This is a genomic window from Mesorhizobium sp. M0185 (assembly GCF_040322175.1).
GTDB lineage: Bacteria > Pseudomonadota > Alphaproteobacteria > Rhizobiales > Rhizobiaceae > Mesorhizobium.
The window spans coordinates 227,067-281,355 of sequence record NZ_JAMYSY010000003.1 but is presented as its reverse complement, the minus strand read 5'-3'; the positions used below and the strand labels follow the sequence as shown (position 1 = coordinate 281,355).

Here is a 54,289-nt window from a genome sequence, read left to right as displayed (position 1 = left end):
ATTTCATCGGTGCCAAGATTGTCGCTTTCGGGCCCGGGCTGGTGCCCTTCATCCACAACGGCCTCGACCTCAAGGGTTATCTGACAGCTTCCGGCCAGGTCGATAAGCTGATCAGCAACTGTTCGTGGTTCATCCATGTGATGCCGGAGATCGCCACCTTGCGCGCCAACAGCCAGCGCGTCATCGAATTGGCGCAGGCAATCGAAAACGTCCAGCACCCGCAGGAATTCTATCAGCAGACCGGCCGATCCGAGTTCCGCTACGACCACCAGAACCCGGTGTTCGGCCTGACCATCCAGAAGCTCGAACTGGCGCATCAGGGCGAGGACGCAACGCCCTTCCTGAGTGCCGCGAACTTGCGCTTCCGGCGTGGCGAGTGGACTTTCCTCAAGGGCGAATCCGGTTGCGGCAAGACCTCGCTGATCAAGGCGATCAACGGCCTGTGGCCTTATGGCCGCGGCACCATCGTCTTCCCGGAAGGGGTCAGGAGTTTCTACGCCGCTCAGGAGGTGAAGCTGCAGCAGGTTTCGCTGAAGCAACTGGTCTGCCTGCCCGGTTCCGAGCATGATTACGCCGACGTGCAGGTCGCATCCGCCCTGCACAAGGCCGGTCTCGGCGACTTCATCGAGCATCTGGCTGATGAGAGCCGTGAAGGAAAGATCTGGGATCAGGTTCTCTCGGGTGGGCAGAAGCAGAAGCTGGTTGTCGCCCGCATCGTGCTGCAGCAGCCGGGATTGCTGTTCCTCGATGAAGCCACCGGCGCGCTCGATCCCGAAGGACGGATCGCCTTCCATCAGGCGATCAAGGACAATTGCCCTGATGCAACGGTGATCTCGATCATGCATGAGGCGACGCCGCCGAGATCGCTCGCGGGCACCGAATTCTACCACAGCGTGGTTGCGATCGCCGACGGCGTCGCTACCAAGAAGCCGCTGGTTCCGAGCTTGCCGGTCGAGCTCACCACCATCCTCACGCAGCCGACACGGCCGGCCGAGGACAAATGGCTGCGCTTTCCCCGCCGGCTGAAGCAGAGATAGCCGCGGGCACCATTGCCAGCGTCCAGCCAGCCTGCCACGTCGCCCGATCACAGTCTCGCGATCCGCCGGTTTGCCGCCGTTTTAACCCGCTCTCGCGATTGACTCGGCAAGGCGCGCTCCTATGTTGCGCCGGCTTGCAGAATCTCAACTCGAACCCGCGAGCAGAAAGGTCACCGCGCCATGCCTGGCGACAGTCACAGTCGAACGCAACCGCCGTCCGCTTGACGTGGCCTGACAGGCTCACGTCCTGCCGGACGGCAAGGAGTGAGCCATGAACGAGTTTTCCCCTGTCGCGGGCGGCGATGCCATCGCCATCGCTCGCGTACTTGCCAACGAACACGTCGCCGACATCGTCGAGGCCTTGAACCAGGAGCCCCGCGAGACGGCATCGGAGCTGCTTTGCGAAGTGCCGTTCGAGCGGCTGGTCGAGATCTTCGACCAGCCTGAACTCGACGGCGCATCCGAACTGGTCGAGGCGCTGCCCCGCATCAAGGCAGGCAGACTGCTTGCCGCCATGTCGGTCGACCGCGCCGCCGACATACTGCGCGATCTGAACGAGCCGGCTCGTTCCGAACTGCTTGGTGGCCTGGCGCCACCGCTGCGCGCGACGCTGCTTGCCATTCTCGGCTATCCCGAAGGCAGCGCCGCCTCGCTCATGACGACCGAATATGTCAGCGTGCCGCCGGACTGGAGCGTGGCCCGCACGCTGGATTATATCCGCAAGGTGGAGCGGACGCGCGAAACCGTCTACGCGATCTACATCGTCGATCCGCAAACGCATGTCCTGTTGCGCTCGACCAGCCTGCGTCGACTTATCGCTGGCGGGCCCGACGAGCTGATCATGGCAATCGCGCCGGATCGTGCGCCTATCACCGTTTCACCGCTGACCGATAGTGAAAAGGTTGCTCAGTTGATCTCGAAATATGATCTGCTCGCCGTTCCGGTCGTGGACAACGGCAAACTGCTCGGCATCGTTACCATCGACGATATTATCGACACGATGATCGACGAAACGACGGAGGATGTGCATCGTTTCGGCGGCATGGAGGCTCTCGACGAGCCCTATATGAAGATGGGCTTTCTGGCGATGATCCAGAAACGCGCCGGCTGGCTGTGCGCGCTGTTTATCAGCGAGATGCTGACCGCAAACGCGATGCAGAGCTACGAGGGCGAGCTGGAAAAGGCGATCGTGCTGACGTTATTTATTCCATTGATCATGAGCTCCGGCGGCAATTCCGGCTCGCAGGCGACCTCGCTCGTCATCCGGGCGCTGGCGCTGCGCGAGATCGGCCTTGGCGACTGGTGGCGGGTGGCATTGCGCGAGCTGCCCACCGGCCTGGTGCTTGGCTCGGTTCTTGGCGTGGTCGGCGTCTGCCGCATCGCGCTCTGGCAGTATCTCGGCTTCTACGACTACGGCCCGCACTGGCCGCTGATCGCAATGACCATCGGCGCCACGCTGGTTGGCATCGTCACCTTCGGCTCGTTGTCTGGATCGATGCTGCCGTTCGCCCTGAAGCGCATGGGCTTCGACCCGGCCAGCGCATCGGCCCCGTTCGTCGCCACGCTGGTCGACGTCACCGGGCTGGTGATCTATTTTTCTGTGGCGCTGGTGATCCTGCGCGGAACGTTGCTGTAAGAAAACGCACGCACTGCCATCGCGGCAATTTCGTTGCCGCGATGGGTTGTCGTCGCGTCAGACGCGCTCACCATCTCTCACCCGGTAAGTCGGCTTGTACATGGTGACGAGTTCTTCCGCGGCGGTCGGATGCACCGCCATGGTGCGATCGAAATCATCCTTGGTCAGGCCGGCCTTCAGCGGTATGCCGAGAAGCTGCGCCATTTCGCCGGCATCCGGCCCGAGAATGTGGGCGCCGAGGACCCTTTTCGAGGCGCCATCGACGACCAGCTTCATCAGCATCTTTTCGTCGCGGCCGGAAAGTGTGTGCCGCATCGGCCGGAAGGTGGCGCGGTAGATTTCAACATTCGAAAAGCGCTTTGCCGCCTCATCCTCCGACAGGCCGACCGTACCGATCTCGGGCTGCGAAAAGACTGCGGTAGCGATCGTGTCATGGTCGGGCGCCGTCGGCTTGTCCTTGAAGGCGGTCTCGACGAAGCACATCGCCTCGTGGATTGCCACCGGCGTCAATTGCACGCGATGGGTGACGTCACCGATTGCCCAGATGTTGTCGATGTTCGTGCGGGAGTATTCGTCGACGTGGATTGCCCCGGTTTTGGTCATCTCGATGCCGACGCCTTCCAGGCCCATGTTCTCGGTATTGGGAATGCGGCCGATGGCGAGCATGACCTGGTCGCCCGTCAGCACCGTGCCGCCGGTGACAAGCGCGTCGAGCCGGCCGTCAGGCCGCTTCCTGACCCACTCGGACACGGCGTGGCAGAGGATTTTTATCCCTTTCTTTTCCATCGTGTCGTGCAGCATGCGTCTGAGGTCCATGTCGAAACGGCTGAGGATCTCCTTGCCGCGGTAGACCAGCGTCGTGTCGACGCCGAGGCCGTGAAAGATGTTGGCGAATTCGACGGCGATATAGCCGCCGCCCTCGATCATGATTGCCTTCGGCAGTTCCTTGAGGTCGAAGGCCTCGTTGGAAAAGATGCAGTGCTCATGGCCGGGCAATGCCGGATGCGGCGCCGGTCGCCCGCCGGTAGCGATCAGGATCTGGTCGGCGGTAACGGTGCGATCCTCACCGAGAAGATGCACCACATGCCGATCGACCAGGGTGGCGCGCGAATGAAAGACCTCGCCGCCGGCGCCCTGCACGTTCTTCTTGTAGATGGCCTCCAGCCGGCTGATTTCGCGGTCCTTGTTGGCGACCAGCGTCTGCCAGTCGAAACGCGCCTCAGGCACCGTCCAGCCATAACCGGCGGCGTCGGCGAAATGCTCGGGGAATTGCGAGGCGTAGACATAGAGCTTCTTCGGCACGCAGCCACGGATCACGCATGTGCCGCCATAGCGGTATTCCTCGGCAATGCCGACACGCTTGCCGAGTGCGGCCGCGACGCGCGCCGCCCTCACCCCGCCGGAGCCGCCGCCGATGACGAAAAGATCGTAGTCGTAACCGGCCATGGCTGAACTCCTTGCCCCTCAAACCCCGAGACAGGTAGGCTGCCGACTATCAAAAGAAAAGCCCGGACTTGCCGGGCTTTTGGTCCAGTGGCGGTCAGGCGGCTCGGAAGTCCGCAATCAATTCGGTGTAGCGTCCGCGGGAGCTGCGCCATCGGCCGGAGCGGTACCGTCGGCAGGTGCAGCCGGCGCCTTGGCATTCGCCGCTGCACCCAGGGTCTCGCCGACCTGCTGGGCGAGATCGCGAGCCAGGCCGTTCTGCCAGATCTCGGCAGCCTTCACCAGTTCGCGCGTCACGATCGGGCCGTTGTCGAGCAGCTTCTTGCCGGAATCGGAATTGTAAAAGGCGGCGATTTCATTGAGTTCCTTTTCCGAGAATACCTTTGCATAGGCGAGCGCCGCTTCCTTTTCCAGGTCGGCGCGGCGCGATGCCAAGGCCATCGCCTTCTCGTTGATCGTCTTGGCGATCAGTTCCTGCATATCCGGGTTCTTCTGAATCAGCTGCTGCTCCAGTGCCGCGGCCGCTTGCGGCAGGATGCTGTCGAACGTATCCGTCGCATGGATCGCCGCGACGGCGGCGCGCGCCGCCTTCAAATGCGCATCGGTGACGTCCTGCGAAAACGCAGGCGACGAAAACGCGAAAACGGCCGAGGCCGCCAGAATGGCAAAAAAGCGGCCAACCCGGTTATGCAACATCATGATCGGTAAAACTCCCTGATTTTCGGGCGGCATGGACGGTTTGGATGCCGTCGCCGCCGGCTATGATGGCCGTTGATGCCAGCCCGATGAAAAGACCATGCTCGACCACGCCCGGAATGGCGTGGAGAGCATTCGAAAGCGCTCTTGTATCCGGAATGCGGCCAAAAGATGCATCGAGGATAAAATGGCCGCCGTCTGTAACAAATGGCTGGGTCCCCGTCATCCTCAATGTAACAGGGCCGGAAAGGCCAAGGTTTGCAGCCGCCGCGCCGACCGCAATTTCGGTGGCGCGCAGGCCAAACCGGTTGACTTCGATGGGCAGCGGAAAACGGCCGATCATCTCGACCATCTTGGAGCTGTCGGCGATGACGATCATGCGGGCGGAGGCCGCCGCGACGATCTTTTCGCGCAGCAGCGCGCCGCCGCCGCCCTTGACCAATGTCAGCGCCGGATCGATCTCGTCGGCGCCGTCGATGGTGAGGTCGAGCTCGGGCGTTTCCTCAAGGGTCGACAGCGGCACACCAAGCTCGCTGCAAAGGACGGCGGTGCGCTCCGAGGTCGGAACGCCGATGACAGTCAGGCCGGTGGCGACCTTGTCGGCGAGCAGCCGTACGAACTCGTCCGCTGTGGTGCCGGTGCCGATGCCGAGCCGCATGCCATCCGTGACATGGGCAAGCGCTGCCCGCGCGGCCTCAACCTTCAATTGCCTCGCATCCATGCCGGGTCCCGAGATTTGTTTCGGCGCTCGTAGCATTTTTGCCGGGCTGGTCAAAGGACCTTGCCCGCGGTGGATAAGCCGGCTTGCCTGAACGGGCCGCAGCGTTTATCGCCTGCCGGCAATCAAATTGTCACAGGACAGGCCATGACCCGACCGATCATCGTGTTCGACCTCGACGGGACGCTGATCGACACGGCGCCGGACCTGCTCGACAGTCTCAACCACAGCCTTGCCGCCAGCCAGCTCGCGGCCGTCGACGAAGCCGGCTTCAGGCGCTTCGTTGGCCATGGCGGCCGGGTGATGATCGAGCGCGCCCACGCAGCGCAGCACAGGTCGCTGGCAGTGGAGGAGCACGATCGCCTGCTCAAGCTGTTTCTGGACCATTACACCGTTAACATCCCCGGCAAATCGCGCCCCTATCCCGGCGTCCCCGGGGCGATCGCGCGGTTCGAGGCGGCCGGCTACCTGCTGGCCATCTGCACCAATAAATACGAGGCCAATTCGGTGGCGCTGATCGAGGCGCTCGGCATGACCAGGCATTTCGCGGCGATCTGCGGCCAGGACAGTTTTCCGTTCCGCAAGCCAGACCCGCGCCATCTCACGCTGACCATCGCGCGCGCCGGCGGCGACCCGCACCGTGCACTGATGGTCGGTGATTCGCAGACCGACATCGACACGGCAAAGGCCGCCGGGATTCCGGTGGTGGCAGTCGATTTCGGCTACACCGACCGTCATGTGCGAGAGTTCGAACCGTCGGCGGTGATCTCGCATTTCGATTCGCTGACGCTCGATCTGGTACAAGGGCTGATGGCCGCGGCAGAGGGCTGAAAGCCGCCCATCGGGCGGACCGCCAAATGCCGACCGACAAGTGGTTGACTTAGCAGGCCGGCCTCCCTTATATCGCGGCGCGCTTGGCCTTCGGGCAACGAGCGGGCGATTAGCTCAGCGGGAGAGCACACCCTTCACACGGGTGGGGTCGCAGGTTCAATCCCTGCATCGCCCACCATCTTTTCAAGTACTTGCCGATCATCCGATTTCCTTCCGCACAACTTCCGTACAACTTGCCTCGGCAACGCCTGCGTTTTTGTGCGCCCCTCGCCGGCCGACATCGGCCGGGCTGGCAGCGATCGATTTGGAAGCGGGCGCGAATGCCGCCACCGCATCCGGACCGTCATACGCGGCTGTTCGACAAATACATGCGGCCAGAGCGTAACTTGGATTAGGACCGCTCGCGCATGTCTCGCCTTTGTCTTACGATGGCTCCGGGGGATATATCATGCCGAGACCTTTCCTTGCACGGGCCGCAATCCACTGGGCGCTGCGACGCAAGCCGCCGGTCAAGCAGTCGATGTTCGACGATGATCCCCCTGATCCCAACTATTTTTTCATCTATCTTCGCGATGCCGAAGGGAAGCGCCGCTACATTGTTCAGGACGCCGACTATGGCGGGGTTGGTGGGCTTTGGTTTGAAACCAACCACGCTGATGGCGAACCGCGGAGTCTGCTCAACTCCGAATTGAGGAAGTTCAACACCTCATTTCGGCACTACTACCGCGGCCACACTCTCACATATGGCGGCCCGTTCTGGTTCTTTTTTGCCTTATCGAGCTTTTACCCCTTCCGGGTTTACGCATGGAATAAGCTCCTCCAGCGCTCGTTCAACCGTCGGCCACTGACGCGGGCCGATCGGATGAGGGTGTTACAAGTCTTTCTGCAGAAGACCATCAGGAGGCCCGACTTTGCAGTTTCGCCGGTGGGTTTGATGGACATCATGTACACGAGCCGATTTGTGTTCCACCCCGACGAAAAGGAAACGGGAGAGTACTACTCACTCGTATTGGATTCTCTTGTCGCCTCAGGCGATCTCGCAAGAGACGGCGCTTACTACAAGATGCGCCCTCCAGCCCTCGCGACGCTCAACGCATACGAGGAGCAGGAGCAGCGTCACCGGGACATGGTTCGCCAGCAGGACATGCTTGGGCGGTTGACTCTTGCACTTGTAATCGTAGCGCTTATTCAAGCCGGCATTACGGTGTGGCAAGAGCTGAACCCAGACCCGACACCAGTACTTCCTGTAAGTACCAACGTTTCACGGAATGCCTCTACCACACCCTAGCTCGCTGGAATGCGTCGTCAGAATTGACGACAGATTTTGCTACTGGACTCGCGCTTGTGGTCGTTTCATTGGACGGCGGGCGGGTGCGCTGGGACCGGATCATTTCCCGTCGATCATTTTAGGGTTTCGGACGCCCCCAGGTTGATAGGGCATACAGTGTGCCGAATAGAATAGTCTGGACGACAGCGACGATGAAAACCCAGGACGATAGGTCCCAAGCCGCGCGCATGGCCTCTTGAGGTTTTTTTGGCATCGGGAATTCATATTTCTGGCGAAGCCACAAGCAAAAGAAGCCGAGCAACACACTGAACACGAGAAAAATGATCGCGGTCGTAATCTGCGTTCGAGGCCGCAGGCTGCGGAAAAGCAGGCAGCATACAACAGCAAGAAAGCAACCCACGGCGATGCCGGTGCGTTCGATCTCCGGTGGAGCGCCGGGTCGCGTGATCAGCGTCTTGCTGAACAGCTTCTGCCAATCAGCCACATATCCGGCGACGAGGCTTGGCGTCATCCCTCCTATAACCTCAAAGACACCTTTGATGGTCATTTAGTCACTTCTTGTAGCAGCGGTATTGGGACGACCGCCAACACCCGGCTCTCCGTATCCAAAAATTGGTAGTAAGCCTCGACCGAGCGCCAATTACTTTCCCGGCTACCGGACACCAAAAAGTCGATTGAGCCTTTTTCCGTCAGTTGGACGGGACCGTTTTCATTGAACTTAACGAAAGCCGGATGAAAAAAATCGCCGCCTACAGGAAATCGTGGTTCCACTCGCACGTTCTCAATCTTACCGTCAGGTCGTCCTTCGAGGCGCTGGACGAAGTATTTGAAGTAGCTTCGATAGACATCGCCATCGACGGACAGCCCTATCTGGCCTGTGAGTTCTAGCATGGTGTCGCGCGGCTTGTTAACGTCGCTCGGGAAATAAACCACAACCTGATCGGAATATCCTTCCGAGGGTAAACCTTGGACGCCAGCGGACGCCTCTTTGTACTCGGCGGCCTGGTGCTCGCAGTCCCCCATTTTGTTGCGATCATTGTCCTCAGCTGTACCAAGGAAATCGGCGAAAACCGTCTCCTGTAGCCCTCCATACTGAAGACAGCCCTGTATCGGGCGCGGGTTCAAATCGTCCCGGAGGCGGTGCGTTGGTTTGGCCCTATTTGAAGGCACGTACTCCTTGTAAGGACCTGGAATAAACCAGTGCACTAGGAGGTCACTGCCTGCATCGAGATTGGCCACACACGAGACATAGCGCTTCCGGTTGCCCGCATCCTCAACCCAGGAGCTGGTAACAAAATTGAAGTTTCCCGGATGATGTTCTTGCCGCGTATCGCCCTGGCAGTCATTCTGCTGAGCGGCCGCTGGGCCAAGGCAAACAAGTGCGGAAAAACCTGCAAGAACTAGCTGACGCATATCTTTCCCCCTCGACTGTAATTTGTACCGGTCGCGCTTGGGAAGCAAGAGTTGCTTAAACCCAGTTTCACACCCTTCACACGGGTGGGATCGGAGGTTCAATCCCTGCATCGCCCACCATCTGCTTTCCTGAATCAATTCCAAGCCAGAACGGCTAGCAGCTGCAGGTCGCCCCCTCGCCGCCAAAATTCTTTTGGGCGAAATTCAAGGCGCTGCCGTAGCTCGTATAGCTCTGGAACTGGCAAACGTTGGAGCCGGCCCGCACCTTCATCTGCTCGATATCCCAGAACGAAACCTCGATGCGGTCGTCGGCGCAATAGACCGTATAGCGTTCAGGTTCCAGCGCCTCGGCTTTCTGGACAGGCATCGAAATGGCCGGAAAAGTACAAATATGATGGCATGACGCATTTGCATGTAGACCCCCGAATGACCACCGGCACTATTACGGCCGCGATGTTGAGGCGACGCATCATGATTTTAAGCAGTCGCCGTGTTGTTTCGGCGGCGATAAATCAGGTACGGCCGGCGCCTCCTTGTAGCGCAACCCTCCGCGATCCCGGAACAAACCTGCATGGACGTGAGTTTCTGCTGATCGAGATGTGAGGGAAAGCCATGTCCAGACTTGTTTTGGCGGCCGCCGTGCTGCTTGTCGGCGGACCGGCCTTTGCCGCGGACGAAAATCCGGTGCCGCCGCAGAATGCCAAGAAGCTGTCGGAAATCATCGCCAAGGTCGAGCAGCGCGACGACTTCCGCTACATCAAGGAAATCGATTGGGACAGCGATGGCTACACCGTCATTTATTACACGAGCGACAAGGCGAAAGTCGAAATCACCTACGATCCGGTGACAGCCGCGCCGAAATAGTCGCTGCCTGCAAAGGTTAGCATTCGAAAAAGGCGCGCCCGGAGGCACCCGGTCTTCGGCACACCCTTGCGTAGATATGACTTTGATGGCTGACTGGGTGCTATCATTGCGCGCGGGGGTGGGCATGGAGACGGTAAAGCACGTATTGAAGCGCTTTCTGATGATGCTCGCGGGTTATTTCATAGCGGTACTGGTTGGGCTGATCGCGGTGGCGGCGATCTATGGCGGGCTGAGTTCGCTGCCAAATGCGCCGAATTATTTCGACGTCATGGGCGTCACCCCCGTTGCGGTGCTGCTGTTGCCGCCGCTCGGCATGTTCATCTATTTTCTGACGATCGTGCTGACCGGCCTGCAGACGCTGATCTTCGCACTGATTGCCGAGTTTTTCTCGCTGCGCAGTTTTTGGCTGCATATGGTCTTCGGCGCGGCGGCCGCGGTTGGCGGCTTCGCCTTGATCTGGCCCAGTGTACCGGATGACACGAACCCGGAGCGCTGGGCCGATATCGGCATCATTGCCGCCGCAGGCGTTGTCGCGGGCTTGGTCTATTGGCTCATCGCCGGACGCGATGCCGGTTTCCGGCGTCCACTGTTTCAGCGCTAGAACCGCATTCGTCAGCTTGCCGGCGAACGCACCGCTTCCGTGCTGTCGAGCGCCTGCTGCAGCCTTGTATCGCGGCCGTAGACGTCGTTGAAGTATTCGACCTTGCCGGACAGGTCCGGCCATGCGGTGAAATAGGCGACATAGACCGGGATCTTGCGTGTCACGTCCTCGGTCGAATGTCCGTGTTTCAGTTTGTCCTCGATGTAGTCGACCGAGGTGCCGAGCACGGCAGCGGCCATGCCGCGCGGATCCTGCAAGCGAACGCAGCCATGGCTGAGCGCACGCATGTCGCGCTGGAAAAACGACTTCTGCGGCGTATCGTGCATGTAGATTGCATGCTTGTTGGGGAACAGTATCTTCAGCTCGCCCAGCGCATTGGCCTCGCTGGGCAGCTGGCGCACGCCGTAGGGTATCTTTGCGCCGTAGGCGCCCCAATTGACCGAGGACGAGGGAATGCGCTTGCCGCGGGCATTGACCACCTCGTAGCCGGCGCGGTCGAGATAGCCAGGATCCCGGCGCAGCCGCGGCAGCATCTCGTTGACCAGGATCGACTGCGGCACGCCCCAATAGGGATGGAAGTCGACCTGCTCTATCTGGTCATAGAAGAAAGCAGTCTGGTTGGTGGACCTGCCAACCACGGCGCGGGTCTTCAGCTTCTCCTCGCCATCATCGATATAGCTCGCGGTGAAAGCCGGCTGGTTGATGAAGACGCGCGGGCTGCCAAGGTCGGATGGCAACCAGCGCAACTCTTCGAGCGCAACCCGAACCTTCTGAATTTTGTCGGCCTTGGACGTTCCGGCCAACGATGCAACGGTACGCGGGCCGATGACGCCGTCGCCTTTCATGCCGGCCCGTTTCTGCACCGCCTTGATCACCGGCACCAGCTCCGGATCGTAGACCTCGCTGGTAGCGAGCCTCGCCAGGACCTCGCCATAGGCGCCGCCCATCTCGTCATCGAGATTGCGCGCGATCTTTGTCAAAAGCTTCGGCAGCTCGGGGCTGGTCTGCCCCGGCTTCAACAGCAGATTGGGATCAATGGTGATTTCGTCTTCGGCGCTGGCCTGGAGCGCTTCCAGTTCGACGCGCAGCGCCTGATACTCGGAATTCTGTGGGTGCCGTGATTCGAGATAAGTGCGCACTTGCTGGGTATGGGCCAGCGTCGTCAGCACCCCTTCCATGTCGAGCGGCTTCGGCGGAAAATCGTAGTAGCCGGTCATGCGGTTGGGATCGACGCGGCCGCTTTGTGCGTCACGGGCGTAGCGCAGGACACGCGCCGACAGCGCCATCTCGAAGCGGACCAGCTCTTTCAGGCGTTCATCGACATTGCCCGCCGATGTGCCTGCTGCCGGAACTTCGACGGTGTAGTCGGCGGGCGTCAGGCCGTAGCTCGCGGCCTCGCCCAGCACCCGCACGGCATCCTGGGCACGGCTGCTGGGACTGGTTCCCGTCACCCAGATGAAATCCGGATTGGCCGAGTAATAGGCGATCAGCGCCTTGGCGATGTCCTTCTCGGCGTAGAGATCATAGCCGTCGAGACCGGCAATGGCTTCGCGGAATGCAGCCCCGGTTGCCGCCGGCTCGAAAGCAGCGTCCTGAGGCGTTGCTGGTTCAGGCGCTGCCGACAGTGCCGAAAAATCGACGCGCACCAGCGGATCGCTCTTGTAGGTATAATAGGACGGGCCGCTGATTTGCGCACCACCACCGCCCCCACCACCGGAAGCGGCCGGCGCCCTGGGCTTCGGCTTGTATTTTGACGGTGGCGGCGGAAAGTTACCTTTCGGCGGTGCGTGTTTGACGCCGCCGCCGAAAAGCATGTCGAAGAACCCTTGCGCTTCAGCCTTCGGCGCCCCGAAGGCCAGCATTGCCGCGGCCACCGCAAACGGCAGCACGGTTGCTTTGTTTCCAAGGAGTTTCATGGATCACCCGCTCCGGTTGAACCGGATCCCGTTCCGCACCGCTTTCACGATCTCGCCCACCCCATGGCGGATGTAAGGCGTGACTACACTGATTCATACTGATTTCGTTAAGCTTTCATAAATTTCGGAACGTCTGTTGCAGAACGGTTTCACAACGTCGTGACGGGGGAGCGAATCCACCGTCGCTCCCGACCAATGGTAGTGCCCGTGAGCCAAGCCTCAAGCGTTGGCGCCGCCGTCGATGGTCAATGCAGCGCCTGTCACGAAGCGCCCTTCGGGGCCGGCAAGCCAGGCGACCATGCCGGCGATCTCGTCGGCCGTGCCGAAGCGAGGCATCGCCATCCTCTGACGCTGATGCTCGGCGTGCGGGCCGGCTGCCGGATTCATGTCGGTATCGGTCGACCCCGGATGGACGACATTGGCGGTGATTCCGCGCGGACCGAGATCGCGTGCAAAGGCCTTGGTCAGGCCAACCAAGGCAGCCTTGCTGGCCGAGTAGGCGCTCAGGCCGGCGTCCGTGGCACGCTCGGCCAGATTGCTGCCGATCGAGATGATCCGGCCACCCTCGCCCATATGCGCTGCTGCCGCCTTGGCGGCGACGAACGGGGCTCTAAGGTTGACCTCCATCGTCTCGTCGAAATCGGCAAGCGACAGGGCATCGATCGGCGCAGCGCGCCAGATGCCGGCGCTGTTGACCAGGATGTCGAGCCGTCCGAAGGCTGTTGCTGCCTCATCGACCGCCGCCTCGATCGCCCCAGCATCGCGATTGTCGGCCTTGATGGCAAAGGCCCGGCCGCCGCCCGCCTCGATTTCCCTGACCACCGCACGCGCCCCTTCCTCGCCATTCACATAGGTGATCGCCACGCCTGCGCCGTCGGCCGCGAGCCTTCTTGCGATCGCCGCACCAATGCCGCGGCTGCCGCCGGTGACGAGGGCGGCCTTGCCGTTCAATCTTTTGGATGACACCTGCTTCTCCATTTTGTAGTGATTGATACATAAATATCTGCCAGCCTTGCTGAACCACGTCAACCGAATTATGTATCGATCAATACAGAAAGGATGCCATGCCGGAACGAGGCCGCCCCCGCACCTTCGATCGAGCCGCCGCCTTGCGGCGCGCAATGGAAGTGTTTTGGGCCAAGGGTTATGAGGGCGCGTCGATAAGCGACCTGACCGCTGCAATGGGCATCAACTCACCCAGCCTCTATGCCGCCTTCGCCAGCAAGGAAGCGCTGTTTCTCGAGGCAACCGAGCTTTACACGCGGGTCGAGGGAACCGAGATCTGGTCCGCGCTGGAAAAGGCGCCGACCGCGCGCCAGGCCGTCGAACGGTTCCTGCGGCAGACTGCCAGGGCCTATTCACAGACCGGTCGCCCGCAAGGCTGCCTGATCGCGCTCGGCGCTTTGCACCAGGATTCAAGCCGCGGCGCCATCTGCGATGATCTGCGCCGTCGCCGCGCCGAAAACCGCGAAGCCTTGCTGAGACGGCTCGAGCGTGGCGTGGCCGAGGGAGAGTTGCCGGCCGATTTCGACTGCGGTACGGCCGCGACCTTCTACGCGACCGTGCAGCACGGCATGTCGATCCAGGCGCGCGACGGCGCGTCGCGCTCGGCTCTTCTGGCGACGGTGGCCGGGGCAATGGCAGCTTGGATAGCGATGGCCAGCACCGGGGCGGCGTGACGGTCGAACCCGGCTGACAAGAACGATATTCAGGTCACTGCAGAGACGGCTCCAGCCTGCCGGCAACGAAGCCAACGGCACGCTCCACCACACCCCTGTCGGCGAGAATGCGGCGGTGGCCGAGCCCGTCGGCCCAGTAAAGCCGCACATGGTCTCCGGCGCGCGTGTAGAGCCTTGCATGCTCGGCGGACACTTCGCGGTCGTCCGGCGCGTGGATCACCAGCGTCGGCAGCGGCGTGCTTGCGAGCTGGCGGTCACCGGTGAACTCGTGCAACGGCCGGCCGGCGATGCGCTCGACCCGGTCGGCCATGGCGGCCTGCGAGCGCGAGCCGACATTCAGCATGCGACTGAAATCAGCAAAGATTGCCGGCAGCGAGCTCGGCGCAGCGATAAGCACCAGCCGCCCGGCCGCCAATCGCGGGATGTTCCTGATCGAACCGGCGACGGCGTTGGCGGCAACGGCACCACCGAAGGAATGGCCGACAATGGCCGCGAACGGCCCGAACCATTCGCCGGCAACCCGTGCCGCATCGACCGCACTGACCAGGGTAAGCCGGCGGCCCTGCGACTGGCCGTGGCCCGGCAGATCGAGCGAGACCACCTTGTAGCCGGCATCGCGATAGGCTTCGATCAGCGTGCGCATGTATTCGGTGCGCGAACGCCAACCATGGATGACGAGCACGGTGCCGGCAGTCGCCCTGCCCGGCTCGGGCCGGAATTCATGCACCATGACGCAGCCGGTTCTGGTCTTTAGCCGGTGATGGCGTGCCTGGGTCATGAAATCGGCGGCGCGATCAATTGCGCGGCGCTCGCCTTTGCTCAAGCTCTTCTCGTGCGGCGTGCGGCAGAACAGCTCGAATGCAGCACGCCCGGTGAGTCGCGGTGCCACATGCTCAGCCACGCCGAACGTGCCGCGGATGACCTTCAGTCCAAATGATGCCATAGTGGCGATCCATTCATTGGTTCAAGCATGAACATAATAGTTCAAACATGAACATTAAGCAAGACCTGCCCTGGGACAACCCGCGTTTTCGCAACTGGGTCGCGGTGGCGCGCGCCTGCCATGTGGTGGAACGCACCCTGGCGGTGAAGCTTGCGCCGCTCGACCTGAAGCCGGCGCAGCTCGACGTGCTGATGAACCTCTACCGTCATCCCGGCATGTCGCAGCACGACCTTGCTCGTCGGCTGCTGGTCGGTCGCTCCAACATCACCATGCTTTTGCCTCAGCTGGAGACCCGTGGCCTGCTGCGCCGCGAGGGCGACGAGAAGGACAAGCGCGTGCTGAGGCTGACGTTGACAGAGGCCGGCGAGGCACTGCTGATGCAGGCGCTGAAGGTCCATATGGCGCTGATCGAGAAGGCGATGAGCCAGTCGACGCCGGAACAATGTGACATGATCGGCGAACAGATGCGTAGGGTTGCCGAGGTTTTGAAGACCGCCTGACAGCCCAGTGCTCCACCACCAAATGCTTCACCACATCGATTTTTTCGCGCGCTCGGGCCATTCCTTGTCGTAGACCTCGCCGTCAATGTTCTTGCGGCTGGTGATTTCCAGGATTTGGCCGGGAGTCGGCAGCGATCTCGGGTCGACATGCCTTGCCGGATTCCACAGTTCCGATCGGTGGATGGCGCGGGCGCACTGGAAATAAACCGCATCGATCTCGATGACCGTCACCGAGCGCGCCGGCTTGCCCTCGACGGCGAACGAGGCGCAGAGCCCGGTATCGGTGGTGATGTGGGCGCGGCCATTGACGCGCAGTGTCGTGCCGGAACCCGGCACGAGGAACAGAAGCGCGACGCGCGGATCGCGAAGGATGTTCCTTAGCGAATCGGCACGGTTGTTGCCGCGCCGGTCCGGCATCATCAGCGTTTTCGGATCGTGGATGCGGACGAAGCCGGCGAGATCGCCGCGCGGCGAGCAGTCCAGCCCTTCTGGCCCGCAGGTTGCGAGCGCGGCAAACGGCGAAGCCTCGATGATAGCTGCGTATTCGCGAATCAGCTGGTCGAGTTCCTTGACCACCGATGCCTCGCCGGGCAGGCCATAGAGCGCTTCAAGCTGTTCGATGCTGGTGATCATGGACATGTTTTCGTCTCCAAAGCTTTGCCGGCGCTACTCCAGATGGATGACGTTTTCACGACAAGTGCCCGTTTGCCGGTCATCAGGAAACGGGTGTCGCGGCAACGCAAACAAGGGCAAACCGCTTTACCTGCATGATCGTGCCAACGGATACGGAGGTCAAAATGGATAAACCGCTCGACCGGCGACGCACCGCCATGGAACTTATTGAAAACATGTTCAATGTTGAAATGCGTTTCCTGCAATCAGGGTCGGAGAGCCTCGATGTGCTTGCCGGCGCATTTCATACCGAGATTGTCGTGCATGAGCCGCGCTCCCTGCCCTATGCCGGTGACTGGAGCGGCCTCGACGGCGTTGGCGCCCTTTTCCGCAAAATGCGGGAAATCTGGAGCGACGTGGCGGTGGAGGACCTTCAGGTCGCCCAAAACGATGACACGGTGTTCATGAGCTGCTCGCTTTCGCTGACATCGCGGGCCAATGGTGCAACCATCAAACAGCCGTTTGCCGAAGTCTTGCGCTTCAAGGATGACCGGCTGATCGAAGGCACGCCGTTTTATCACGACACCAGCGAGATACTGGCGATCCTGCGTTGACCTGAGAGTCCTGCGGGATCCATTCAACGGTCGCGGCTCAGCCCCTTCTCTTCCAGTTCGGCGAGATAGGCGGCCCAGCGTGCATCCTTCTCATGACCCAGCGTATGCAGGTAATTCCAGGTGAAGATGCCGGTGTCGTGGAAATCGTCGAAGGTGATGCGCACGGCATAATTGCCGACCGGCTCGATCTTCAGAATCGCTACATTGCGCTTGCCGGGAACGGTGACGCGCTGTTCGGGCGAATGGCCCTGCACCTCGGCCGATGGCGAGGCGACACGCAGCAGCTCGGCCGACAATTCGAACGGCTGATGGCCCGGAAAGGTGACGGAAAGCAGCTTGCGGTCCTTCGAGACCCTGAGTTCTTTTGGCGCTGTCATGGTGGTGGATCCTGCGGAGAACTGCCCTTCCCTACGCCGCTTCGCGTCAAGGGAAAAGGCCGCATGGAAAGTTCCGACATGATCTGTCGGCGTCGGAATGTTACCGAAGATCGCGAGCTTCTATCTTGAATGCCACGTTGGCTCGTATCACATAGCCATATATAACGAAGCCGTTCACGGCCACGGGAAGCGCACAAGCATGGATATGATCGATCCTTTCGGTCGCACGATCACCTACCTGCGCGTATCGGTCACCGACCGCTGCGATTTCCGCTGCACCTATTGCATGGCCGAGGACATGACGTTCCTGCCGAAGAAGGACCTGCTGTCGCTGGAAGAGCTCGACCGGCTCTGCACGGTCTTCATCGAAAAGGGTGTGCGCAAGCTCCGCCTCACCGGCGGTGAGCCGCTTGTGCGCAAGAACATCATGCACCTGGTACGCCAGCTTTCGCGGCATCTCGAGAGTGGTGCACTGGAAGAGCTGACGCTGACCACCAACGGATCGCAGCTTTCCCGCTTTGCCACCGAGCTCGCCGACTGCGGCGTCAAGCGCATTAACGTCTCGCTCGATACCCTCGATGCCGCCAAATTCCGCCAGATCACCCGCTGGGGCAATCTGGACAAGGTCATGGACGGCATCGACGCCGCGCAGGCGGCCGGGCTAAAGGTAAAGCTCAACGCCGTGGCGTTGAAGGACTTCAATGACGCCGAATTGCCGGAAATGCTGCGCTGGGCGCATGGCCGCGGCATGGATCTGACGGTCATCGAAACCATGCCGATGGGCGAGATCGACGCCGACCGCACCGACCAGTATTTGCCGCTGTCGCTGTTGCGCGCGGCTCTCGAACGCCAGTTCACGCTAGGCGACATTCCCTACAAGACCGGTGGCCCGGCCCGCTATGTCCAAGTCGCCGAGACCGGCGGACGGCTGGGCTTCATCACGCCGATGACGCATAATTTCTGCGAAAGCTGTAACCGGGTCCGGCTGACCTGCACCGGCACCCTTTACATGTGCCTCGGCCAGGAAGATGCGGCCGACCTGCGCGCGCCGCTGCGTGCGTCGGAAGGCAACGAGCTGGTCGCCGATGCCATCGACGAAGCAATCGGCCGCAAGCCCAAAGGCCACGACTTCATCATCGATCGCCGCACCAACCGTCCGTCGGTGTCGCGGCATATGAGCGTCACCGGCGGCTAATTTTTCGCCGATTTCGTGCAAGAATAATCGCCTTGGTATCGGCGCGAGGCAAAGCGTGCAGCGGTTTTTTGCAGTCCTGACGTTTTTCGGAGTGATGGCGGGGACCACGGCAGTTGCCGCGCCATTTACCTACACGAACGAGCGCTTCGGTACCATCTGCACCTTTCCGGATGAAATCTTCACTCTTCGCCAGCCCGAGCCGGACAATGGCGATGGACAACAATGGCTCACTGCCGATGGCGCCAGCCTGATCTGTTCGGGTATCCTCAACATCGATGATGACACCCCTACAGCCTTCGTCTCCGCCGAGAGGGCCAGCAAGGAACCTGGCTACAGGATCACCTACAGCAAGACCGGCAAGGACTGGGCGGTGCTGTCGGGCATCAAAGGCGGGAACATCTTCTATGAACGCCGCCTGTTCGGAAAAGACGGTGTCATCCGCACGGTCTGGATCGACTACCCGCCAGCCCTGAAATCGAAATACGACCCGCTCGTCGATGCGATCGCCGGCAGCCTCAGGGGACCGTGAGCATCCGGCGACGTCAGAACTTATTGGCAGCCTATTGTTTTTGCTAGCGAGTCACGGTTGTTGGCGCGTGTAGTCATATCGTACGGCAAGCCATTTTTTGCCGCTGCCATTGGCCTGGAGGAAATGTTGCTCGGCCACTTCGTGATTGTCGCCGTCCCTGGAAATGACGAAATCGGAGGCCGTGAACCGCCCTTCGACCTCAGGGCCGAAGCCGACGAAACCAAGCGGCTGGAACAGCAGTGAAATCTTGCCGTCCTCCTCGCCACCAAAACTCCAGGCGGGCATGATCCCTGCCGGGAAACGGGTGTCCATGGAGACATACTTCCAGCGGCCCTCCACCCGGTCATAGCTCAAATAGGCTATCCGCTGGAAGTCCGGCATTTTCGACCCGGGCGCCGGGCGCATCACCTCCTGCATGAAGGGACCGATCATCGTGCGCTCGGCCACCAGCCCCGTCATCACGATCGGCTGGGCGCCGGGCGTTGGCCAGATCGTGTTGACGACGGACCATTTCCCGACGCGGCGAGCGAGCTCATCCGCTTCGTGACCCGGCGTGGACATCCGTTCGACTGCCGACGCCGAAGCACCGTTATCGGCGAACGCAGGCGCTATCGCCATGAGGATAACCGCCAGGGCAGAAGAGAACCGGAAAGCCGACGAAACATGCCGCCTGCTGCCTGTGCCAAGCCAGTCCGCATTGCCTCGTGCATTCATCATGGACCATCTCCCCAACACGATCAAAAGCTTACAATGACCAATTTGGTGAATCTTGCCGAGCAAATTTGATCTCATCGAAAAATTTTCCTCGAGCCGCAGTGTGATAAATTTGCCCTCCGAACCCATCCTTTAGAACGGCACCTTTTTTGGGGTCACACCCAGAAAAGGTCTTGTCCGCAAACGGTCACCGGATTTACCGCAAGCCCATTCGGGCCTAGCCTCTGCTCTGGAGCGGTTCTTCGCCCAGTGGGGGAATACGATATGCGCAAACTCATTCTTTCTCTTGCATTGCTCAGCCTCGCGGCCCTGCCCGCGGCGGCTCAGTCGATCGGCGGCACCTATGCCGTGGCCGGCACCAATTTCGATGGGTCGTCCTATGGTGGCGACGCGACGATCACGCTGACCAGCGAGACGACCTGCACGATCCATTGGGAGACAGGCGGCTCGTCCTCGGACGGTATCTGCATGCGCAACGACGATGCCTTCTCCGCCGGCTATGTCATGGGCAAGGCGGTCGGTCTAGTCGTCTACAAAGTGCAGGAAGACGGCTCGCTGCATGGCCTGTGGACGATTGCCGGCAAGGAAGGCAACGGCACCGAGGTACTGACGCCCAAATAAGCCCTGCCGCTCTTGCGCGGCAGATGTCACGGGCCACAGAAAGGCTGTGGCCCAGCCCTTTGACGTTGCTGTCTTGTGGGTGCCTGCTAGACGCTTGCTGCAGGACTCACCCGGTAATCGCCTTGCCTCTTTCGCCAAACCTCCGCGGCGCGTTGTTCATGATGGTGGCCATGGCTGGTTTCACTCTCAACGACGCGATCACCAAATTCTTATCGGAATCGATGAACATGGCGCAGGTCATGCTGATCCGCGGCGCCTTCGCTTCGCTTTTCGTTGGCCTGCTTGCGTGGCAACGGGGCGCGCTTGCCCGGCCCGGTTCGATGCTGCAGCCGACCGTTGCGCTGCGCGTCGCCGGCGAGGCCGGCGCCACCGTGTCGTTCCTGGTTGCTCTGGCACATCTTCCGATCGCCAATGTCTCCGCCGTGCTGCAGGCGCTGCCGCTGGCGGTGACGATGGGCGCCGCGCTTGTGTTCAACGAGGGCGTCGGCTGGCGGCGCTGGCTGGCCATTGCCGCCGGTTTTGCCGGCGTGCTGATCATCGTGCGGCCCGGCTTCGAAGGGTTCAGCGTCTTTTCACTGCTGGCGCTGGCCAGCGTCGCATGCTGCGCGGTGCGCGATCTCGCTACCAAGCGGATACCGCAGGCAATTCCGACATTGCTGGTGTCGAGCGCCACCGCCCTTGCCATGACGTTTCTGGGCGCGGCACTGCTTTCGCCGATGGGCGGCTGGAAACCGATGACAGGACAAAGCACGGCGTTCCTGGCGTTGGCGGCGGTGCTCGTGCTCATCGGCTATCACTTCATCATCACGGCGATGCGGGTGGGCGATATCTCCTTCATCGCGCCGTTTCGCTACACCGCCCTGCTCTGGTCGATCTTGCTTGGCTTCACGATCTTCGGCGATGTCCCCGATCTGCCGATGATCCTCGGTGCCACGATCATCATCGCGTCAGGCCTCTATGCACTCTACCGCGAACGGATCGTTGGACGGCGAAAAACAGCCGCCGAAAGCACTGGACCGGACATGGCGCCGGACGGCATATAGAGTGACTGTCGACGACTGTCTGATTTGAAAACTGGATTTTGGGTCTAGGCAGCAAACCATGGGCCGACATATTGCAGGGATCATTCTGGCCGGCGGCAGGTCGAGCCGGATGGGCGGCGGCGACAAGACGCTGCTTGCGCTTGGCGACGGCACCCTGCTCGACCGTGTCGTTTCGCGCCTTGGCCCGCAGGTTGGACCGCTTGCGCTAAACGCCAATGGCGATCCGGCACGGTTTGCCGCGACGGGGCTTCCGGGGCTTGCCGACACTGTCAAAGGTTATGCCGGGCCGCTTGCCGGGATCCTGACCGGCCTCGAATGGGCTTCCGACACGACCTGCCAGGCGCTGGTCACGGCTGCCGGCGATACGCCTTTCCTGCCCAGGGATATGGTCGAGCGGCTGCTCGCGGCAGCCGACGAACGCCCCGGCTCGATTGCGGTCGCCTGTTCCGGCGGCAAACGGCATCCGACCTTTGCACTCTGGCCGCTAGGGTTAGATCAGGTCTTGCGACAATTTCTCGTCGAGGAAGACAACCGGCGCGTTGCGGCGTTCATCGACCGGCACGGTTTTGTCGAGGTGGAATTTCCCATCCTGAAATCCGGCGGGGCCGAGATCGATCCGTTCTTCAACATCAACACTCCCGACGACCTTGCCCAGGCCGTGCATCTGTTGCAGAGCATCGAGCCATGAAAAGACGTATTTTCGGCATCACCGGCTGGAAGAACTCCGGCAAGACGACATTGACCGAAAAGCTGGTAGCCGAACTCGTCCGGCGCGGCTGGAAAGTGTCGACGGTAAAACACGCCCATCATGATTTCGACATCGACAAACCCGGAGCGGACAGCTTTCGCCACCGGCAGGCGGGAGCGATGGAGGTCGCGGTCGTGTCGGGCAGGCGCTGGGCGCTGATGCACGAATTGCGCGGCGAGGACGAGCCGACGCTGGACGCGATCCTGTCACGGCTGGCACCGTGCGACATCGTGTTGGTCGAGGGTTACAAGCGCGAAGCGCACAAGAAAATCGAGACGCGACGGCTCGAGGCCAAGGACCGGACACCGCTCTCGGCAGGCGATCCACACATTGTCGCCATCGCCTCCGACTTCCCCATTGTCGGCGAAGACCTGCCGGCCTTCGATCTCGACGACACGAATTCGATAGCTGACTTCATCGAGCGCGCCACAAGCCTGTCGCGCTGAAAATGCGGCAGAAGACAGTTTCCGCCCACTTGCTTTCCAATTTAGGCGTCTGACCCAGCGTCATCGCTTTCTGAACATGACCTTCCCTCAAGCGACGGTTTTGCAGTTGCTTTTTCTTGGGAAAGAATGGGAGTATCGCATCAGCGGGCGGTCAAAAGCACCGCCCACAGAGCCGTTCGGGAACGACGGCCGGGACCAACAGAGAGGACCATTATGCGTATTGCACTGCGTATCGCGCTTGCCGCTTCGGCTGCGCTGCTGACGCTTGGCGTTGCCCAGGCCCAGGAAAAGACCTTGAGGATCGGCACCGAGGGAGCCTATCCCCCATTCAACAATCTGACAGCCGACGGCCAGCTCGTAGGCTTCGATATCGACATTGCCAAGGCGCTCTGCGACGAGATGAAGGTGAAGTGCACCTTTGTCGCGCAGGACTGGGACGGCATCATTCCCGCCCTTCAGGCAGGCAAGTTCGACGCCATCGTCGCGTCGATGTCGATCACGCCGGAACGCGCCGAGAAGGTCGACTTCACCCACAAATATTACAATACGCCGCCGGCGATCGCCGCCCCCAAGGACACCGACATCAAGGGTGTCACCAAGGAAGATTTGGCCGGCAAGACGATCGGCGTGCAGGCGTCCACCACGCATTTCAACTATTCGACCAAGACTTATGCCGACAGCACCGTCAAGCCGTACCCGACCGCACAGGAATACCAGCTCGATCTGGCCAATGGCCGGCTCGATGCCGCCAATGACGACATCGTCGTGCTGCAGCAATGGCTGGATTCGCCGGACGGCGCCTGCTGCAAGCTGGTCGGCACAATCAAGCCGGTTATCGAAATCCACGGTCCGGGCGCCGGCATTGCCGTGCGCAAGGGCGAGACCGATCTGGTCAACCAGTTCAATGCGGCGATCGACGCCATCCGAGCAAACGGAAAGTACAAGGAAATCAACGACAAATACTTCAAATATGACGTTTATGGCGGCGAGTCCTGATCGACCGACATAGGAGGACGTGAACGGCGGGAGATTCCCGCCGTTCTTATAAGGATGCCGCGCACGAGGGGTGACGCGGCACGGGTCTCAAAGAGCCTTAAGGAGAACAGGCAGGCGGATGCAGAGCGCACTGACGCTTCTCAGTTGGGGACCCGAAGGCTGGCTCGACGACATCGCCGCGGGTGTGTTTGTCACAGTATGTCTTGCGCTGGCCACTCTGCCCTTCGGGCTGACGCTCGGCTTTTTCGTGGCGCTGGCCAAACAGTCGGAAGAGCCGTCGCTGAGACTGGCCGGGAACATCTACACCACGATTTTTCGCGGAATACCCGAGCTGCTCACCCTGTTTCTGATCTTCTTCGGCATCCCATTGATCCTGCAGTACATTGTCCGGCTGGTGAGCCCCGGCACCTCCGCCGACGTCAACAGCTTCGTCGCCGGCATGATCGCGCTCTGCTTCATTTTTTCCTCTTATTCCAGCGAGGTGTTTTTATCCGCCTTCCGCGCCATTCCAAAAGGGCAATATGAGGGAGGCTATTCGGTTGGCCTGTCCAGCGGCCAGACGATGCGGCTGATCGTGCTGCCGCAGTTGATCCGCATCGCGTTGCCCGGACTTGCCAATCTCTGGCTTATCCTGCTCAAGGACACCGCGCTCGTCTCGGCCGTCGGCCTCAACGAGATCCTCCGGCAGAGCGGGGTTGCCGCGCGCGTCACCAAGCATGCCTTCCTGTTTTACGGTTTTGCCGGCCTCATCTATCTCCTGCTGGCGATCGTCTCCTCCTTCGGCATCAAGGCGATCGAACGAGCGGTCGGCGGCAGCGAGGTCAAGAGATGAGCCTTGCCACCGACACGCTGAAGGTCGACCGGCCGCCGCCGCCCGCACGCGGCTGGTCGCGCCAACGCATCCTCGGCCATGTCCTGGTCGGCCTGTGGATCGCTCTCGGCATTGGCATGGTCGTCTACCTGGTCGCTGCGTGGAACCCGGAGTTCTTCCAGAAATATGCACCCGGCTACATATCCGGCCTCGGCATCACCCTGTTGCTGGTTGCCATCTCGATTGTGCTTGGCGCGATCCTGTCGGTGCCGATCGCCTATGCACGCATGTCGAAGAACCCGATCCTTTCGGGGTTCGCCTATGCCTATGTCTATTTCTTTCGCGGCACGCCGCTGTTGGCGCAGACCTTCCTGGTCTACTATGGGGTCGGCTCCTTCCGGCCGGAGCTCGAGATGGTCGGACTGTGGGGCTTCTTCCGCGAAGCGTTCAACTGCGCGATCTTCGCCTTTTCGCTGAATACGGCCGCGTACCAGGCCGAGATTTTGCGTGGCGCAATCGAGAGCGTGCCGAGGGGCCAGTGGGAAGGTGCCGCCTCGCTCGGCCTGCACAAACTGCAGACGATGTGGAAGATCATCCTGCCGCAGGCGCTGATCGTCGCGTTGCGCCCGTATGGCAACGAGATCATCCTGATGATCAAGGGCTCGGCAATCGTCGCCATCATCACGGTCTACGATTTGATGGGCATCACCCGGCTCACCTATGCGCGCACCTTCGACTTTCAGTCGTATATCTGGGCGGCGATCATCTATCTGATCATCGTGGAAACATTGCGCCACGGCGTCGAGTGGATCGAACGGCGCATCACCATCCATCTACACCGCTGACTCCCATCGCCTTGCCTGATCCGGTAAGAAGACCGCAAAGCAGGCTTCTAAGGGATTCGAAAACATGGCTTCGGTGGCATTTCTTGGTCTTGGCGTCATGGGCTATTCGATGGCCGGACATCTCAAGAACAAGGGCGGTCACGACGTCACCGTCTACAACCGCACCAGGGCCAAGGCCGAGCAGTGGGTCGCCCAGCATGGCGGCAGCTTCGCCGCGACACCAGCAGAGGCGGCCGCGGGCAAGGACTTCGTCTTTTCCTGCGTCGGCAATGACGACGATCTGCGCTCGGTGACGACCGGTGCCGAAGGCGCCTTCAATTCCATGAAGAAAGGCGCCATCTTCATCGACAACACAACGGCATCGGCCGAGGTCGCGCGCGAACTGGCACAGCACGCGCAAGCGCTCGGGTTTTCGTTCCTCGACGCCCCGGTCTCCGGCGGTCAGGCAGGCGCCGAGAACGGCATGCTGACCGTGATGGTCGGCGGCGAGCCTGACGCCTTCGACAGGGCCAAGCCAGTCATAGATGCTTATGCCCGCATGGTCGGGTTGATGGGACCGGCAGGGGCTGGCCAGCTCACCAAGATGATCAACCAGATCTGCATCGCCGGCCTCGTTCAGGGACTGGCCGAAGGTATCCACTTCGGCAAGCAGGCCGGGCTCGACATCGAAAAGGTAATCGAGGTTATCTCCAAGGGCGCCGCCGGTTCCTGGCAGATGGAGAACCGCCACAAGACGATGAATGCCGGCAAATATGATTTCGGCTTCGCCGTCGACTGGATGCGCAAGGATCTTGGCATCTGCCTCGCCGAGGCCGACCGCAACGGCGCCAAACTGCCGGTGACGGCACTTGTCGACCAGTTCTACAAGGACGTGCAGGCGATGGGCGGCAAGCGCTGGGACACGTCCTCGCTGCTGGCGCGGCTGGAGAAATAGGATTTCACCGTGGCCGAGCTTTCGCCTCAATCCAGCGCCGATGAAATCGTCGCTCATCTGCGCTCGATCGCCTCAGAGGAAAATCGACTTGGCATGCTGCGCTACGGCATCAAGATCGAACGTGCGCTCGGTATCTCGCATGGCGTGCAGCGGCAGATTGCCAAGAAAATCAAGCGCAACCATGAGCGTGCCTTCGAGCTTTGGCAGACAGGCATCATGGAGGCGCAGTTCATCGCTTCCGTGACAGCCGATCCGGAGCGGTTCTCCGCCGCGGATGCAAGACGATGGGCGGCGACTTTCGACTCGTGGGATATCGTCGACGGGGTCTCCGATCTCTTTGTCGATACGGATTGCTGGAAGGAATTGATCGCCGAATTCGCGGTCGACGAACGGGAATTCGTTCGACGCACGGCTTTTGCGATGATGGCCTGGTCGGTGGTCCACCGGAAGAAGGAACCCGAGACGACCTTCCTCGAATTCCTGCCGATCATCGAAGCGCATGCGACCGACGGCCGCAATTTTGTGAAGAAGGCCGTGAACTGGGCGCTTCGTTCGATCGGCAAGCGATCGATGAATTTGCACGGCCCTGCCCTTGCCGTGGCGCTAAAACTGGCGGCCTCGACAGACAGGACCGCACGCTGGATCGGCAAGGACGCCGTGAAGGAACTTTCCGATGCCAAGACGCTCGAGCGGCTCGCCGCCAGAAAAGCTTGACCTGAGCGAAGTGCGCTTCACGGAGGTGACGCAATCGACGCGCGCCGATTTCGAAAACCTGTTCGAGCAACCCGGCGGGCCGAAATACTGCTGGTGTATGGCTTGGCGCAATCTCGACCGCCGCGAGCACGTCGAGAACGACGAGAAGAAACGCGCGATGATGACGCTGATCGACGCCGGCACGCCAGTCGGCATTGTCGCCCAGATCGATGGCCGGACCGTCGGCTGGTGCTCGATCGCGCCGCGGGAGACCTACCGCAAGCTGTCACGGCAGCAGGACGATAGCGAGATGGGCATCTGGTCGATCGTCTGCTTCTTTGTGCCGAGAGCGTTGCGCGGCGGCGGGCTGGCAAGCGCATTGCTCGACGCGGCCATCGATCACGCCTTTGCCAAAGGCGCCAGGACGATCGAAGCCTATCCCGTCGACCAGGCTTCGCCGAGCTACAGCTTCATGGGTTTTCGCGACATGTTCGTCGCCCGCGGCTTTCGCGAGATCGGCATGACCGGCTCGCGCCGGCATGTGATGCGGCTTGAGCGTTGACCTGTGAGGCAGCGGCAGCTTTACTTGATGTTCGCAGATCAAGGCTCAACGGCGGAGCAGCGATGAGCAACCGTTTTAAATCAGGCACGATCATAGCAACTGCCTTGTTGGCGTCCGCGATCGCGGCAAGCGCTTCCGCCGGAACCATGCACATTTTCTGGAAGGATCTGCGCCCGGCTACCCAGGCAGCCGCCGAAAGCGTCGGACTGCCGATGATCGCGGCCAAAATGCCGGATCGTGGCGAGACGCTCTCACTCGACTTGCAGGACAAGACCGTGCAGCTCGCAGGCTATGCGCTGCCAGTCGACCGCGATGGTGATCTCGTCTACCAATTCCTGCTGGTGCCGTGGACGGGAGCCTGCAGCCACATGCCGACGCCGCCGCCCAACCAGATCGTCCTCGTCACGCCTGCACACCCTTACAGGATGTCCGAGGCCTACCAGCCGGTTTCGGTGACCGGCGCCTTGCAACCGGGTATGGAGAAGAGCCAGCTTTTCATCCTTGACGGCGTCAGCGTCATCCAGTCAGGTTACACCGTGCACAAGGCCGAGGTGGTCAACGTCGATACGGTGCCGGACACGATCACGCTGCCGGTCAACTCGCCATGGACTTTCCTGAACAAAAAGAAGAACTAAACAGAAGAATCTCAGGCGGCGTTGGCGCCGGACTCCTTGTCGAGCATCATGTAATCCAGCGGCATCTCGGTCGTGTATTTGATCTGCTCCATGGCGAAGGAAGACGACACGTCGCGGATCTCGATCTTGGCGATCAGCCGCTTGTAGAAGGCGTCGTAGGCGGCGATATCGGGCACCACGACGCGCAAGAGATAGTCGACGTCGCCGCTCATGCGATAGAATTCGACCACTTCCGGGAATTCCTGGATGACCTCCGAAAAGCGCCGCAGCCATTCATGGCTGTGCGAATTGGTGCGGATCGAGACGAACACCGTGACCCGCACATTGACCTTTTCATGATCGAGGATGGCGACGCGCCGCTTGATGACGCCCTCTTCCTCGAGCTTCTGGATGCGCCGCCAGCACGGCGTCGTCGACAGGCCGACCTTCTTGGCGACGTCGGCGACTGCAAGCGTCGCATCCTCCTGCAGCAGGCGGAGAATTTTTCTATCAAGGCGGTCCATTGGATGCTCCCCTGATGCAAGTCGTCCAAGTGCGCAGCGGCCTTGGCACAACGACATGCATAAAAACAAGAATTTAACGCGCGTCCCCTCATGCGCGGCGCGCTTCGAGGAATGGATTACCATAATCCCTCTTGTCATGGCCTTTTACAAGAAAGAAATTCTGTTGGATAGCGCGAAAGCGAGTGATTTCTTGCTGAATGCCTAGCCGAGGCGATAGCGGATTTCCGATCTCAGAAAGGGCAGCAAATCCATTTCAAACCATGGATTGCGCTTCAGCCAGCCGGTGTTGCGCCAGGACGGGTGCGGCAGCGGCAGGACTTTCGGGTCGGTCGCCGCCGCCCAGATGGCACGCCAGTCCATGACCGTTTCCGTCAGCGAGGGACGGCGCGCCGCGCCCATATGCCAGCTTTGCGCGTAGATGCCGATCGTCAGCACCATATCGACTTGCGGCATCAGCGCCATCAGCGATGTGCGCCATGCCGGCGCACATTCGCGGCGCGGCGGCAGGTCGGCGCCCTTGGCGTCCTGACCGGGAAAGCAAAAGCCCATCGGCACGATGGCAAACTTGTCCGTGTCATAGAATTCCTCGCTGCCGACGCCCAGCCAGCTTCGCAGCCGGTCGCCGGAGGCGTCGGTGAACGGCATGCCTGTGATGTGAACCTTGGTACCCGGCGCCTGGCTGGCGATCAGGATACGCGCACTCGAAGATGGCCTGAGCACGGGCCGCGGTTGGTGCGGCAGCGGCCTGGCGGCCGGCTTATCGACGCAGATGCGGCAGGCGCGTACCCTCGCCGCCAGGGCTTCCAACTCTTCGGTCATTCGGAACTCATTGTCAGGCGGCGGCACTCGGCCGGCTGGAGATTTCTCGATACCAGCGCAGCACGTTGGTGCACTCTTCGGGTACCTTGATGCGAGCCGGCTTCATGAAGTCGATGGCGACCAGCCCGGTGATGTCGGCGATCGAATAGGCATCGCCGGCGACGAATTCCCTGCTGGCGAGCTCAGTGTCCAGAAATCTCAGGAATTCGATCGCCTTCGGCTTGTTGACCTCGCCCCATTCGGGGATTTGCGGGATCTCCCATTCCCTCATTGCGGGGTGGATATGCCGGAACGCCGCGGCGACGCAGCCGAACAGATTGAACTCCACACGTCTTTGCCACATCTCGACGATTGCCTTGCCGAGCGCCCCATGCCCGAACAAAGCCGGCTCGGGGTGCAGTTCCTCGAAGTAACGACAGATTGCGACGGATTCGGTGATGACTGTGCCATCATCGAGCTCGAGCACCGGCAGACGCTTCAGCGGATTGCGCGAGCTGACCGGCTGCTCTTTGTGCTCCAGCGCGCCCATGTCGACGGGCACCAGCGGAACCTGAAGTCCCTTTTCGGCCAGAAAAATCCGAACCCGGCGTGGATTGGGCGCGCGCCCGCCGTCGAACAGCTTCATCTCTATCCTCCTCGTCCGTCTCGACGAACTATAGGCACAGCTCACCAGAAGCGAAAAATTTCGCGCAAGGCGTCGCCGATCGACGCCAAGGTACCGTGCTTTCTTTCAACCAGCTCGTGGCCGTGGCTCTCGCGCCAGTTCTTCGGCTCGTCGAAAGTTCCGCCCCAGATGCCGGCTTTGCCCGCGCGCGCAGCAGCTTCCTCGGTCTCGAAATCGCCAAAGGCGACCGCCCAGCCGGCCTCGACTTGTGCGCGGTTGAGATCCTTGCCGCCGGCCTTGCAGTCGCCGAGTAGCCTGCCGTAGCGGTCGCGCTGCCAGCCGCTGCAGGAGACCGCTTTGCCGGCGATCAACCGCACCAGGGACTGCCGCGCGAGCTTGCCGCAAGGATAGTCGGCACCGTCCTTGCGGCAGATTTGCGAATATTCCGGCGCGTCGATGCCACGCATGCGGATACGCTCGCCGCCGAGCGTGATGCTATCGCCGTCATTGACGGTGGCCGCGCCCTCCGTCTTGCGCGTCTCCACCCGGTCGAGGCGCGCCGCCAGGAGGATCGCCAGGCCGAGCACGATGAGTGTCAGCCCATAGTCCATCAGTCGGCGCCACAGGCTTCGCGGACGCGGCGCATAGTATCGCTGGCGCGGCCATCGCGACCACGAACGGCTCATATGGCAAACCGTTGGTTAATCATTCGAACGTAGCTTAACGATTTGAAATTGCTGCCCGCGTAAATTGAAGACTTCATGCCCCTGCAACGCTCGACCACGGCGGACAAGTTTATTGTGGACCGCAGGAAACGCCATCGCAACAGCGATGTCGCGCGCGCGGTCCGCAAGACGCGCGACCGTCTTTCGCAGCAAGCCGGAAATCCCGACTTCGACCGCGAGCTGTTGAAGCTCCACGCGCTGTCGATGACCGGCGGCGTGATCGTCATTCCGCTGCTCGTTCTGGCAACGGCCGCGGCAGGCTTGTTCGCGGGCATCGGCAAGGAGATCGGCGTCTGGGCGCTGTTCACATTCATCTGCTATACCATCGTTGCATTCATGGCCAGACGCGTCACTCAAGCGTCCGAACTCAACCCGCTGGAAACGCATAGGGATTTCCTGATCGGCCATTTTCTGTGCGGGCTTGGCTGGGCCTGGTTCGCATGGCTCGGCTGCGAAACTTGCCAAACGGATCAGTTCCAGGTCGCCAAGGCGGTGGTGCTGCTGCTCGCCATGTCGGCAACCGCGATCCTGGCCTCGTCCCTGCGCGGTGCGCTGTTGGCGACCTTCGCCCTCCCGGTCGCCATCTATGCTTATGCCAGTGCGAAATTATGGATGCCGGTCGAAGTGATCATGGCAGGCTTGCTGATCGCCTCGTTGCCTTTCTTCGCCTATGTAGCGCGCCAGCTCAACCGTTCCTCGCTGATGCTGCTGTCGTTCCGCTCCGAAAAGGATGCGCTGATTGCCGAACTGGAGACGGCGAAATCGATGTCGGACGAGGCACGGCGGCGGGCGGAAGACGCCAATCTGGCGAAATCGCGTTTCCTGGCCTCGATGAGCCACGAGCTGCGCACACCGCTCAACGCCATTCTCGGCTTTTCCGAAGTGATGGCCAACGAGGTGCTCGGCCCGATGAGCAACCCGACCTATCGCGACTATGCCCGTGACGTGCACGACTCCGGACAGCATCTGCTCGACCTGATCAACGAAATTCTCGATTTGTCGCGCATCGAAGCGGGCCGCTACCAGCTCAACGAGGAGCCGATGATGCTGCTCTCCGTCGTCGAGGATTGCTGCCACATGATGGAGCTGAAGGCGCGCAACAAGGACATCCGCATCGTCCAGCATTTCGAAAACGCCTTGCCGCGCTTGTTCGCCGACGAACGCGCGGTGCGGCAGATTGCGCTCAATCTGTTGTCCAATGCCATCAAGTTCACCGCCACCGGCGGCGAAATCCGCGTGCGCGTCGGCTGGACGGCGGGCGGCGGGCAATATCTCTCCGTCAAGGACAATGGGCCGGGCATACCGGAAGACGAGATTCCGATCGTGCTTTCGGCCTTCGGCCAGGGCTCGATCGCCATCAAGAGCGCCGAACAGGGCACCGGGCTTGGCCTGCCGATCGTGCAAGGCTTGCTGGCCATGCATGGTGGCGAATTCCAGCTCCATTCCAGGCTACGCGAAGGCACCGAGGCGATCGCCATCTTCCCGCTGAGCCGGGTGATGGAGGAACTGCCGGCGCTGCCGACCAAGGCGGTTGCCTCGCGCCGGCGCTGAATGCTTAACCGCGGACCGCGGCTGCCATGCCGGCGCTGGTCAGCGCGGCGGCCTTGACCAGCCCAGCGGCAAGCGCCGCCCCTACCCCCTCGCCTTGACTGACGCCCAGATCGAGCAGCGGGCGAAGGCCGAGGCGCTCGGCGGCCTTGGCATGGCCAGACTCCGGCGACAGGCTTGCGAGGAGACAATGATCGAGCGCCGCGGGGTTGGCGGTATGTAGGACACCAGCGGCGGCAGTCACCGCAAACCCATCGAGCAGCACCGGGATCTTCTGCATCCGCGCCGCCAGAATGGCGCCGCAGATCGCGGCGAATTCCCGCCCGCCGACCCGGCGCAGCGCTTCCAGCGGGTCCTTGAGGCTCGCGCCGTGCAACGCGACCGCGGCATCGACCACCTCCGCCTTGCGCTTCTGCATCGCCGCGTCCGCCCCTGATCCAGGGCCGACCCAGTCGGCGCTGGTGCCGCCGAACAGTGCCGTGCAAAGGGCCGCGGCGACAGTCGAATTGCCGACGCCGAGGTCGCCAAGGCAAAGCAGGTCGGTGCCGCCGGCAATCGCTTCCATGCCGAAGGCCATGGTAGCGGCACAACCGCGCTGGTCCAGTGCCGCATCCTCGGTAATGTCGGCTGTCGGAATGTGCAGAGCCAGATCGAACACCTTCAAGCCGAGATCGTTGGCGATGCAGATCTGGTTGATTGCTGCACCGCCGGCGGCGCAGAGCTCGACTGCATTTGCCGTGGCGGCGGCGGGGCGCGGCGAAATGCCGTGGCGGGTGACGCCATGATTGCCGGCAAAGATCGCCACCAATGGCCGCGTCACCGCCGGCGGCGCGCGGCCGCTCCACCCGGCAAGCCAGGCGGCGATGTCCTCGATGCGGCCAAGCGAGCCTTTGGGCTTGTCTGCCTTGGCAAACAACTGGCGCACGCGGGCCTTGGCCGCCATATCTGCCGGCGGCAGGCTCACCAGAAGGTCGCGAAAATCGTCGAAAGGCAGCGCGCTGGTCATGTCGATGGCAATCGTCCGTGTGAATTGGTGAGCGGCATAGCCGCCTTGGCCAGCCGGCACAACCTCAAGCCGGCACAACCTCCAGGCCTGGTACAACTTGGCGGTATTGACGCGAAAGCATTCGTTGGCGGCGCTTCCCGGAGGGCTTGCATTGACTTTGTCGTTGCACCATGTGGAGGCTAGCCAAGGAAATCCTTATGACGGCCATTGAATCCCCGTGCATCCTGGTCTGCTCGATCGATATGAAAACCGGCTTCTGTTTCGGTTGCGGGCGCACGCGCGAGGAAATCGCCGCCTGGATCGACATGACCCCGCAAACCCGCCGCAGCGTCATGGCCGAGCTGCCGGCAAGGCTGGAAACGGTCGAGCGACGCCCCCGCCGGGAAACCCGTCGCAGCCGCATGGCACGCGAACGCGACGCCCTCTCGTGAACCGGCCGCAGAGATGAACCGACTGTTGTGGATTCTGATCGTCGCGATCGGGGCGGGTGTGCTCCTGCTCATGCTCAACGATTCCGCCGGCAGTACGTTCGGCATTGAGAATTACGATTTCAGCCAGTTGATCTGGCTTGGCGCCTTAGCGGCACTCGTCGGCGCCGGCCTGCTCAGATCGGGCAGGCCGTTGGGCACCATGGCCCGCAGCCTCGGCGCCTGGGGTGCCATCGTGCTGGCGCTGATCGCCGGCTATCAGTACCGCTATGAGTTGCAGGATTTCGCCAGCCGCGTCACCGCCGGCCTTGTTCCCGGCAGTCCGCTGGCGCTGGGCGTGGAAGAAGGCCATGCCACCGTCACCCTGGACAAGGCCGGCAGCGGCCATTTCGAAGCGCGCGTCACGATCAACGGCACGCCGATCCTGACGGTTGTCGATACCGGCGCGACCAGCACCGTGCTGACCGCCGAGGACGCTCTGGCGGTCGGGTTCAATTCGGCGGCTCTCCGCTTCACCATACCGATCTCTACCGCCAACGGCATGACACGCGCGGCGGCGGTGCGAACCGACGAACTGTCGATCGGCGGCATCGTGCGCAAGGACATGCCCATCATGATCGCCGCACCAGGCACGCTCGGCCAGAGCCTTCTCGGCATGAATTTCATCGGCTCGCTATCGGGCTTCGACGTCCGTGGCGATCGCATGATTTTGCGGGATTAAGTTTTTCCTCAGGCCGCCTCTGCGGTCCGGCCGAAATCGACCTCTGCGAAGGCTGACTTCAGCACCTCCGCTCCGGCACCCGGCCGTGTCGCCTTGGTGGAGAGGATCTGCCGGTAGCGGCGTGCACCGGGCAGGCCGTGAAACAGCCCGACCATGTGCCGGGTGACATGCCCGAGGCGTCCGCCCTGCTCGATATGGCGTGACGCGTAATCCGCCATGGCATCGATCAGTGCGGCAAAATCGAACGACTCAGCTGTGCTGCCGTAAAACGCGGCATCGATGCCGGTCAGTATCCCTGGCGTGTGATAGGCGGCGCGGCCGAGCATGGCGCCATCGACATGGTCGAGGTGCGTCAGCGCCTCTGCGAGAGATTGAATGCCGCCATTGATGCCGATGAATTTGTTTTGTTTTCTGGCTTTCAGCCGATAGACGCGGCCATAGTCGAGCGGTGGGATGTCACGATTTTCCTTTGGGCTCAGTCCTTCCAGCCAGGCCTTGCGGGCGTGCACCCACAGCGCGTCGGCGCCGGCCGCGAAAACACCATCGGCCAACGCATCGAGTGCCGGTTCCGGATCCTGCTCATCGACGCCGATGCGGCACTTGACGGTAACCGGTATTTTCACCGCCGCCTTCATTGCCGCGACGCAATCCGCGACGAGCACGGGCGTCTTCATCAGGCAGGCGCCGAAGGTGCCCGACTGGACGCGGTCGGACGGGCAGCCGATATTGAGGTTGATTTCATTATAGCCGAAGGCTTCGCCGATGCGCGCCGCCTCGGCCAGCTTTCCCGGATCGGCGCCGCCGAGTTGCAGCGCCACCGGACGTTCGCTGTCGTCGAAGCCGAGCAGCCGCTCGCGTGCGCCGTGGATGACCGCATCGGCCACCACCATCTCGGTGTAGAGCAGCGCCTCGCGCGTCAGCTGGCGATGGAAGAACCGGCAGTGCCGGTCCGTCCAATCCATCATCGGCGCCACGGCAACTTTGTGGCGTAACATATTCATTTTACTATTTTTTCTGTCTCAGTCCGTCCGATACTCCGTTCGAATGACAGAGCAATTTGGCAAGAGATGCACACCCAGCTAACCCGATATACGATTTTGCCGCCGCAACTGAAAGCAAATTGGCATGTTACACATGTCACTGTACGCACCAGTTAGATGCCTTGCCGTGGAACGATGGACCGCCGGCGGCATACCAGTCAGCCAAGGCGAAGCGTGTTGCGGGCGATCTGCCACGCGGATTCGACATGCCGCCGCGCCGCCTCCTCCGCCTCGTCCGGCCTGCGCGACCGGATTGCATCCATGATTTCGGTCATTTCGGCGATCGCCGGCTCGCGGCGGTTCTCCGACGCGATCGTCATTGAGCGGAGCTGGTTGATGCGGACATTCAGCCCCGTCACGATTTCCCAGGCAATGCGCTTGTCCGCCGCCTCGAACAGCGTTTCGTAGAACTTGGTCGTTGCCCGCATCACCTCGACAGGCGCACCGGACGCCCACGCCTCAAGCAGGTTCGTCAAGGCGGCATCGAGCAAAGCGATCTGCGCGTCCGTGGCCGTTAAGGCGCAAGCCCGCGCCGCGATACCCTCGAGCAGCGCCCGCAATTCATAGATTTCGTCGGTGCGGCCGAGATCCGGCTTGGCCACGGCGGGTCCGTGGCCCGGTATCATCTGCACCAGGCCTTCCGCCTCCAGCTGCCGCAGCACCTCGCGCACGACGGAACGGCTCACCCCGAGCTGATCGCATAGCGGCCGCTCGACCAGCCTTTCACCAGGCTGGAAATGGAAGCCCATGATCGCTTCACGCATGCGCTCCAGCGCCAGCGTCCTCAGCGTCTTGGCAGAGCGGTCGATCCGCAGCGTATCGCCTGACATTTTCTCTCCCCATCCAATCCGGCCACAAAACAGATTCCATAGCCGATTGACAAGACTTCTGGTGCTCCATAGTATGGTATACCATAAGATGGCGTAAAGATTTCGGCGCTGCACAGCGCCGTGGCGACCGAGGACTTCATGAAACCAGCCATTCGAAAGATCGTCACTTACATCGAGAACACGTTAATCGAGGGCGGCAAGGAAGCCCCAAAACCGTTGCGCCTGATCGGCGTCGCCGCCGTGCTGACAAACCCTTGGGCGGGCCGCGGTTTCACCGACGACCTGTCGCCGGAGATCCGCGTCATTGCTCCCGTCTTCGGCGAACTGCTGACCCGCGAGATTATCGCCGTTGCCGGCTCCGGCGAGGCGATAGAGGGTTATGGCAAGGCCGCGGTCTGCGGCACGGCGGGCGAGATCGAGCATGCATCGGCGCTGATCCATACGCTGCATTTCGGCAACCATTACCGTCGCGCGGTCGGCGCCAAGACCTATCTCGCCTTCACCAATCTGCGCGGAGGGCCGAACACCCCGATCATGATCCCGCTGATGGACAAGAACGACGAAGGCCGCCGCTCCCACTATCTGACCGTACATTTCCAGATCGGCGACGCGCCCGCGCCCGACGAGCTGGTGGTGGCGCTTGGCGCTTCGATTGGCGGCCGCCCGCACCATCGTATCGGCGATCGCTATCAGGACCTCAAGGAGGTCGGAGACCTGCATGGCTGACGTCGCTGCCGCCGCATGGGTCCGAGACACGGCTCCGGACGGCACCGGCTTCATCCGCGCCGGCTCCGGCGCGCCGGTTCTGCTCATTCACGGTGTCGGCATGAACGCCGCGATCTGGCACGATCAGATCGCGGCGATGAAAGACCATCATGACCTGATCGCCATCGACATGCTCGGCCACGGCGTTTCACCGCTGCCGCCGGAAGAAGCCAGCCTGTCGGATTTCGCCGATCAGGCGGTTCGCCTTCTCGACCATCTTGGCGTGGCGTCGGTGTCGATCGTTGGCCATTCGATGGGCGCGCTGGTCGCTCTGGAGATCGCCCTTCGCACCCCTTCGCGCGTTCGCTCCATCGTCTGTCTCAATGCGGTATTCCGCCGCCCCGCGGCCTTGGCGCAGGCCGTACGCCAGCGTGCGGCCGCGCTCGGCACCCATGGCAACCCTTCCGCCATTGCGGCTACGCTTGCCCGCTGGTTCGGCGACCCGCTGCCGGCGAACCTTATCGGGGCGGCCACCACAGCGCGCGCCGCCCTTGAAAGGGTCGACCCCGAAGGCTACGCGCGCACCTATCGCCTCTTTGCCCATGCCGATGCTGAGCACGCCGATGCTCTCCCCGGTCTTGCCGCGCCGGCCCTGTTCATGACCGGGTCGCAAGACAGCAATTCGACCCCGGTCATGTCGGCGGCGATGGCGAGGCTAGCGCCGCACGGCCAATGCCTCGTGCTCAATGGAGAAAGGCACATGATGGCAATGGTTTCTCCTGAAAAAGTGACCAAACACATCATGGAGTTTCTCGACACGGAAGGAGACGCTGGCGTGAAGCCGGAGACGGATGCAGTCTTTGATAGAGGCGAATTCCGGCGCGCACTCGGCTCGTTCCTGACCGGCGTCACCATCGTCACCACGATCAGCGCGGAAGGCGAACCGCGCGGCTTCACCGCCAACTCCTTCACCTCGGTCTCGCTCGAGCCGCCGTTGGTGCTTGTCTGCATCGCCAAGAGGGCGCTGGGGCACAGTGCTTTTTCGACGTCGAGAGGTTTTGCCATCAACATCCTGTCAGAGGACCAGAAGGCCCATTCCGGCATCTTCGCTTCCAAAGCAGCGGACAAGTTCGCGGCCGTGAGCTGGCAACCGGGCCGGACCGGCAATCCGCTGATCGACGGCTCCGTTGCGGTGTTCGATTGCGGCATGGAGCAGCTGGTCGATGCTGGCGATCACTCGATCCTCATCGGCCGCGTCCGCGACTTCAGCCACAACGGAGCCCAGCCCCTCGGTTATTGCAGAGGCACCTACGTCACGCCTGGCCTCAGCCAGGAGGCGCTGGCGGCGGCGCCCCCCGATACGGAGGTCGGCGCCATTCTCGAGAACGAGGGCCGTGTGCTGTTCGTCGAAACGGCCGACGGGATTTATGAATTGCCTGCGGGGCGCGGACTGGGCACGCCCAACGATGCGCGCAGCCTCAAGGGGCGCCTTGCCGCCAGGGCCATAGACGCCCAGCTCGGCTTCCTGTTCGCGGTGTGGGACGATGCCGCCGAGCCTTGGCGCACGCATGTTTATTATCGCGGAACGGTCGAGGGATCCTATTCCGACGATCGCCAGATGCGGCTTGTCGACATCGAGCAGATCGCCGATCTGAAGATCGCCGATCCCGCGGTGCGTTCGATGCTTGCCCGCTATGCGCGCGAACGTACGGAAGATGCATTCGGCGTCTATGTCGGCAACGAGGTCGAAGGCGAAGTCCGGCCGCTCGCCAAGCCCTCGCCTTCTCAAATTCCTCTTTCCGGCCGCGGGTGAAACCGATGAAGTTTTCGCTTTTCGTGCACATGGAGCGATCGGATCCGGCCAAGCGGCATTCCGAGCTTGTCGGCGAGCTGGAGGACCTGGTTGTCCAGGCCGAAGAGGCAGGGTTCGAGACTGCCTGGATCGGCGAGCATCACGGGATGGAATTCACCATCTCGCCAAACCCGTTCATCAACATCGCCTGGCTCGCCGCCAAAACCAGGCGCATCCGGCTCGGAACCGGAACCATCGTCGCGCCGTTCTGGCACCCGATCAAGCTTGCCGGCGAAGCGGCGATGGCCGACGTCGTCACCGGCGGCCGTCTCGACATCGGCATTGCGCGCGGCGCCTACGCTTACGAATACCAGCGACTTTTCCCAGGCCTCGAGGCCTGGGGTGCCGGCCAGCGTATGCGCGAGATGGTGCCGGCGATCCGCGGCCTGTGGGATGGAGATTTCGAACTCGCCGGCGAGTTCTGGTCGTTTCCTTCAACCACCTCGTCGCCCAAGCCGCTGCAAAAGCCTTATCCGCCGATCTGGGTGGCCGCACGCGATCCGAACTCGCACGACTTTGCGGTTTCCAGCAAATGCAACGTCCAGGTGACGCCGCTTGCCTCCGGCGATGGCGAAGTGACCAGCCTGATGGAGCGTTTCAACGCGGCGTGTAATGCCCACCCCGACGTACCAAGGCCGGAGATCATGCTGCTGATGCATACTTTCGTCGCCGAGGATGCCGCGGAGGCTGACCGGCTCGCGCAGGATCTGTCGCAGTTCTACTGCCAGTTCGGCGCCTGGTTCCAGAACAAGAAGCCGGTGCACCAGGGCATAATGGAAGCGCTGACCGAAGACGAGATCGCGGCCATGCCGCAATATGCGCCTGACAAGATCAAGCAGAACCTGGTCATTGGCGAAGCCGACGAGGTGATCGCCAGGCTGAAGGCCTACGAAGCGCTCGGCTACGATCAGTATTCGATCTGGATCGACAGCGGCCTTTCCCATCGGCGCAAGAAGAAATCGCTGCAGCTCTTCATCGACAGGGTGATGCCGGCCTTTTCCGAGCCGAAAGCTGGATTGCGATGAGCACCACTCAATTCAGGAACTATATTGACGGCAGCTTCGTCGAAGTGGCGGCGACCTTCGACAGCATCGATCCCTCGACGGGCGCGCCATGGGCGAAGATGCCCGCTGCATCGTCTGATGACGTCGACCGCGCCGTCGAAGCTGCTCACCGGGCGCTTGGCTCCGGCACGTGGCCGGCAATGACGGCAACGGCACGCGGCAAGCTTCTGGTGCGGCTCGGCGATCTGGTGGTCGCCAATGCCGACCGGCTGGCGGAACTCGAGACGCGCGATACCGGCAAGATCATCCGCGAGACCCGCGCCCAGATCGCCTATGTCGGCGACTATTACCGCTATTATGGCGGGCTGGCCGACAAGCACGAGGGCTCGTTTGTTCCCATCGACAAGGCCGACATGGAAGTGACCATCCGGCCGGAGCCAATTGGCGTCGTAGCCGCCATTGTGCCGTGGAATTCGCAGCTCTTCCTGTCCGCCGTCAAGCTCGGGCCGGCGCTGGCGGCCGGCTGCACCATCGTTCTGAAAGCATCGGAAGACGGCCCTGCCCCGTTGCTGGCCTTCGCCGAACTCGTCCATGAGGCGGGATTTCCCGCCGGGACCGTGAACATCCTGACCGGCTTCGGCCACGATTGCGGTCACCGGCTGACCAGTCATCCGCTCGTCGCCCGCGTCGCCTTCACCGGCGGTCCCTCGACCGCTCGGCAGATCGTCAGGAATACGGCGGAAAACCTCGCCTTCACGACGCTCGAGCTCGGCGGCAAAAGCCCGGTCGTGGTGTTTGCCGATGCCGATCTGGACAGCGCCGCCAACGCGGTCGTTGCAGGCATCTTCGCTGCCACCGGCCAGAGCTGCGTCGCCGGCTCGCGGCTGCTGGTCCAGCGCTCCGTGAAGGACGAATTCCTCGCCCGGCTCAAGCGCAAGGCCGAGGCGATCAGGATTGGCGATCCGCAGGATCCCGCGATCGAAATGGGACCGCTCGCCACCTCGCGCCAGCGCGAATGGATAGAGAAGATCATTGCTGAAAGCCTGGCCGCGGGCGGGCAACTGGTCACCGGCGGCATCCGCCCCGCGGGCATGGCGGACGGCTTCTATTACGCGCCGACGATTATCGACGCGCCTGATCAGACCCTTGCCTGCGTGCGCGAAGAGCTCTTCGGCCCGGTGCTCTGTGTGCTAGCCTTCGACAGCGAAGCTGAAGCGCTTTCGCTCGCCAACGACACGAAGTTCGGCCTGGCGTCCGGCGTGTTCACCACCAATCTGGCAAAAGCCCACCGCATGGCGCGCGGCATCCATGCCGGCGTGGTCTGGATCAACACCTATCGGGCGGTCTCGCCGCTGGTTCCGTTTGGCGGCTACGGCCAATCCGGGCTCGGCCGCGAGGGCGGCCTCGATGCGATCGGCGACTACACGCGTTCGAAATCGGTGTGGATACGCACCTCCGACGACCCGATTCCCGATCCTTTTGTCATGCGGTAGCCGCCGCTGGCCGGAGATGCGCGATCAAGGCGAAAACGACCGATCGCGAACAGACAACAACGAAAACAACAGAGGAGAACGACATGAAACTGATCATCACCGGCTTCCTTGCCGGATTTATTGCAACGACAGTTCTGGCAACGACGGCCGCAAAGGCCGAGGACATGGTGTTCACCAGCTGGGGCGGGACGACCCAGGAAGCGCAGACCAAATCCTGGGCCGAGCCGTTCACCGCTGCATCCGGCATCAAGGTCATGCAGGACGGCCCGACCGACTACGGCAAGCTGAAGGCGATGGTCGACAGCGGCAGTGTCAACTGGGACGTCGTCGACGTCGAGATGGATTTCGCCATCAAGGCGGCCAAGGACGGTCTGCTCGAGCCGATCGACTTCAAGACCGTGCCGAAGGCCGACCTCGATCCGCGCTTCACCACCGATCACGCCGTCGGCAGTTTCTACTATTCCTTCGTGCTCGCCTGGAACAAGGGCGCCGTTTCGGGTGAACCGGCCGGCTGGGCCGACATGTTCGACCTGACGAAATTCCCGGGCAAGCGGACCTTCTACAAATGGTCGGCGCCCGGTGTCATCGAGATCGCGCTGCTGGCCGATGGTGTTCCGGCGGACAAGCTCTATCCGCTGGATCTCGATCGCGCCTTCAAGAAACTCGACACCATCAAGTCGGACATCGTCTGGTGGGGCGGCGGGGCGGAGTCGCAGCAATTGATCGCATCCGGCGAAGCAACGTTCGGCCAGTTGTGGAACGGCCGCGTCTTCGCACTGGACAAGGATGGCGCCGATGTCGGCGTCTCCTGGAACCAGAACCTGACCGCAGCCGACGTTCTGGTGGTACCGAAGGGTGCCAAGAACAAGGATACGGCGATGAAATTCCTCGCCGCGGCGAGCAGCCCCGCCGGCCAGGCCAAATTTGCCGAAGCCAGCGGTTATGCGCCGATCAACACCAAGGCCAAGGCAGAGATGCCGGCCGATGCCGTGAAATCGCTGCCGGACGCTCATGTCGACGGACAGATCAATCTCGACATGAACTACTGGGCCGCCAATCGCGACACCATCGCCGCGCGCTGGTATGCCTGGCAGGCGAAATAAGCCCGCCCTTGAACCGCAATGGACGAGACGGTTCGCGCCGTCTCGTCCCGTAGCCGGGTCGCTGTCATGTCGGTCGAAACACGCCGGAACTTTGGAACGGTGCGGGTGCCGGCAGGTCTCAATGGCCTGCTGCCGGCCCTGATTCTGATTATGCTGTTCTTCGTCGTCCCCGTGCTGGCGCTGCTTTTGCGCAGTGTCACGGAGCCCGAGCCAGGCTTGCAGAACTATGCTGCCCTGCTTGGTGACGGCACCTATGCGCGGGTGTTCTTCAACACATTCCTGGTCGCGGCGTTGGTCACCATCGTCACGGTCCTTGTCGCCTTTCCGGTCGCCTGGATGCTGGCGATCATGCCTTCGGGACTGGCCTCGATCATCTTCGGCATCATCATTCTGTCGATGTGGACGAACCTGCTCACCCGCACCTATGCCTGGATGGTGCTCCTGCAGCGTACCGGCGTGATCAACCGGACGCTGATGACCATCGGCGTCATCGACCAGCCGCTGCCACTCATCAACAATCTCACCGGAGTCACTATCGGCATGGTCTATATCATGCTGCCCTTCATGATCCTGCCGCTGGTCGGCACGTTACGGGCGATCGATCCGATGACGCTGCGTGCGGCGTCGCTGTGCGGCGCAAGCCCTTTCCAGGCGTTCCGCCGCATCCTCGTGCCGCTGTCGCTGCCCGGTGTCGCGGCCGGCGGCCTGATGGTCTTCGTCATGTCGCTCGGCTACTTCGTAACGCCGGCACTGCTCGGCGGCACGTCGAACATGATGCTTGCCGAAATGATCGCGCAGATGGTCCAGTCGCTGCTCAACTGGGGGCTCGGCAGCGCCGCTGCCTTCATCCTGCTTGTCGTCACCATGGTTCTCTACGCACTGCAGCTGCGCCTTGTCGGTGCCAGGCGCACGAGCGGAGGCATCTGAGATGCTGCTCGACTATGACCGCATGGGTTGGCTGCGGGTTGCCCTGCTCGGCTTCACCGCGCTGGTCGCTGGCTTTCTTCTGTTGCCGGTGGTCTTCATTGTCCTGCTCTCCTTCGGCTCGTCGCGCTGGCTGGCTTTTCCGCCGCCCAGCTGGACGCTCAAATGGTACCAGGAGCTTTTTGCCGATCCGGCCTGGCTCGACGCCGCGCTGACCAGCGCTCGGATCGCCACCATGACGGCGATCCTGGCAGTAGCGATCGGCCTGCTCGCCTCCTTTGCCCTGGTTCGCGGAAGGTTTGCCGGACGTGAGATCCTGCGCGGCCTGCTGCTGACGCCGATGGTGCTGCCCGTCGTTGTCTTCGCCATCGCCATCTACGCCTTCTTCCTTCGCCTTGGCCTCGGCGGCACCACCATCGGCTTCGTCATCGCCCACACCGTGCTGGCGCTGCCCTTCGCCATCATTCCGATCGCCACCGCGCTCGAAGGGTTCGACAAGTCGATCGAGGACGCGGCAATCGTCTGCGGGGCAAGCCCGCTCGAGGCCAGGCTCAGGATCACCTTGCCGTCGATCCGGATCGGCATCTTCTCCGCCGCGATCTTTTCCTTCCTCGCCTCGTGGGACGAAGTCGTGGTGGCGATCTTCATGGCCAGCCCCAGCTTGCAAACCTTGCCCGTCAAGATCTGGGGCAGTCTGCGGTCGGACCTCAGTCCGGTGATCGCCGCTGCCTCCAGCCTGCTGGTCGGGCTGACGCTTGCCCTGATGGTGATGACGGCGCTGCTGCAGCGAAAGTTCCGGACATGACCCACCCTTTCCTCTCCATCCGCAATCTGCGCAAGGCGTTTGGGGCGATCGTCGCCGTGCACGACGTCACGCTGGACATTCCCAGGGGCGAGTTCCTGACCTTCCTCGGGCCCTCCGGTTCGGGAAAATCGACGACGCTCTACGCGATCGCCGGCTTTCAGGACCCGACTTCCGGCGATGTCTTGCTGGAAGGAAAGTCGCTGCTTGCAGTGCCTTCGCACAAGCGCAACATCGGCATGGTCTTCCAGCGCTACACGCTGTTTCCGCATCTGACGGTGGCCGAAAACGTCGCTTTTCCGCTGCGGGTTCGCCGCCGGCCGGACGCCGAGGTGAAGAAAAAGGTCGCCGACATGCTGGCCTTGGTGCGGCTCGAAAGCTTTGCCGGACGCTTACCCGGTGCGCTGTCGGGCGGCCAGCAGCAGCGCGTCGCGCTGGCCCGGGCGCTGGCCTACGATCCTCCGATCCTTTTGATGGACGAGCCATTGTCGGCGCTCGACAAGAAGCTGCGCGAGGAAATCCAGGGCGAAATCCGCCGCATCCATCGCCAGACCGGCGTCACCATTCTCTACGTCACCCACGATCAGGAAGAGGCGCTGCATCTGTCGGACCGAATCGCCCTGTTCAAGGATGGCCGCATCGAGCAGACCGGCACCGGCGAGGATCTCTATCTCAGGCCGGCGACCGATTTCGTCGCCGGCTTCATCGGCAATTCGAATTTCCTCGCCGCCGAACATCTCGGCACCACCAACGGCACGACAACGATCCGCATGACAGACGGTTCGGTCATATCCGGAGTCAGGGCCAACGGCACGTTCGGCAAAGGCCAGAAGACCAGGCTGATGATCCGGCCCGAAGCCTTTAGCATGGAGCGGAGCCCGGCGAGCGCGGAACTGAATGTCGAGATCGTCGACATCGCATTTTACGGCGAGCGCCGGCGGATCGTCGCGCGCATCGCCGCTGGACAGGAGGTTGACATCAGGCCGACCTCCGCCGCTATGCAATCGCAGGATGTGTGGCCCTGCAGCCGACAGATCTTTTTCGATCCCGCTGCTGCATTCCTGTTTCCGGCCTGACCAAGCCGCGGTGGATCGCCGCCCTTCAACGCTTCGCAGCGATGGAAGCGTGCTTGGGGACAAGCTGTGGTTAGGTCCATCATCAGCTTCGGTCAGCAACGCGCAACGTGATCGACGCTGCAGTCGGCTGATTGGATGGCGGGCGCAAGTCCCGTATCCATTGACAGTCGTCATGCTCGGTTGGAAGATGAAGAAGGTCAGCGGCGATAGCCATACGGGAAGGCAATGGTCCAACCGCCAGATACCGGACACCATCCTGGCAGCGTCGTCGCGGTCATCGTCATTTGTTTGATCATCGTTGCTTTGTTCTTCATAGGCTTCAGATACTCAAGGCCAGGCCAGGGTACCCTCGTTATTCCTGGCGGTACGCTGCAGCAACCGTGAATCCGACCCCTTGGCGCTGACGCGGAGCCGTTCTCAGGCTGCCAAAAGTGCCCCGGCGGGACTGGGGGACGCCGCAGAATGGGCCGGCGGTTCGCAGCCGGTCTTTTGCTTCCCGCCGCGGCATTCCTTTCCCACCTAAACAACCAAGCCTGACCGGTGTGAGGTCGACCATACTAGGAGACGACGAGCGCCCAGCCACTAGGCGCTAGACGGCCCTGATCAGCCGGAGCAGAGAAAGCGCTTCGAAAAAGGTCCCCTTGCGAAAGGCAAGATAGGTCGGCTCTTCGACACCATGGAACCGGCGCTTGAAGGCCGCCTGCCCCTGCAGATTGAAGCGGGTGCGATTGACCCAGGGGGAGTCATAGGCACGCTGGAAGGCGTGCCGCCAGAAATCGCTTTCGGCAAACCCGCCAGGTCCGATTTCGACAAGCGGCGACAGGCCTAGGGTGACGACGGAAGCACCTTCATCGCGAAAGCGGTCGACCGCGAATTTGGTCAGGCCGATCTCGGCATGCGCCGAGGCATCGATGTGCTTGCGCTTGAACGAGGTGGTGTAGCCGATGACCTTGCCGTCGCTGAACAGCGGATCGAAATCCAGCAAGGCCACGAGCTCCCCATCCGGACCGTGCAGGACGAAACGGCGCATATCGACGCCAAGGTGATCGGCAAACGGCCTGTTGAGAAATCTCATCTCCCAGCGCCTGACGATGCGGTCGGCCCGCCAATTCTGGGAGAGCCTGGCAATCTCGTCGAGGAAGACAGTCCCGTTGTCCTCCGCGAAGGAAAAACCCTTCTTCAAGAGCCAGCGTTCGGAATAGCGCACTGTCTCATTGCGCTTTCCGGAAAAGTCGTGTCTGGGCAGGACAAGCCTGGTGTCGACGCCGAGGCGGTTGACGTGATAGCCAAGCCCGGCAAGCACGCGCGCCGTCTGGTCGCCGATCTGCACGAACCACGGGCTGCCGGCAACCTCGATGAAACGTCTGATATAGTCGCGCCGATCGGCCGGGGCAGCCACTGGATCACCGAGCGCGAAATGATGTCGCGTTTTGCTGCCGTAAGCGATGTAGCCCTGGGCATCGCCGAAGTAGTGAAGCCCCTTCTGCACGGCGGTCGAATAGGCAAGGGAAAAATCACCATGGCGACGGACCAGCGCCAGGCGCTCGACATGGTTCAGCTGCAGCCGCGGTATTTTAGGCCCGCGGTTCTCCAGGAAACGATCGAGGCGTCTTCGCAGTGACGGCATGGTCGACTTTCGCGTGCCGGCTAGGCCGATGAAAGAGCTGACGGACCCAAAAAACCGATCATATTGCCGCGAGCTGATCCTTATCTCAGCGCGGCATGTTTACCCGGCCGGAGCCGCCAGATTCGTAGGCGCAATCTGCCCCGGTCCCGCCCCCAGGCGGCAACACGCATTGTTGTCGACGCCCCGCGCCTGACGGCTGGTTGCTGCGCCCTTGGCGACACGAAAATCAATGCCACTTTCGGAAGCGCCCAGGTCACCTGCCAAACACGATGTTCTTATCGAACGGCGCTCTGAGAAGATTCCGCTTGATCGGAAGCCAGGAACTCGTCGCGTTCTGCTATCCACAAATCGGCGTAGTCGACATTCTGCCATTCGGCAAACCACGGGCCGCCGCTGGTATAGTGGACCGCCTTAGGTGTGCCGACCGCAGGCTTTTCATTCCAACCTTCGAGCCAATTCCACTCTACCGGCAATGAGCCCAAATCTTTGTCGGCAACCCACTGCATTCGGTGAAGATAGGCGCCACTTTCCTGATTCACGACCTCTGGCGTGAGCGATCTGACCGAAGGATGCGCGCAATTGAACAGCATCAGCGACGACCAGTTTTTCCGAGGATAGGACGTCTGGACCACACCATCCATCTTGGTTGTGGCCTTCGGCGTATAGTCATGCTGGACGCAATAGACCGCCTTGTCCGAGTCCGTATATTTCAGCAGGCCTGCGACGTCACCAAGCCACAGGAAATCACAATCGCAAAACAGGGCCCAACCCGTGTAGTCGGCGAGAAAGGGCGTGAGGAAGCGCGTGTAGGTGAACTCCGTTGAGGCGAGCGGATCTTTTTCCCGCCAATAGAGCCCGCGGGCACGCATCTCGTCCTGTTTGATCGGAATGACGGAGACAGGCGCCGACGCATGTTTGAGCAGCGAGTGTCGCGCGACGTCGTACGCGATCGGCTCACGGCTGTCCCATCCGATAAATACCCTAAACGCATCAGTCATATTCACTACCCTGGCTTTCGATTTTTACGGTCGTACACTAACTAGTTGGCGATGGCTCGGCAACAATTGCGGTCAACCAAGCCGGTTTCTCACAGATTTGTCCTGGCCTCAGCGTTGCTTTTTTGGGTGGACCGGGCCTCGCATTCCCAATGCGACACGGGCCCATTTCTGATAGGTGTAGCTGGCCGAATACGCGGCCACCATCGCACCAATGGAACCGTCCAGAAATCCCAGCCGGAAAATATAGCTGCGCACATAGGCCCAGACCGAGCGCAAAACCGCCTTGCCTATCGAGCTTTTTTTGCCCTCGGCAAGCAGTTGCACGGCGGACGCTTCTGCGTACCGGCCGATCTTGTCGTGGGCATCTGCCAAGTCGGTAATGGAATCGTGCTCGATCGGCTGGGACAATCGGCTGACCTTCCCGTTCACCAATACCTTCTCGTGCACGGTGTCGTCGCTGAACCGCCCGGAGCGGCGACGGAAGAGCCTGAGCACCAGATCGGGCGACCAGCCGCTATGGCGGACAATGTGCCCGCAAAAGCGCGATCTTCTTGGTATTTCGAAGCCGTCATTGGCTTTTGGGTTGGCGATTGCGGCCCTTATTTCCGCGCCGAGCGGCGCCTCCACCCACTCATCGGCATCCAGCGACAGGATCCAATCCCCCGTTGCCGCGGCCAGCGCACGGTTTTTTTGCGCGCCAAAACCGGGCCAATCGACGGTCATCAGAACCTTTGCCCCCAGAGCACCGGCAATCTCCCTGGTCCTGTCGCTGCTGTTGTTGTCGAGGACGACGATCTCATCGGCAAAATGGACCGACCGAAGGCATTGCGCGATGGACGCCTCCTCGTTGCGGGTGATGATAATGACCGAGAGCGCCGGCACGGTCAGAATGCTCCGGCATCAAAGCTGCCACTGTCATTCGAATGCATCTGCAGCATCGGCTCCCGGCCCGTTAGCACACTGAGGGTACTAACCTAATTCAACAAAGTCGAAAATCATTTCAGATCAAGGCTTTCATACAGCGCCATCATTCGCTTGATCATGACATTGAAATCATAGTGTTCGGCCGCCGCTCTCACCCGGGCCGCGGTGTCAGGTCGTGACGACAACCGCAGCGCGTGCGCGAGCGCTGCAGCGAGGTCGCTTTCGCTGGCCGCATCGCAAACGAGCGTCGGCTCGAACCGCTCGACAAGCTCGCGCGCTCCACAGCCGGTGCTTACCACGGCGGGCAAGCCGCTGGCCATCGCTTCGATGACCACTGTGCCGAAAGGATCATAGATGGAAGGCAGCACGGCAATATCGGCCGCGCCGTACCACGGCAGCATGTCTTTCTGCGGCCCCAGCATCTTGAGCCGTGCGCCGAGACCGAGCCTGTCACCGGCCTGCCTGAAGGCGTTGGCGCGCGAATCTTGGCCGATGACCCACAATTCAGGCTCGCCATCGAGCCTGGCGACCGCCTTCATCAGTGCAAGAAGTCCTTTTCGCGCAAAGCCCGAGCCGACAAACAGGACGACCGGCCTGTTTTCGTCGACGTCGAGCCGCGCGCGGATTGTCGCCCGATGCTGCTGGCGCAGCTGCGGGTTGAAGCGGTCGAGATCCACCCCGTTGGGAATATGGTGTACATTTTCCGCCGGATAATCGTAGTGACGGACAATGTCCTCTGCCACCATCTTCGAAATGGCAATGACAGCTTTGAGCCTCGGGCTGGCGTAGGTTGCACGTTCAAGGCGCAGCGTCTGGCGGTGAAAGGGGCTCAGCGCCATTGCCGCCCTGCCAAGCCGCGTCTCGAAACGCCGCCGCTCGGCAAGATAGGCGGCATGAACGCCCTCCCCGGCCCGGAAGACATCGCAGCACGGGAGACGATCGTTGCTCTGCACCAGTGCCGGCGGCATCTCGGCGATCTTGCGGCAGGCGGCTTGAGCAAAGGACGTCGCCCGCAGCGAACGCGGAAACCGGCGGCCGGCACAATGGATGAACTCGATGCCTTCATAACGCGGCCAGTCGCCGGACAGCACGGCCACCCGCCGCTGACGCGCGGCGAATGCGGCCATGATGTTTTCCAACATGATCTCGCCTCCACCGAAAGGCGCATAACGCTGGCGCACGAACAGGAGCGGCCTGTCGAATTGATTTTCGGTGCCACGAATGCCGGCGTGCATGGGGTCTGGGCTCCGGCCTTGTTGCCATCTGACGATGTCTATAGAGGCCAGCTCGCATCGGCAACACTTGGAAAGCTCACCCGCCGGAACTCAGAACAGGCCTGTGTCCATTGTCCGCAACTGCTTGCGATTTGCCTAACGGTGCTGCATGTAGAAATTAACTGCAAACAGCGGATCAGCGCCAGCTCCAGCCGGGCGGTGACCGCCATGAGGGGAATCGATGGCTTGAGCAAAGCAACCTGGCCCGCCATTGTCCGCCGGACGATTACCGACACCGCCATATATCGGCTGAGACACACCTTCGGAAGACGGGCAGAAGTGTCATCGCTGCGGCCGATAACGCCCCTTAAAGCGAATGACCTGCCCTTGATCCTCGTCATCCGCAACGAGGCGGACAGGCTACGCCCGTTCCTGAAGCACTATCGCGAACTCGGCGTCACCAGATTCGCCGTCCTTGATGATCGCTCGACAGACGGAACAGCTGAGCTTCTGGCCGAGCAGCCAGATGTCGATCTATTCAGCTCGCCGATCACCTATTCGCAGTCGGACTTGGGAAACCTTTGGCGTCAGCGGATTGTGCAGATCTATGGTCAGCCTCGCTGGTATCTAACCGTGGATGCGGACGAATATCTTGTCTATGACGGTATGGATCAGCATCCGCTCGGTGCGATGGCCGACTGGCTCAAGCGGCGCGGAATGACACGCCTGCTGGCGCCGATGATCGACATGTATCCGAGCGGAAACATCTGGGACGTACCCTTCGATCCCATCGTGCCGCCATGGCAAGTTGCGGACCATTTCGACGGCAGCGGCTATGAGGTGACGAGGAGCCCCCGGCATCTCAAGATCACAGGCGGCCCGAGAACCCGGCTTTTCGCCAGGCAGCACAAGTTGACCAAGTTTCCTCTGATATATGTTGATCGCCAGACGATTTTTACGTCGATTCACTCACCGCTGCCCTACTGGCGAAACTATATAAAGGGATTGGCTGGCCTGCTTCATTTCAAGTTCTTCGCCGATTTCAACGACAAGGCGCAGGTCGCGGTGGCGGAAGGTCAGTATTGGAACGGCGCTTCCAAATATCGCCAGTATCATGAGGTATCGAGCGGTAAAGCCGCTCTCAGCGCGATGAGCGAACAGTCAATGCTGTACGAAGGAGCTCACAGCCTGTTCAAAACGGGTTTGATCGACAAAATTGATTGGTAGACGGCATTTCAAGCAGATGCCGATCATGCATAACCGAATGCTTTCATAAGCTGGGCACCTCGTCCTTGTACCAGGTCCTGTAGCTCGGCGTTTCCAAGTTCGGAGCGCCATCTTCCGCTCCCGTCATAGATCGGCTGATTGACCTGTTGGTTCCGGAGCACCGCATGTGGCGTCTCGCCGCTGGCGTCGGTCGGCTTGAACCACTGCTGCGGGTTCTTGTGATAATCGAGGAGATCCGGGCTGAAGGTTACATCGAGAAAGCCGCATATCTGCTCGACGACTTTGGCCGGATTCTCGACCAGGTCCTCATAGCGATAGATCAGCACATCCGGCTTTCCCCGTTCCGCAAGAACCAGCGCATTGTCGTTGATCCAGCGGTCGAGAGCCTCCGCTGGGTCGCCAAGTCGTTTGATCAGGGACGCTACGACGTCGCGCCCATCTCGCACCGGCATGACGAAACGCGCGCCGGGCACGAGCCGGCGAATGCGGGCGACACGGCGGATATGCCGCGGTGTTTTTTCAAGCAGCACGTTCTTTCCAGCATCGAGCGCCGCCCGCTTCAGTTTCCAGAAGCGGAACATGGCCAGTGGCGTCCACTTGAAGAAAATGTTGGTTTCCTGGAGCGGCAGGTAGACGTCGGGATGCGACGCAAGGATCGTCGCAATCAACGTCGTCCCGCTATGGCCGCAGCCGCAAATGAATCCGGTCCGCATCACCATGTCGGCAATGCTCCCTAACCCAAGGCGACCCGGGCGCGGTTATCGACGCGAGCGTAGCACAAGCCGTTCGTGCTAAAAACCTTGTCCAGCTTCTCCCAATATTCGAACTTAGCCAACTGCTCGTCACAAAAGGCCACGTCGTCCTCGGAAAGATATTCGCCGTAACCGCCTATCTTGCCCTTGCGCACCTTGAAGCTTTCGGGATCATTCGCATCGCGCGGCTGTAGTATCTTGCCGTATCGATCGGACAGATCACCGGTCGATTCACTCACTTTCATCTTGTCGAACGTTCGGTTGTTCGCCACCTCGACAAGCGTCCGATCGTCAGCCTGCTGGTTCAGGAATCCAAGGATCGCGCGAAGGACACCAGCCGTATCCCGATGCATATCTTCATATTGAAGATACCGGATTTCGCGCATCCGGGGCATGGCCGCGAACCAATGCAGATTAAATCTGATGATCTTTTCAATCCCATGATTGTCGCTTCTGATAAAATCGCTGAACGATCCCGCTGGAAGCATGTGGCGCTTCTGAACCTGAAAGTACCCTGAGACCACCGTATCTCTTGGGTCGCGAACAAGCATTATTGTTCTTCTCTTCTTGTATCGAGATTTATTCTCCTTTAGGCCCGATATCGGTCGAAGTAACTTGTGGTCGGTTCCGTCGTGAATGTATTGAACTTCAACTCCGAGATCGTCCAGCATGACACGTAGCCACGTGCGCCCCGATTTTGGAAAGGATACGATAAGAGGAAGAGGCGGCGCTTTGGCCTGGAAAAATTTTAGAAAGGACATGTTTAGAAAGGACATGGAGAGACCTCCTTTAGATTATCAGAGCTGGCGCCCGAACCGCTGCCGGCCAGACCAACCCCATTACTGGGCGCCTAAGCCTACGGCTGATTCGAACACAAGGCAGAAATGCCGGCAAGAATTGCGATCCTCTGCGGGGCGAATTGGCCTTTACTATATCCCGGTTCGGAATGCCTTATGTTTTTTGGCCTGTTGCGACGACTGTTCGACGCGGGCGCTCCGTTCCGCGATCCGGCGGCCGAATCCTTAATGCGCATCGCGTCGAAGCGTATTCAGTGACGCGCTTTCGGACGACATGCATTAGCCACTTACTTTTGTGATCCATGGCGCCAGGATGGCCTCGGCCTCGCCCATCACCACGGACCAGGGGCGTTCCCGTTTCGAGACCAGCACGGCCGATGGATAGTAGGGCGTGCGGTCGCCCTCGACCGGCCAGGAGCGTTTGAAGCCGTCGCCCAGAATGAAAACCGAGGGGATGCCGAGCGCGCCGGCCAGATGCGCTCCGGTATTGCTGATGGTCACCACGGCGTCCATCGCGGCAACCTGCGCGGCGAAAAGATCCATGTCGACGAGCTGATCGACCGATCTGTCATGAAGAATGCGCTCCGGCTCACCGTCGGTCAGGATCTTCAGATCGGTCTCGATCTGGCCGTACTGCAGCGAGACGAACCGGAGGTCCGGTCGGCCGATCAGGTTTCGCCAGGCGGCAAGCGGCGGCAGGTCTTTGCCGGGATTGGAGCTGCCCCATGCGATACCGACCAACGGCCGTCCTTCCTTCCGGTAGCGGGCGCGAAGTTCAGCGACCCGGGCCGGATCCGGCTTAAGGGGCACGAAATGCTCGCGGATCGTCGCCTCGTCGGTTTCGAAAACGGCAGTCAGATGCTGGACGCCGGCGAAGGCCTGCGCCTCGGCATAGGCGGCCTTGCCGCCAGCGCCGACCGGCCGCACGTCGGCGGTCGGAAAAGTGCGCTGAAAGAGCGGTACCAGGCGGCGCTCGACCAGCACGATGGAGCGGGCGGCGCGCGCCAGGGCACAGCCGACGGAACTCGCATGATGGATCGCGGTGGCCAGACCCTGCTTTTCGGTTTCCATCAGATCGATCAGCAGTGTCTGGCCAGAAATATCCTGGCCCAGCCACTCGCCATCGACGCGGCCGTTGACGATGTGGCGTCGGGCGATCCTGAGTTCGGCGGCTGCGCCATAAGCGCCCATCCGCATCAGCGCCTTGCTGAGCTCGTCGATCAGGTGGACCTCGCCCTTCGACTTCGCAATGGATCCAAGAGCCAGGGCTTTCGGCAGTGCCGCCGGCCAATCGCGGGACTCGACGCTTCGCCGATAATCCGCCATCTGATCGGCAATGTCGCCGTCGCGCCAGCGAAGGAAGAGCTGCCGGCGGTGACGTCGGAACCAGACCTTGTATTTGTAGCCTGCAAGCGCGACAGCGCGGCGCAACCGGCCGAGAAGTAGGCTACCTTCCATCGCCAACTCCGCTGATGATTTGCATGACCCGTCCGCCTGCTTCCTGCACTGCCGACGCCCAGGCTCGGCCGCCTTTTCGGACCAGTCGAACGCTCGGATATACGGCGACGGTCTCACCGAAGGCAGGCCAGGACAGTCGAAACCCGTCGTCGAGCATGACAATCGTCGG

Annotated in this window: 60 protein-coding genes, 1 tRNA gene and 1 pseudogene (2 of these 62 only partly in view); 35 read left to right on the top strand and 27 right to left on the bottom strand. The window is 61.5% G+C overall.

Going from position 1 to position 54,289, the window contains the following annotated elements:
- Positions 1-1,037 carry the 3' portion of an ABC transporter ATP-binding protein/permease gene (locus NKJ20_RS04550; protein ID WP_352448904.1) on the top strand. 853 nt of this gene lie to the left of the window's left edge, so 1,037 of the gene's 1,890 nt are visible here — the last part of the coding sequence; its start codon lies beyond the left edge, outside the window; it ends in the stop codon at positions 1,035-1,037.
- A gap of 271 nt (positions 1,038-1,308) precedes the next feature.
- Positions 1,309-2,673, top strand: coding sequence for a magnesium transporter (mgtE, locus tag NKJ20_RS04545; RefSeq protein ID WP_352742790.1), 1,365 nt, complete (start codon positions 1,309-1,311; stop codon positions 2,671-2,673).
- A gap of 57 nt (positions 2,674-2,730) precedes the next feature.
- Here the strand turns inward: mgtE and gor are convergent, their stop codons facing one another.
- From gor to rpiA, 3 genes are all read right to left on the bottom strand, one after another.
- Positions 2,731-4,119: a glutathione-disulfide reductase gene (gene gor / locus NKJ20_RS04540; RefSeq protein WP_352742788.1), complete on the bottom strand. Its 1,389-nt coding sequence runs from the start codon at positions 4,117-4,119 to the stop codon at positions 2,731-2,733.
- Between the two features lie 117 nt (positions 4,120-4,236).
- Positions 4,237-4,815: a DUF2059 domain-containing protein gene (locus tag NKJ20_RS04535; RefSeq protein ID WP_352448901.1), complete on the bottom strand. Its 579-nt coding sequence runs from the start codon at positions 4,813-4,815 to the stop codon at positions 4,237-4,239.
- On the bottom strand, positions 4,802-5,533 hold the full coding sequence (rpiA, locus tag NKJ20_RS04530; RefSeq protein WP_352742786.1) for a ribose-5-phosphate isomerase RpiA: 732 nt from the start codon (positions 5,531-5,533) through the stop codon (positions 4,802-4,804). The genes NKJ20_RS04535 and rpiA overlap by 14 nt, the downstream gene beginning before the upstream one ends.
- A gap of 144 nt (positions 5,534-5,677) precedes the next feature.
- Between rpiA and NKJ20_RS04525 the strand changes: the two genes are divergently transcribed.
- From NKJ20_RS04525 to NKJ20_RS04515, 3 genes are all read left to right on the top strand, one after another.
- Positions 5,678-6,361: a phosphoglycolate phosphatase gene (locus tag NKJ20_RS04525; RefSeq protein ID WP_352448899.1), complete on the top strand. Its 684-nt coding sequence runs from the start codon at positions 5,678-5,680 to the stop codon at positions 6,359-6,361.
- Positions 6,362-6,464: 103 nt separating this feature from the next.
- Positions 6,465-6,539 (top strand) — tRNA-Val (locus NKJ20_RS04520).
- Between the two features lie 270 nt (positions 6,540-6,809).
- Positions 6,810-7,649: a hypothetical protein gene (locus NKJ20_RS04515; RefSeq protein ID WP_352742785.1), complete on the top strand. Its 840-nt coding sequence runs from the start codon at positions 6,810-6,812 to the stop codon at positions 7,647-7,649.
- 118 nt (positions 7,650-7,767) lie between these two features.
- On the opposite strand, the gene NKJ20_RS04510 is transcribed toward NKJ20_RS04515, so the two are convergent.
- From NKJ20_RS04510 to NKJ20_RS04500, 3 genes are all read right to left on the bottom strand, one after another.
- Positions 7,768-8,196, bottom strand: coding sequence for a hypothetical protein (locus NKJ20_RS04510; RefSeq protein WP_352742784.1), 429 nt, complete (start codon positions 8,194-8,196; stop codon positions 7,768-7,770).
- Positions 8,193-9,062, bottom strand: coding sequence for a hypothetical protein (locus NKJ20_RS04505; protein ID WP_352540507.1), 870 nt, complete (start codon positions 9,060-9,062; stop codon positions 8,193-8,195). The genes NKJ20_RS04510 and NKJ20_RS04505 overlap by 4 nt, the downstream gene beginning before the upstream one ends.
- A 154-nt stretch (positions 9,063-9,216) precedes the next feature.
- On the bottom strand, positions 9,217-9,429 hold the full coding sequence (locus tag NKJ20_RS04500; protein ID WP_352540508.1) for a hypothetical protein: 213 nt from the start codon (positions 9,427-9,429) through the stop codon (positions 9,217-9,219).
- A gap of 245 nt (positions 9,430-9,674) precedes the next feature.
- Here NKJ20_RS04500 and NKJ20_RS04495 point away from each other — a divergent pair, with 245 nt between their 5' ends.
- A complete protein-coding gene (locus NKJ20_RS04495; RefSeq protein ID WP_352540509.1) occupies positions 9,675-9,926 on the top strand; it encodes a PepSY domain-containing protein in 252 nt (83 codons plus the stop codon).
- A 124-nt stretch (positions 9,927-10,050) separates the two neighbouring features.
- The gene (locus NKJ20_RS04490; protein WP_352540510.1) at positions 10,051-10,527 is read left to right on the top strand and encodes a hypothetical protein; all 477 of its coding nucleotides are present in this window, start codon (positions 10,051-10,053) and stop codon (positions 10,525-10,527) included.
- A gap of 11 nt (positions 10,528-10,538) precedes the next feature.
- Here the strand turns inward: NKJ20_RS04490 and NKJ20_RS04485 are convergent, their stop codons facing one another.
- Both NKJ20_RS04485 and NKJ20_RS04480 read right to left on the bottom strand, forming a co-directional pair.
- The gene (locus NKJ20_RS04485; protein WP_352742782.1) at positions 10,539-12,443 is read right to left on the bottom strand and encodes a L,D-transpeptidase family protein; all 1,905 of its coding nucleotides are present in this window, start codon (positions 12,441-12,443) and stop codon (positions 10,539-10,541) included.
- A gap of 219 nt (positions 12,444-12,662) precedes the next feature.
- The gene (locus NKJ20_RS04480) at positions 12,663-13,409 is read right to left on the bottom strand and encodes a 3-oxoacyl-ACP reductase family protein (RefSeq protein ID WP_352742781.1); all 747 of its coding nucleotides are present in this window, start codon (positions 13,407-13,409) and stop codon (positions 12,663-12,665) included.
- Between the two features lie 98 nt (positions 13,410-13,507).
- Here NKJ20_RS04480 and NKJ20_RS04475 point away from each other — a divergent pair, with 98 nt between their 5' ends.
- Positions 13,508-14,122, top strand: a complete 615-nt coding sequence (locus tag NKJ20_RS04475; protein WP_352742780.1) for a TetR/AcrR family transcriptional regulator — start codon at positions 13,508-13,510, stop codon at positions 14,120-14,122.
- 34 nt (positions 14,123-14,156) lie between these two features.
- Here NKJ20_RS04475 and NKJ20_RS04470 read toward each other — a convergent pair whose 3' ends face one another.
- Positions 14,157-15,065, bottom strand: coding sequence for an alpha/beta hydrolase (locus tag NKJ20_RS04470; RefSeq protein WP_352456749.1), 909 nt, complete (start codon positions 15,063-15,065; stop codon positions 14,157-14,159).
- A gap of 47 nt (positions 15,066-15,112) precedes the next feature.
- Here NKJ20_RS04470 and NKJ20_RS04465 point away from each other — a divergent pair, with 47 nt between their 5' ends.
- Complete coding sequence (locus tag NKJ20_RS04465; RefSeq protein ID WP_352456748.1) at positions 15,113-15,565, top strand: MarR family winged helix-turn-helix transcriptional regulator; 453 nt, start codon at positions 15,113-15,115, stop codon at positions 15,563-15,565.
- 27 nt (positions 15,566-15,592) lie between these two features.
- Here the strand turns inward: NKJ20_RS04465 and NKJ20_RS04460 are convergent, their stop codons facing one another.
- Positions 15,593-16,204 (bottom strand): pyridoxamine 5'-phosphate oxidase family protein, encoded by a 612-nt coding sequence (locus tag NKJ20_RS04460; RefSeq protein WP_352742778.1) that lies wholly within the window; start codon positions 16,202-16,204, stop codon positions 15,593-15,595.
- 128 nt (positions 16,205-16,332) lie between these two features.
- Here NKJ20_RS04460 and NKJ20_RS04455 point away from each other — a divergent pair, with 128 nt between their 5' ends.
- Complete coding sequence (locus NKJ20_RS04455; protein ID WP_352742777.1) at positions 16,333-16,791, top strand: nuclear transport factor 2 family protein; 459 nt, start codon at positions 16,333-16,335, stop codon at positions 16,789-16,791.
- A gap of 23 nt (positions 16,792-16,814) precedes the next feature.
- Here the strand turns inward: NKJ20_RS04455 and NKJ20_RS04450 are convergent, their stop codons facing one another.
- Positions 16,815-17,168, bottom strand: coding sequence for a gamma-butyrobetaine hydroxylase family protein (locus NKJ20_RS04450; protein WP_352456745.1), 354 nt, complete (start codon positions 17,166-17,168; stop codon positions 16,815-16,817).
- 199 nt (positions 17,169-17,367) lie between these two features.
- Between NKJ20_RS04450 and moaA the strand changes: the two genes are divergently transcribed.
- Both moaA and NKJ20_RS04440 read left to right on the top strand, forming a co-directional pair.
- Positions 17,368-18,363 (top strand): GTP 3',8-cyclase MoaA, encoded by a 996-nt coding sequence (gene moaA / locus NKJ20_RS04445; protein WP_352742775.1) that lies wholly within the window; start codon positions 17,368-17,370, stop codon positions 18,361-18,363.
- Positions 18,364-18,418: 55 nt separating this feature from the next.
- The gene (locus NKJ20_RS04440) at positions 18,419-18,892 is read left to right on the top strand and encodes a hypothetical protein (protein ID WP_023675020.1); all 474 of its coding nucleotides are present in this window, start codon (positions 18,419-18,421) and stop codon (positions 18,890-18,892) included.
- Positions 18,893-18,943: 51 nt separating this feature from the next.
- Here the strand turns inward: NKJ20_RS04440 and NKJ20_RS04435 are convergent, their stop codons facing one another.
- Positions 18,944-19,735, bottom strand: coding sequence for a DUF1579 family protein (locus tag NKJ20_RS04435; protein ID WP_352742773.1), 792 nt, complete (start codon positions 19,733-19,735; stop codon positions 18,944-18,946).
- Between the two features lie 135 nt (positions 19,736-19,870).
- On the opposite strand from NKJ20_RS04435, the gene NKJ20_RS04430 reads away from it, so the two are divergent.
- The 11 genes and pseudogenes from NKJ20_RS04430 to NKJ20_RS04380 all read left to right on the top strand — a co-directional run bounded on the left by NKJ20_RS04430 (position 19,871) and on the right by NKJ20_RS04380 (position 27,940).
- Positions 19,871-20,227, top strand: a complete 357-nt coding sequence (locus NKJ20_RS04430) for a hypothetical protein (protein ID WP_023675018.1) — start codon at positions 19,871-19,873, stop codon at positions 20,225-20,227.
- Between the two features lie 122 nt (positions 20,228-20,349).
- Positions 20,350-21,270 carry a DMT family transporter gene (locus tag NKJ20_RS04425; RefSeq protein WP_352742772.1) on the top strand — a complete coding sequence of 307 codons (921 nt, stop codon included), beginning with the start codon at positions 20,350-20,352 and terminating at the stop codon, positions 21,268-21,270.
- A gap of 58 nt (positions 21,271-21,328) precedes the next feature.
- Positions 21,329-21,958 carry a molybdenum cofactor guanylyltransferase MobA gene (gene mobA / locus NKJ20_RS04420; protein ID WP_352742770.1) on the top strand — a complete coding sequence of 210 codons (630 nt, stop codon included), beginning with the start codon at positions 21,329-21,331 and terminating at the stop codon, positions 21,956-21,958.
- Complete coding sequence (mobB, locus tag NKJ20_RS04415; protein ID WP_023675015.1) at positions 21,955-22,464, top strand: molybdopterin-guanine dinucleotide biosynthesis protein B; 510 nt, start codon at positions 21,955-21,957, stop codon at positions 22,462-22,464. The genes mobA and mobB overlap by 4 nt, the downstream gene beginning before the upstream one ends.
- A 213-nt stretch (positions 22,465-22,677) precedes the next feature.
- Entirely contained in the window at positions 22,678-23,460 is a 783-nt protein-coding gene (locus tag NKJ20_RS04410; protein ID WP_352742768.1) for an ABC transporter substrate-binding protein, read from the top strand.
- A gap of 118 nt (positions 23,461-23,578) precedes the next feature.
- Entirely contained in the window at positions 23,579-24,292 is a 714-nt protein-coding gene (locus NKJ20_RS04405; protein ID WP_352742767.1) for an ABC transporter permease, read from the top strand.
- Complete coding sequence (locus tag NKJ20_RS04400) at positions 24,289-25,116, top strand: ABC transporter permease (protein ID WP_023675012.1); 828 nt, start codon at positions 24,289-24,291, stop codon at positions 25,114-25,116. Before NKJ20_RS04405 ends, NKJ20_RS04400 begins: the two co-directional genes overlap by 4 nt.
- Before the next feature lie 58 nt (positions 25,117-25,174).
- Positions 25,175-26,050: pseudogene (locus NKJ20_RS04395) on the top strand (NAD(P)-dependent oxidoreductase); the annotation flags it as partial.
- Positions 26,051-26,059: 9 nt separating this feature from the next.
- A complete protein-coding gene (locus NKJ20_RS04390; RefSeq protein WP_254817259.1) occupies positions 26,060-26,764 on the top strand; it encodes a DNA alkylation repair protein in 705 nt (234 codons plus the stop codon).
- Complete coding sequence (locus tag NKJ20_RS04385) at positions 26,724-27,305, top strand: GNAT family N-acetyltransferase (RefSeq protein WP_352742766.1); 582 nt, start codon at positions 26,724-26,726, stop codon at positions 27,303-27,305. The genes NKJ20_RS04390 and NKJ20_RS04385 overlap by 41 nt, the downstream gene beginning before the upstream one ends.
- A gap of 62 nt (positions 27,306-27,367) precedes the next feature.
- Positions 27,368-27,940, top strand: a complete 573-nt coding sequence (locus NKJ20_RS04380) for a DUF3299 domain-containing protein (protein ID WP_352742765.1) — start codon at positions 27,368-27,370, stop codon at positions 27,938-27,940.
- 11 nt (positions 27,941-27,951) lie between these two features.
- Here NKJ20_RS04380 and NKJ20_RS04375 read toward each other — a convergent pair whose 3' ends face one another.
- From NKJ20_RS04375 to NKJ20_RS04360, 4 genes are all read right to left on the bottom strand, one after another.
- Complete coding sequence (locus NKJ20_RS04375; protein ID WP_023675006.1) at positions 27,952-28,443, bottom strand: Lrp/AsnC family transcriptional regulator; 492 nt, start codon at positions 28,441-28,443, stop codon at positions 27,952-27,954.
- Positions 28,444-28,644: 201 nt separating this feature from the next.
- Positions 28,645-29,262 carry a uracil-DNA glycosylase family protein gene (locus tag NKJ20_RS04370; RefSeq protein ID WP_502894919.1) on the bottom strand — a complete coding sequence of 206 codons (618 nt, stop codon included), beginning with the start codon at positions 29,260-29,262 and terminating at the stop codon, positions 28,645-28,647.
- Between the two features lie 13 nt (positions 29,263-29,275).
- Positions 29,276-29,887, bottom strand: coding sequence for a glutathione S-transferase (locus NKJ20_RS04365; RefSeq protein WP_352448877.1), 612 nt, complete (start codon positions 29,885-29,887; stop codon positions 29,276-29,278).
- A gap of 41 nt (positions 29,888-29,928) precedes the next feature.
- The gene (locus NKJ20_RS04360) at positions 29,929-30,552 is read right to left on the bottom strand and encodes a thermonuclease family protein (RefSeq protein ID WP_352742763.1); all 624 of its coding nucleotides are present in this window, start codon (positions 30,550-30,552) and stop codon (positions 29,929-29,931) included.
- A 75-nt stretch (positions 30,553-30,627) separates the two neighbouring features.
- On the opposite strand from NKJ20_RS04360, the gene NKJ20_RS04355 reads away from it, so the two are divergent.
- Complete coding sequence (locus NKJ20_RS04355; protein ID WP_352742762.1) at positions 30,628-32,142, top strand: sensor histidine kinase; 1,515 nt, start codon at positions 30,628-30,630, stop codon at positions 32,140-32,142.
- Between the two features lie 4 nt (positions 32,143-32,146).
- Here the strand turns inward: NKJ20_RS04355 and NKJ20_RS04350 are convergent, their stop codons facing one another.
- On the bottom strand, positions 32,147-33,145 hold the full coding sequence (locus NKJ20_RS04350; protein ID WP_352448874.1) for a nicotinate-nucleotide--dimethylbenzimidazole phosphoribosyltransferase: 999 nt from the start codon (positions 33,143-33,145) through the stop codon (positions 32,147-32,149).
- Positions 33,146-33,342: 197 nt separating this feature from the next.
- On the opposite strand from NKJ20_RS04350, the gene NKJ20_RS04345 reads away from it, so the two are divergent.
- Both NKJ20_RS04345 and NKJ20_RS04340 read left to right on the top strand, forming a co-directional pair.
- On the top strand, positions 33,343-33,576 hold the full coding sequence (locus NKJ20_RS04345) for a DUF1289 domain-containing protein (RefSeq protein WP_031193575.1): 234 nt from the start codon (positions 33,343-33,345) through the stop codon (positions 33,574-33,576).
- Between the two features lie 13 nt (positions 33,577-33,589).
- Positions 33,590-34,294, top strand: coding sequence for a TIGR02281 family clan AA aspartic protease (locus NKJ20_RS04340; RefSeq protein ID WP_352448873.1), 705 nt, complete (start codon positions 33,590-33,592; stop codon positions 34,292-34,294).
- Positions 34,295-34,302: 8 nt separating this feature from the next.
- On the opposite strand, the gene dusA is transcribed toward NKJ20_RS04340, so the two are convergent.
- Together dusA and NKJ20_RS04330 are read right to left on the bottom strand one after the other, a co-directional pair.
- Positions 34,303-35,295, bottom strand: a complete 993-nt coding sequence (dusA, locus tag NKJ20_RS04335; RefSeq protein ID WP_352742760.1) for a tRNA dihydrouridine(20/20a) synthase DusA — start codon at positions 35,293-35,295, stop codon at positions 34,303-34,305.
- Positions 35,296-35,492: 197 nt separating this feature from the next.
- Positions 35,493-36,164 carry a GntR family transcriptional regulator gene (locus NKJ20_RS04330; protein ID WP_352448871.1) on the bottom strand — a complete coding sequence of 224 codons (672 nt, stop codon included), beginning with the start codon at positions 36,162-36,164 and terminating at the stop codon, positions 35,493-35,495.
- A gap of 138 nt (positions 36,165-36,302) precedes the next feature.
- On the opposite strand from NKJ20_RS04330, the gene NKJ20_RS04325 reads away from it, so the two are divergent.
- The 8 genes from NKJ20_RS04325 (at position 36,303) to NKJ20_RS04290 (ending at position 45,123) form a co-directional block, all read left to right on the top strand.
- Complete coding sequence (locus NKJ20_RS04325) at positions 36,303-36,890, top strand: amino acid synthesis family protein (RefSeq protein ID WP_352742758.1); 588 nt, start codon at positions 36,303-36,305, stop codon at positions 36,888-36,890.
- Positions 36,883-38,682, top strand: a complete 1,800-nt coding sequence (locus tag NKJ20_RS04320) for an alpha/beta fold hydrolase (RefSeq protein WP_352742757.1) — start codon at positions 36,883-36,885, stop codon at positions 38,680-38,682. Before NKJ20_RS04325 ends, NKJ20_RS04320 begins: the two co-directional genes overlap by 8 nt.
- Before the next feature lie 5 nt (positions 38,683-38,687).
- Entirely contained in the window at positions 38,688-39,746 is a 1,059-nt protein-coding gene (locus NKJ20_RS04315) for an LLM class flavin-dependent oxidoreductase (protein WP_352742755.1), read from the top strand.
- Positions 39,743-41,218: an aldehyde dehydrogenase gene (locus NKJ20_RS04310; RefSeq protein ID WP_352742753.1), complete on the top strand. Its 1,476-nt coding sequence runs from the start codon at positions 39,743-39,745 to the stop codon at positions 41,216-41,218. Before NKJ20_RS04315 ends, NKJ20_RS04310 begins: the two co-directional genes overlap by 4 nt.
- A gap of 83 nt (positions 41,219-41,301) precedes the next feature.
- Entirely contained in the window at positions 41,302-42,321 is a 1,020-nt protein-coding gene (locus NKJ20_RS04305; protein WP_352646106.1) for an ABC transporter substrate-binding protein, read from the top strand.
- A gap of 66 nt (positions 42,322-42,387) precedes the next feature.
- Positions 42,388-43,248: an ABC transporter permease gene (locus tag NKJ20_RS04300; protein WP_352742805.1), complete on the top strand. Its 861-nt coding sequence runs from the start codon at positions 42,388-42,390 to the stop codon at positions 43,246-43,248.
- Position 43,249: 1 nt separating this feature from the next.
- The gene (locus tag NKJ20_RS04295; protein ID WP_352698994.1) at positions 43,250-44,050 is read left to right on the top strand and encodes an ABC transporter permease; all 801 of its coding nucleotides are present in this window, start codon (positions 43,250-43,252) and stop codon (positions 44,048-44,050) included.
- Positions 44,047-45,123, top strand: a complete 1,077-nt coding sequence (locus tag NKJ20_RS04290; protein ID WP_352742751.1) for an ABC transporter ATP-binding protein — start codon at positions 44,047-44,049, stop codon at positions 45,121-45,123. The genes NKJ20_RS04295 and NKJ20_RS04290 overlap by 4 nt, the downstream gene beginning before the upstream one ends.
- A gap of 589 nt (positions 45,124-45,712) precedes the next feature.
- Here NKJ20_RS04290 and NKJ20_RS04285 read toward each other — a convergent pair.
- The 4 genes from NKJ20_RS04285 to NKJ20_RS04270 all read right to left on the bottom strand — a co-directional run bounded on the left by NKJ20_RS04285 (position 45,713) and on the right by NKJ20_RS04270 (position 49,799).
- The gene (locus NKJ20_RS04285) at positions 45,713-46,750 is read right to left on the bottom strand and encodes a phosphatidylglycerol lysyltransferase domain-containing protein (protein ID WP_352742750.1); all 1,038 of its coding nucleotides are present in this window, start codon (positions 46,748-46,750) and stop codon (positions 45,713-45,715) included.
- 275 nt (positions 46,751-47,025) lie between these two features.
- A complete protein-coding gene (locus NKJ20_RS04280) occupies positions 47,026-47,748 on the bottom strand; it encodes a glycosyltransferase (protein ID WP_352448862.1) in 723 nt (240 codons plus the stop codon).
- A gap of 108 nt (positions 47,749-47,856) precedes the next feature.
- Positions 47,857-48,630, bottom strand: a complete 774-nt coding sequence (locus NKJ20_RS04275; protein ID WP_352742749.1) for a glycosyltransferase family 2 protein — start codon at positions 48,628-48,630, stop codon at positions 47,857-47,859.
- 113 nt (positions 48,631-48,743) lie between these two features.
- Positions 48,744-49,799 carry a glycosyltransferase family 4 protein gene (locus NKJ20_RS04270; protein ID WP_352742747.1) on the bottom strand — a complete coding sequence of 352 codons (1,056 nt, stop codon included), beginning with the start codon at positions 49,797-49,799 and terminating at the stop codon, positions 48,744-48,746.
- On the opposite strand from NKJ20_RS04270, the gene NKJ20_RS04265 reads away from it, so the two are divergent.
- Positions 49,716-51,113, top strand: coding sequence for a glycosyltransferase family 2 protein (locus tag NKJ20_RS04265; protein ID WP_352742746.1), 1,398 nt, complete (start codon positions 49,716-49,718; stop codon positions 51,111-51,113). The two genes, NKJ20_RS04270 and NKJ20_RS04265, sit on opposite strands and share 84 nt — an antisense overlap.
- A gap of 23 nt (positions 51,114-51,136) precedes the next feature.
- Here NKJ20_RS04265 and NKJ20_RS04260 read toward each other — a convergent pair whose 3' ends face one another.
- From NKJ20_RS04260 to NKJ20_RS04245, 4 genes are all read right to left on the bottom strand, one after another.
- The gene (locus NKJ20_RS04260; protein ID WP_352448858.1) at positions 51,137-51,832 is read right to left on the bottom strand and encodes a sulfotransferase family protein; all 696 of its coding nucleotides are present in this window, start codon (positions 51,830-51,832) and stop codon (positions 51,137-51,139) included.
- A 14-nt stretch (positions 51,833-51,846) separates the two neighbouring features.
- Complete coding sequence (locus NKJ20_RS04255; protein ID WP_352742744.1) at positions 51,847-52,641, bottom strand: sulfotransferase domain-containing protein; 795 nt, start codon at positions 52,639-52,641, stop codon at positions 51,847-51,849.
- A gap of 300 nt (positions 52,642-52,941) precedes the next feature.
- Complete coding sequence (locus NKJ20_RS04250; RefSeq protein ID WP_352742743.1) at positions 52,942-54,120, bottom strand: glycosyltransferase family 9 protein; 1,179 nt, start codon at positions 54,118-54,120, stop codon at positions 52,942-52,944.
- Positions 54,110-54,289, bottom strand: the 3' end of a protein-coding gene (locus NKJ20_RS04245) for a glycosyltransferase family 9 protein (RefSeq protein ID WP_352742741.1). It continues 1,008 nt past the right edge of the window; the window shows 180 of its 1,188 coding nt (coding positions 1,009-1,188); its start codon lies beyond the right edge, outside the window; the stop codon is at positions 54,110-54,112. The genes NKJ20_RS04250 and NKJ20_RS04245 overlap by 11 nt, the downstream gene beginning before the upstream one ends.

Excerpts from the sequence above, each read along its gene's own strand:
- mgtE (WP_352742790.1), top strand. The coding sequence starts at position 1,309 with ATGAACGAGTTTTCCCCTGTCGCGGGCGGCGATGCCATCGCCATCGCT.
- gor (WP_352742788.1), bottom strand. The coding sequence starts at position 4,119 with ATGGCCGGTTACGACTACGATCTTTTCGTCATCGGCGGCGGCTCCGGC.
- NKJ20_RS04535 (WP_352448901.1), bottom strand. The coding sequence starts at position 4,815 with ATGATGTTGCATAACCGGGTTGGCCGCTTTTTTGCCATTCTGGCGGCC.
- rpiA (WP_352742786.1), bottom strand. The coding sequence starts at position 5,533 with ATGGATGCGAGGCAATTGAAGGTTGAGGCCGCGCGGGCAGCGCTTGCC.
- NKJ20_RS04525 (WP_352448899.1), top strand. The coding sequence starts at position 5,678 with ATGACCCGACCGATCATCGTGTTCGACCTCGACGGGACGCTGATCGAC.
- NKJ20_RS04515 (WP_352742785.1), top strand. The coding sequence starts at position 6,810 with ATGCCGAGACCTTTCCTTGCACGGGCCGCAATCCACTGGGCGCTGCGA.
- NKJ20_RS04510 (WP_352742784.1), bottom strand. The coding sequence starts at position 8,196 with ATGACCATCAAAGGTGTCTTTGAGGTTATAGGAGGGATGACGCCAAGC.
- NKJ20_RS04505 (WP_352540507.1), bottom strand. The coding sequence starts at position 9,062 with ATGCGTCAGCTAGTTCTTGCAGGTTTTTCCGCACTTGTTTGCCTTGGC.
- NKJ20_RS04500 (WP_352540508.1), bottom strand. The coding sequence starts at position 9,429 with ATGCCTGTCCAGAAAGCCGAGGCGCTGGAACCTGAACGCTATACGGTC.
- NKJ20_RS04495 (WP_352540509.1), top strand. The coding sequence starts at position 9,675 with ATGTCCAGACTTGTTTTGGCGGCCGCCGTGCTGCTTGTCGGCGGACCG.
- NKJ20_RS04490 (WP_352540510.1), top strand. The coding sequence starts at position 10,051 with ATGGAGACGGTAAAGCACGTATTGAAGCGCTTTCTGATGATGCTCGCG.
- NKJ20_RS04485 (WP_352742782.1), bottom strand. The coding sequence starts at position 12,443 with ATGAAACTCCTTGGAAACAAAGCAACCGTGCTGCCGTTTGCGGTGGCC.
- NKJ20_RS04475 (WP_352742780.1), top strand. The coding sequence starts at position 13,508 with ATGCCGGAACGAGGCCGCCCCCGCACCTTCGATCGAGCCGCCGCCTTG.
- NKJ20_RS04470 (WP_352456749.1), bottom strand. The coding sequence starts at position 15,065 with ATGGCATCATTTGGACTGAAGGTCATCCGCGGCACGTTCGGCGTGGCT.
- NKJ20_RS04465 (WP_352456748.1), top strand. The coding sequence starts at position 15,113 with ATGAACATTAAGCAAGACCTGCCCTGGGACAACCCGCGTTTTCGCAAC.
- NKJ20_RS04460 (WP_352742778.1), bottom strand. The coding sequence starts at position 16,204 with ATGTCCATGATCACCAGCATCGAACAGCTTGAAGCGCTCTATGGCCTG.
- NKJ20_RS04455 (WP_352742777.1), top strand. The coding sequence starts at position 16,333 with ATGATCGTGCCAACGGATACGGAGGTCAAAATGGATAAACCGCTCGAC.
- NKJ20_RS04450 (WP_352456745.1), bottom strand. The coding sequence starts at position 17,168 with ATGACAGCGCCAAAAGAACTCAGGGTCTCGAAGGACCGCAAGCTGCTT.
- moaA (WP_352742775.1), top strand. The coding sequence starts at position 17,368 with ATGGATATGATCGATCCTTTCGGTCGCACGATCACCTACCTGCGCGTA.
- NKJ20_RS04435 (WP_352742773.1), bottom strand. The coding sequence starts at position 19,735 with ATGGGTTCGGAGGGCAAATTTATCACACTGCGGCTCGAGGAAAATTTT.
- NKJ20_RS04430 (WP_023675018.1), top strand. The coding sequence starts at position 19,871 with ATGCGCAAACTCATTCTTTCTCTTGCATTGCTCAGCCTCGCGGCCCTG.
- mobA (WP_352742770.1), top strand. The coding sequence starts at position 21,329 with ATGGGCCGACATATTGCAGGGATCATTCTGGCCGGCGGCAGGTCGAGC.
- mobB (WP_023675015.1), top strand. The coding sequence starts at position 21,955 with ATGAAAAGACGTATTTTCGGCATCACCGGCTGGAAGAACTCCGGCAAG.
- NKJ20_RS04410 (WP_352742768.1), top strand. The coding sequence starts at position 22,678 with ATGCGTATTGCACTGCGTATCGCGCTTGCCGCTTCGGCTGCGCTGCTG.
- NKJ20_RS04405 (WP_352742767.1), top strand. The coding sequence starts at position 23,579 with ATGCAGAGCGCACTGACGCTTCTCAGTTGGGGACCCGAAGGCTGGCTC.
- NKJ20_RS04400 (WP_023675012.1), top strand. The coding sequence starts at position 24,289 with ATGAGCCTTGCCACCGACACGCTGAAGGTCGACCGGCCGCCGCCGCCC.
- NKJ20_RS04385 (WP_352742766.1), top strand. The coding sequence starts at position 26,724 with ATGCCAAGACGCTCGAGCGGCTCGCCGCCAGAAAAGCTTGACCTGAGC.
- NKJ20_RS04380 (WP_352742765.1), top strand. The coding sequence starts at position 27,368 with ATGAGCAACCGTTTTAAATCAGGCACGATCATAGCAACTGCCTTGTTG.
- NKJ20_RS04375 (WP_023675006.1), bottom strand. The coding sequence starts at position 28,443 with ATGGACCGCCTTGATAGAAAAATTCTCCGCCTGCTGCAGGAGGATGCG.
- NKJ20_RS04370 (WP_502894919.1), bottom strand. The coding sequence starts at position 29,262 with ATGACCGAAGAGTTGGAAGCCCTGGCGGCGAGGGTACGCGCCTGCCGC.
- NKJ20_RS04365 (WP_352448877.1), bottom strand. The coding sequence starts at position 29,887 with ATGAAGCTGTTCGACGGCGGGCGCGCGCCCAATCCACGCCGGGTTCGG.
- NKJ20_RS04360 (WP_352742763.1), bottom strand. The coding sequence starts at position 30,552 with ATGAGCCGTTCGTGGTCGCGATGGCCGCGCCAGCGATACTATGCGCCG.
- NKJ20_RS04355 (WP_352742762.1), top strand. The coding sequence starts at position 30,628 with ATGCCCCTGCAACGCTCGACCACGGCGGACAAGTTTATTGTGGACCGC.
- NKJ20_RS04350 (WP_352448874.1), bottom strand. The coding sequence starts at position 33,145 with ATGACCAGCGCGCTGCCTTTCGACGATTTTCGCGACCTTCTGGTGAGC.
- NKJ20_RS04345 (WP_031193575.1), top strand. The coding sequence starts at position 33,343 with ATGACGGCCATTGAATCCCCGTGCATCCTGGTCTGCTCGATCGATATG.
- NKJ20_RS04340 (WP_352448873.1), top strand. The coding sequence starts at position 33,590 with ATGAACCGACTGTTGTGGATTCTGATCGTCGCGATCGGGGCGGGTGTG.
- dusA (WP_352742760.1), bottom strand. The coding sequence starts at position 35,295 with ATGAATATGTTACGCCACAAAGTTGCCGTGGCGCCGATGATGGATTGG.
- NKJ20_RS04330 (WP_352448871.1), bottom strand. The coding sequence starts at position 36,164 with ATGTCAGGCGATACGCTGCGGATCGACCGCTCTGCCAAGACGCTGAGG.
- NKJ20_RS04325 (WP_352742758.1), top strand. The coding sequence starts at position 36,303 with ATGAAACCAGCCATTCGAAAGATCGTCACTTACATCGAGAACACGTTA.
- NKJ20_RS04320 (WP_352742757.1), top strand. The coding sequence starts at position 36,883 with ATGGCTGACGTCGCTGCCGCCGCATGGGTCCGAGACACGGCTCCGGAC.
- NKJ20_RS04315 (WP_352742755.1), top strand. The coding sequence starts at position 38,688 with ATGAAGTTTTCGCTTTTCGTGCACATGGAGCGATCGGATCCGGCCAAG.
- NKJ20_RS04310 (WP_352742753.1), top strand. The coding sequence starts at position 39,743 with ATGAGCACCACTCAATTCAGGAACTATATTGACGGCAGCTTCGTCGAA.
- NKJ20_RS04305 (WP_352646106.1), top strand. The coding sequence starts at position 41,302 with ATGAAACTGATCATCACCGGCTTCCTTGCCGGATTTATTGCAACGACA.
- NKJ20_RS04300 (WP_352742805.1), top strand. The coding sequence starts at position 42,388 with ATGTCGGTCGAAACACGCCGGAACTTTGGAACGGTGCGGGTGCCGGCA.
- NKJ20_RS04295 (WP_352698994.1), top strand. The coding sequence starts at position 43,250 with ATGCTGCTCGACTATGACCGCATGGGTTGGCTGCGGGTTGCCCTGCTC.
- NKJ20_RS04290 (WP_352742751.1), top strand. The coding sequence starts at position 44,047 with ATGACCCACCCTTTCCTCTCCATCCGCAATCTGCGCAAGGCGTTTGGG.
- NKJ20_RS04285 (WP_352742750.1), bottom strand. The coding sequence starts at position 46,750 with ATGCCGTCACTGCGAAGACGCCTCGATCGTTTCCTGGAGAACCGCGGG.
- NKJ20_RS04280 (WP_352448862.1), bottom strand. The coding sequence starts at position 47,748 with ATGACTGATGCGTTTAGGGTATTTATCGGATGGGACAGCCGTGAGCCG.
- NKJ20_RS04265 (WP_352742746.1), top strand. The coding sequence starts at position 49,716 with ATGGATGAACTCGATGCCTTCATAACGCGGCCAGTCGCCGGACAGCAC.
- NKJ20_RS04270 (WP_352742747.1), bottom strand. The coding sequence starts at position 49,799 with ATGGCCGCATTCGCCGCGCGTCAGCGGCGGGTGGCCGTGCTGTCCGGC.
- NKJ20_RS04260 (WP_352448858.1), bottom strand. The coding sequence starts at position 51,832 with ATGGTGATGCGGACCGGATTCATTTGCGGCTGCGGCCATAGCGGGACG.
- NKJ20_RS04255 (WP_352742744.1), bottom strand. The coding sequence starts at position 52,641 with ATGTCCTTTCTAAACATGTCCTTTCTAAAATTTTTCCAGGCCAAAGCG.
- NKJ20_RS04250 (WP_352742743.1), bottom strand. The coding sequence starts at position 54,120 with ATGGAAGGTAGCCTACTTCTCGGCCGGTTGCGCCGCGCTGTCGCGCTT.